Origin of the sequence: Komagataeibacter diospyri, from assembly GCF_006538165.1 — a bacterium.
GTDB classification, from domain to species: Bacteria; Pseudomonadota; Alphaproteobacteria; order Acetobacterales; family Acetobacteraceae; genus Komagataeibacter; species Komagataeibacter diospyri.
This window is the reverse complement of the sequence record NZ_BDLU01000048.1, coordinates 1-51,225: the sequence shown is the minus strand read 5'-3', so window position 1 is coordinate 51,225 and position 51,225 is coordinate 1. Positions and strand designations below refer to the sequence as shown.

Below are 51,225 nucleotides of genomic sequence, written 5' to 3'. Positions count from 1 at the left end.
GAGAACTTCTTCTGCAAGCTCAAGGAGTTCAAGCGCATCGCCATGCGCAGCGAAAAAACAGACAGATCATTCGAAGCCATGATCTATCTCGTTGGCGCAATCATCAATTCAAGATAATTCCCAACAGGCCCTGAAAAAGGCGACACCCAGGAATTTTTCATGAAGACCTATTATAGATCAATGCTTTGGAAAACAGATCAAGGATAACGGCTTAGAGAATGTTATGCATATTTATGAAGTATAGTTTCGAGTGAAGGCATGAATCATGCGAAACAGACGACATGAATACTTTTTAGTATTAAGGCATGGCGCGCGTAATTCTTGACGAACCTGCGACAGCGTGTGGCCATGCGAAAGGTTGTCCGGTGTGGTGCGCCACGGACTTCCGGAGCGGGTCACATAACGCAACCCATTGAACAATCCGCGCAATGCGTGATGTCGTTGTTCTGCATCCTCATGCATCAGGATCAGATACGGGACAACCAGAGATCATTCTTTATCTGATACGTCAGGGGGATACGGTTTGCGTGCAGGCGTCATCCTGCACTTCCCCCATCACGAATTCAAATATGATCGATTTACAGGCATGACAATCGATCCTGCCTTGTACCAGACGGTTACACACAGTCATGCTGAAGCCGAACAGGCCGGAAATAGGGGAAGTCCTGTATCCAGAATACAAGACAATTCAGGATATGTGGATACTTCCCCGATAATCGTTAGATGCTTCAGAAGTTGTAATGCAGTTCACAGCCAACCCAGCGCGGCGTCTGGATGTACTGCGCACGGTTGTTGTCGCTTCCGGTAAAGGAATAGGTCGTGCCCTTGTTGTTCTGCAGGTTATCAACATATACGGCGGCAGTCCACTTGCCTGTCTTGGGGCCAACCTCCATGCGTAATCCCAGGGAGCTGATCTTGCTGGTCTTGGCATTAGGGTCACCCAGTGCCGCCCACATGTTGTCTTTCCATGTATAGCTGGCCTGCAGGGTAACGCGATAACTGTCGATATCGATATTGTAGCGTGCGACGCCGCTCCACGAAAAACGGGGAGAAAAGGGCAACGGGGAATTGTGTGCCACCGCCGGGTCAAGGGAAAGCCCGTTAATATAATTGACCGGGCTTTTGACCTGCGCATCAAGATAGGCAAAGGAACCACGGATATCGAGGTTGGGCACCAGGTTATGCAGTGTGGTCGAAAGTTCACCACCACGGGTGCGTGCACGCGGGATCGTGCCAAGCGTAAGCGAGTTTTCGGTTGTCGTTATCGGTGCGAAGAACAGGGTCTGACGGTTGTGATATTCATAGTCGAACAGGGAGCCTTCCACCTCAAGCCTGTTGTGCAGAAGGGAAGACTTGATGCCGACTTCATATGCAATCAGGTTTTCCGGCTTGACGTAATCAAGCGCCCCGGCCGCCAGAACGGGTGCGGCAAAATAGGAACCGGCCTTGTAACCATTTGAAATCGTGCCGTATGCATAAGTGCCTGGCACAATCTGGTAGCGCAGGCCCACGCGCCCGGTAAAGCGATGATAGTCATGACGTTCATTAACGCCAGTCAGTGCATCACCTACCCGCGCATTATATGGTGCCAAAAGTCTTGGGCTATTGGCGCCAATTTCCGAATATCTTGACCCACCATTAAAACCGCGTTCGTCATAGGAGAAGCGGCCAGACGCAATGAAGTCCAGTTTCTTGGTAATGTTGGTAACCGTGTTTACATAAACGCCGGTGGACAGGTTCTGCTGAGAAAAGTGGTTGTCCAGGGCGAGCGCGCTGCTGGACTGCATGCGGTCACTGGTATAGTCGCCGTCGATCTTGTCGTATGATTCAAAAACACCAACGGTCAGATGGAAGAATTTCGTAGGATTCATGCGCAGGTGCATGTCATGCGACTGCGCTATGGCCGTATCATTCCATCGGTAGTCAGCAATATGAACGGCTGAACCGTCATAGTTGTCAGTATCGTCACGACGATAGAAATCGATGGCTGTCGTGGATGAGAAGTCACCAAAGTCAAACGCCTTGGTATAATTGACGGACAGACCCCCGCCATTCTCGTTTCGCTGGGGAACGGCGTTGCCTACACTGACCGCATTGGCTGAAGGGTTCATGCCAGTATCACCGCTGGAAACCGGCCCGATATCCTGTGGTGAGGTGGAAGTGCCCTTGTCGCGTGTGTAATGGAGGTTCAGCAGCAACGAAGACGTATCATCAATCGTAAATTTGGTCAGGTTACGAATGGCCAGAAGGTCCTGCGAACCATAGCGTGCGCCTGTTGATATGTCTTTCTGCCAGCCATCGCCCTTGACATAATTGAAAGCCAGACGGTTGGATATCCTGCTGGTGATCGGGGTATTGATGGCAAAGCGGCCACGGTTGGTATTATAGCTGCTGTAACCCCATTCCGCATAGCCACCGAATTTGTCGGATGGTTTTACAGACTGGATATTGATGCTGCCACCAGTGGTGCTGCGGCCCATGTCAAAGCCCTGTGGGCCTTTTTCCGTGGCAACGCTTTCAATATCAAGCATCTGACCGGTGTAGAATACGGGGAAGGGGGCGAATACGCCATCCAGATAAATACCAATCCCGCCCATGTTGGTGCCGACATAGTCATCCAGACCAACACCACGGATGGAGAAAATGGGCGCCGAGCCGGATACGGCATTCGTTGCCGTCACACCTGGCGTGAACGCTGCAATATCCTTCGGGCTTTCAAGGTGAAGCGAGCGCAGTTCTTTCCCGCTGATCGTGTTGACCGTACCGGGCGTGGCCAGATAACGCTGCGCATGTGACCGGGTCACTGTTATCTGTTCGGGCGATGCCTTGGGAACCGCCGCACCCTGACGGCGTGGCATGGCAGTGGAATGGTGTGCGGCGATATGTTTCGTATCAACCGATTGGGCGCTGGCAGGTGTCGTTGCGGCAACGGCCAGCGGTGATGTCGATGCCAGCAGCAGGCAGGGCAGGGCGGGCAGACGGGCATATGTCGGGACCGCAGCCAGAAGACGGAAGGAATGACGTAAAAAATATAGTTTCATGCCGATATTCCTGTTTCATTCCCGTTAAACCGATCCCTGGGGCGCAAAAAAACCCCATTTATCTTGCTTTGATTCTTACAATAAGGCGTCTCGTGTATTGGTTTATAAGAAGCCAAATCACACTTTTTATTATCTGTATGTAATGGATCGAAAGCCCAATAATGTGGCGGATGCAAACGCGTAAAAGTCATATAACATATTGATAATTATGAAAGTTTAATTCTGAGTTATGCGCGGGATGCTGCTGTGTGAAAGGGCAGGAAACAGCTTGGTTTTTTTTTGATGTTGCCTGACTACAACATCCTGTGAAACACGAAGACACATCTGGTGTTTAGATCCAGTCATGGCCTGATCCGGTCTGCTGCTGCGCTGTGGATGACGATGAGGAACGATATGGCTGTTTTCTGGTATGCGGTGGCGACAGCACGCCACTCCATTGTGCATCGCAGGTTCATGTGGCGCTGTCTTGCCCCGAGGGGAACCGCCTCAATCAGGGGGCAGATCGCCCATGTTTCATCAGAAAGCGCCTGTTCCGCTTCTTTCTCTCTACAGGAAGGATTTCAGGTCATGACAGGCCCCGCTTTGTAATATGCAAGGCATGCCCTTCAGTAGGAAATCATCTGGTCGAGGAAATCCCGCGCGCGTTGTGTCTTGGGGTTTGTAAAGAATTCGGCCGGTGGCGTGATTTCCAGAATCCGCCCCTTGTCCATGAAAATGATCCGGTCGGCGATATGGCGCGCAAACCCCATTTCATGGGTGACACACAGGGTGGTTATGCCCTGCTGCGCCAGGTCATTCATGATCGCGACCACACCTGAAATCGCTTCGGGGTCCAGGGCCGCGGTCGGTTCGTCAAACAGCATGACCTCGGGCTGCATGCACAGCGCGCGCGCAATCGCCACGCGCTGCTGCTGCCCGCCTGACAGCTGGATGGGATATTTATTGGCCTGTTCGGCAATATTGACCTGCTTCAGAAACCGCATGGCCATTTCTTCCGCACTGGCGCGCGGGGTTTTCTTGACCAGGCGCGGGGCCAGCGTGCAGTTGTCCAGCACGCTCAGATGCGGGAACAGGTTGTAGTTCTGGAACACCAGTCCGACGGTCGCGCGCAGTTGCGTAAGGTCGGTCTGCGCATTGATGATCTGGCCATCAATGCTCAGGATACCGCTGTCATGCGGTTCGATGCGGTTGAAGCAGCGGATCAGCGTTGACTTGCCTGAACCTGACGGGCCCAGCACGACAATCTTTTCCCCGCGCTGCACATCAAAGCTGATCCGGTCTAGTGCGATGAAATCCTTGTATAGCTTGCTCAGGTTGCGGACTGAAATCATGGCCGACGGGTCGGGCATGGTCTTGGGATCAGGATTCATTTGCGGTCGCCTTGTGACGGTCAGCCCATGCAAAGCGGCGTTCAACACGTTTTTGCAGGAACAGGAAAAAGAAAACCATACCCAGATAGTAAACCAGCGCCGCGGCGTAATACTCCGTGAATTCGAACGTGCGCGCCACCTGGATCTGGGTCACCGCCAGCAGCTCCTGAAGCGAGATGACCGATGCCAGCGACGTAGTCTTCAGCAGGCTTATGAATTCGTTGATGGTGGGGGGCAGTGCAATGCGCAGGGCCTGCGGGAAGATGACATGGCGGTATACCTGTCGCCGCGACATGGCCAGCGCGTCCCCTGCCAGTTCCTGTCCCTTGTCCACCGCGCCAAGGGCGGCGCGGTTGATTTCGACCTGATAGGCGGATTCATTGATCGACAGTGACAGCCACGTGGCCAGAAAGGGGGTAAACCATGCCTCGCGGAAGATCGGCAGGAACTGCGGCAGCGCATTCCATATGAACAGCAGCTGCAGCAGTGTCGGCGCGCCACGGAATACTGACACATATCCCTTCAGTACCATCTTGAGCAGCGAATCCCGCCCGTTCAGTGCCAGCGCCATCGGAATCGAGATCATGATGGCGGTAAAATGCGACAGGACGGCTACCGCCAGCGTGATGAACGCGCCGCGCATGAAAGCAGTTGATGTCAGCGCGGAGAAGAACGTGTCCCACCGGAACATGGGAGCAGGCGGCGTGCGGGTCAGCGCCTTTGCCGCATCGGGGGAGATGGCCCATTTCTTCTGGATCGCGGCCATCTGCCCGTTCTGGCCCATGGTGGCGATGGCCTGTTCCAGCAGTTCGCGGTCATGCGCGTTCTTGCGGATGTACAGTGCGAAATGCCGGTATTCGGGATAGGGGGGCACAAGGATGACGTTGACCTTCCCGTGCAGCTGTTCCTGCCGGTAGTACAGTTCCACATCCTGGCTGGCGAAGGCGAAGACACGCCCGATCAGCACCTGCTGCACCACCTGGTCCTCGGTCGGGTACTGCTGGATGATGATGGGTGCGCGACCGGCCTGGACCAGTGCTTCATTTTCCTTTGCCAGCCGTGCGCTGTAGCTGGTACCCGACTGCACGGCCACCGTCTTGCCCGACAGGTCGGCCATGCTGGACAGAGGTGGGGTCCCGGCACGCGCCACGACCACCAGCGCCGTGTCCTGATAGGAGACGGCATCGAAATTCTTCTCGCGGTCCGGCAGCTTTATGATGCCACTGGCCACCATCGAACACCGCTGCGCCGCAAGACTGGGGAACAGGCCGGTAAAGTCCATGGTCGTGACGACCATGGGCACATGCCAGTATTCCGCCAGCCGGTGGGCGATATCCATATCGATCCCGTCCACGGCGTTGACGTCGGTGCCGTTCACGAATGTCATCGGTGGCAGGGTGGGGTTGGTGCAGACTGTCAGCGTACCATCATGGATGAAGCCGGGCAGGTCGGGATCGGCGGCCTGCGCACTTCCCGCAATGGCCAGTACCCCCGCAAGGGCGGCTGCCAGTGCGCGGGGCCGGAAGCGGAAAGAACAGCGGCGCATGAACTGCGCCATGGAATGGGTCATACGGTGTGCTCCACGGGGGTATGGGGCAGGAATCGAGGGTGGAAAACCATCTGTGTGGCGCCCGCGCTAGCAGGCTTCTTCCAGAATGCGGCGGAATATATCGATCATCAGCCCGGTTTCGGGCGATGGTCGGGCAATGAAGTAGAAACCCGTAACCAGTTCCAGCCCCCCCAGCGTGATGCGGCGCAGCAGGCCGGATCGCAGCAGGGGCTGGGCAAAGGGTTCAGGCAGAAAACCGACATAACTGCCCGACAGGATCAGCAGAGCGCGCGAATCAACGTTTTCGGCAGCTGCGGCAAAGGTCAGGTGGGGACGTATCCCCTCCCACATGGGTGACGATGCGGCGCCCGATACCTCGATCATGCGATGCTGGGATAGTACTTCGGGGGTGATCTCGTCTTCGGGCATGCTGAACAGCGGATGGCGCATGCCGCAGAACAGGTGCAGCTCCTCCCGGAACAGGGGGGTCGCGTGCATGTTGGGCAGGTGGCGCGGGTTCAGCATGATCCCGGCGGAAGCCTGCCCGTTCAGTACCGCGAATTCCACCTCCCGCGAGGATGCGGAACGGATGTCGAGGAACACCCCCGGATGGCGGGTGGTGAAGATTTCGATCGCACGGACCAGCGCCGTTTCACCATGGATCTGGATATTGTCAGGCACGTACAGGCAGAACCGCCCCGACAGGGTGCCGCTGGCTTCGTTGATGCGCTGCTGGAAACGCGCGATGTCGGAAAACAGGGTGTTGGTGGCTTCCATGACCATCCGCCCTTCAGCCGTCAGCGCAAATCCGCTGCGTCCGCGCATGCACAGCCGCAGGCCAAGGCGGTTTTCCAGCGCCGAGATGTCGATGCTGATGGAAGACTTGCTTTTGCCCAGCGCCACTTCGGCGGCGGCAAACCCACCATGTTCGGCCACCGTGCGGAACACGCGCAGCAGGCGCAGGTCCACTTCGGCGATCTGGCCGTGAAAACCGGCGGCCTTGCGGTGTGGCGCCTTGCGGCGCGCGCCGTTGCCCGGACTTGATGTATGTTCTCGCGTCATGCAGGATCGATTCACCAGGTATCAGACATGGAACATGCCGTGCCGCCATGCTGGCAACCGGAATTATTCCTGTATAAGAACATAGGCAGGCGTTTGTCCCTTCTCATTGTCGGAAATGGCCAATTCGTTGTCAGCTTTATCCATATTTATCCATAAACCGCAACGATGGACAGGTGGAATGATTATGTGTGGCTGTCAGGCGAAAAGCGTAAAATACTGATCTGGAAATAAAAAATGTCTGGCATGCGCGGCTGCCGCATCCCTGCGCGGATGATGGTAATGGTAACAGGATGTGCCGTTTGCCAAGATTAATGAAAATACAAAGTAAACTATGGACCATTGATATTTGAACGTCTGCGCCCCCCGCTATCTTTCGGGAAATACCCTAGTGTATTCAGTTATGTGACAAGGATTAAAGGCAATGGTCGCGAACCGCTGGTTTATTGACAGTGAAACCGGGGATCTGGCGGATGTGCTGCTATGTCCCCCTGATTATTATTCCTGGATTCCCAGTAATGATATCGCCATCCAGAGCATGGCCAACGGTGCGCAGATTGACCGCGCCGCGCTGAATGCGCAGTTCAGGGAACTTGTCGCCACGCTGGAAGGCGAACAGGTCAGCTGCCATTTCCTGACCCCGCACAAGGACATGCCGTACGAGGTGTACACCCGCGACAGTTCCCAGACCACGCCGTTCGGCACTGTCGTCACCAACCTCGCCCGTCCCGAACGTACGGCGGAAATCACGCCGATCCATGAATTCTACGGCAAGGACGAAATCTGGAAGACCTGCACGAAGGGCCATATCGAAGGCGGTGACATCCACATCATCCGTCCCGGCCTGCTGGCGGTTGGCGTCAGTGGTGGCCGTACGGATGAAGCCGGCGCCGCCGAGTTCATAAGCTGGTTCGAGGAAGCCGGCTGGACCTGCCGCATGATCCGCTTCCCCGAACATTTCCTGCACCTGGACGTGATCTTCACCATGGTGGCGGAAGATCTGGCCATCGCTGCGGTGGACGTAATCGCCGACGAGGATCTGGACTGGTTCCGCGCGCAGGGCATCCGCCTGCTGCCGGTCAGTTACAAGGAAGCCATGCGGGACATGGGCTGCAATGTCCTGTCGCTGGGTCGTGAACGCGTGGTCAGCCCCCATCATTGCACGCGCATCAACCAGATGCTGCGCGCCGAAGGCCTGACGGTGCTGGACCCGGAACTCAACCAGTTCTCGCAGGGTGGTGGCAGCATCCACTGCATGACCATGCCGCTGCGCCGCAAATCCCTGAAGAAGGACTGACCCACCGTATGGGGGCAGGCATGGTCGTGCCTGCTCCTGACATGTGCGGCATGGTCCCGTCGCGCGGTCAGGCACGGCACGTCCTGCCGACCTGATGCATCCCTGGCCAATTGCGCATCGTCCGGCGTCATTCAACGGAGAGACAGACCCGTGGGTATGGAAAACAGCATCTCGATCGATGGCTCGCAGCTATGGTCCGACCTGATGGAAACGGCACGTTTTGGCGCGACCGCGCGTGGCGGGCTGCATCGTCTGGCGCTTGGAGCGGATGACCTGAAGGTACGCGAATGGTTCGCCAGCACATGCCGGGCGCTGGGGTGTGAGGTCATCCATGATTCCATGGGCAACCAGTTCGCACGCCGTCCCGGCACGCAGCCTGACCTGAAGCCGATCATGATTGGCAGCCATCTGGACACGCAGCCGACCGGCGGGCGTTTTGACGGGATTCTGGGTGTGCTGGGCGGGATTGCGGTGCTGCGCGCGCTGGAAAACGGTAAGGTCCAGACCCGCCACCCGATTGAAGTCGTCAACTGGACGAATGAGGAAGGCGCACGCTTTACGCCCCCCATGCTGGCATCCGGTGTGTTTGCCGGGGTCTTTACCGAAGACTATGCCCGCAGCCGTCCCGACCGTGACGACATCACCCTTGGTGAGGCCCTGACACAGGGCAGGCAGGCGGGCGCGCAGCCCTGTGGCCAGCATCCCGCCGCCGCGTATTTCGAACTGCATATCGAACAGGGGCCGGTGCTGGAGGCCGAAGAAAAGACGATCGGCGTGGTGCAGGGCATCCAGGGCATGCGTTGGTACGAAGTACGCGTCATGGGCCGGGATTCCCACGCGGGCACAACACCCATGACCATGCGTGCCGACGCCATGTGGGCTGCCGCCCGCATGATCGATGCAGTGCATGGTGTCGCGATGTCCCATAAGGACGGTCTGGGCACGGTCGGCATTGTCGACTGCCAGCCCGCCAGCAGCAATGTCATTCCCGGAAACGTCATGTTCACCGTTGACCTGCGCAACCCTTCCGACACTGTCCTGGAAGCGATGGAGCAGGATTTCCGTGCCCGGATCGCGGCATTGGCCGAGGATTGCGGGGTTGAGGCGATCGTGTCGCCGGTATGGAATTCAGCCGCCGTGCATTTCGACCCCACCTGCGTCGCCTGCGTGCGTGAGGCAGCGGAGGAGGAACGTTATTCCATGCGCGACATCGTATCCGGCGCCGGGCATGACGCCGCCTATATGGCGCAGGTGGTGCCAACCGCCATGGTGTTTGTCCCCTGCCTGAACGGCATCAGCCATAACGAGGCTGAAAGTGCCGAACCGGTGGATGCGACAGCAGGTGCGAATGTCCTGCTGCATGCCGTGCTGCTGGCCGATACCCGGATTGACGCGGCATAAGAACAGGTGCGGCGGGGTTATTTCTTCAGCCGCACCATGACCACTTTCGGGTGGTGACCGACCCATTCGACATCGACAATACCGGAATCGGTTATCAGATCGCTCAGGCGCGTATAGCCAAAGTTGCGGGCGTTGAAGTCCGACGCCTGCTTGGCCAGATGCGCACCGATCGATGCGAGGTTGGCCCACCCGTCTTCATTCGATGATGCATTGATGGCGTTGCGCAGCTTGTCCAGATCCTGTTCATCCAGGGTCTGCACTGGCTGTCCCGAGGACAGGCCACGGGACATGGTCCGGTCTATCCGGTGCCTGTGCGTTTCCACGTCATGCGTGGCGTGGTGGTTGAGGACATCGAAATAGACGAATTTGTCACATGCCGTAATGAAGGGACGTGGCGTCTTGCGTTCCCCAAACCCGTAGACCGTTACCCCCTGTTCACGGATGCGGGCGGCAAGGCGGGCGAAATCGCTGTCACTCGATACAATGCAGAATCCCGCAAAACGCCCGGTATACAGCAGGTCCATCGCATCAATGATCATCGCGCCATCGGTGGCGTTCTTTCCGGTTGTATAGGCAAATTGCTGCACGGGCTGGATTGCGTGTTCCAGCAGGCATCCCTTCCAGCCGTTCAGGTTGGGCTTTGTCCAGTCGCCATAGATGCGCTTGACACTGGCCACCCCATAACTGGCGATTTCTTCCAGCAGGCCAACGATGATCCTGGGGGATGCGTTATCCCCATCAATCAGTAAAGCGAGTGCCTTTTCAGAATTGTTCTGCATCCTGCCCTTCGGAAAATCGTGCTCCAGCCGCTGGTCAGATACAGGCTGCCGACCTGTCGGGCAAATGACGTGATCCCGCTTTTCACCCATCATGCCTTTGGTGGCGTACATGCCTAAGTGTACTTTGGAAAATTCCTATTTACACATGTGACCACGGCGGTTGATCGTCGTTGCGTAAACATATCATTTCGCGTCTATTGAGGGGGTAGCTGCATTACATGATCCGTGCCTCGATCCCGTCCGGCTTTCCCATCTGGTCCACACTGGGGGGCACCAACTGATGCAACTGGACATATTCAAGACGCTGTGGGGCGATATGCGCCCATGGGACCAGCCTGTTACCGATATGCGGGCGGCCGGTTTTGACGGGATCGAGGCACGGATCCCGTCCACCGTGGCGCAGGCAACTGAATGCGCACGGATCCTGCGGGGCGAAGGTGTACCCTATATCGGTATCGCCATGACCGGTGGCGGCGTGCTGCCGCGGCAGGCCGCCAGCGTGGATGATCATGTCACTGACCTGCGTGCCATACTGGAACGCGCAGTACCCATGTCACCGCGTTTCATAAACGTGCTGGGCGGCAATGATCGGTGGAATGCGGCCCAGCAGGTTGAATTCATTGCACGGGCACAGGAGGTGGCGCGTGACACCGGCCTGTTGTGCAGTTTTGAAACCCACCGCGCGCGCATTCTGTCCAGCCCGTGGATGACGCTGGATGTCATCCGCCAGCATCCCGATGTGCTGTTTACGACGGATATCAGCCACTGGGTCGTGACCTGTGAGCGCCTGCTGGATGACCCGCTGGATGATTTCAGCGCCTTTGTCAGCCGGGTGCACCATGTGCAGGCGCGTGTGGGGTATGACCAGGGGCCGCAGGTGCCCCATCCGGCAGCCCCCGAATACCAGCCTGCCCTGCGCTTTCACCAGCAGTTCTGGGAGAAGGTCTGGCTGTCCCAGATGGCACGGGGCTACACCACGACGACCCTGACCCCCGAATGCGGGCCGGATGGTTATCTGCACACGCTTCCCTTCACCAACGCCCCCGTGACCGATCTGTGGGGGCTGAATGTGTGGATGGGGCAGACGGAACGTCAGCATTTTCTGGATTTCATCTCGACCAAGCAACAGGATCACGCGTCATGACGTCCACCAAACAGGATACGGTAATGCCCGGTCACGTTGAGACCTTTACGTCCATTCCCGTTGTCAATATCGCGGGGTTGTACAGTCCCGATCTTGCCAGGCGTCAGGCCGTGGCGGAAGAACTCGGGGCGGCCGCGCGCAATGTGGGCTTTCTCTATATTTCCGGCCATGACGTGCCGGATGCCGCAATCGCGGGCGTGCGCAGGGCCGCGCGGGATTTCTTCGCGCTGCCTTACGAAGAAAAGATGAAATACTACATCGGTGCGTCCGCCACGCATAAGGGCTACGTGCCGGAAGGCGAAGAAGTTTACAGCAAGGGCCGCCCAGACCATAAGGAAGCCTTTGACATAGGTTTCGAGGTCCCGGCGGACAACCCGCTGGTCAAGGCTGGCACGCCACTGCTGGGGCCGAACAACTGGCCTACGGTGCCGGGTTTCCGGTCTGAGGCCGAAGCCTATTACAAATCCGTTTTCGCGCTGGGCCGCACGCTGTTCCGTGGCTTTGCCCTGGCCCTTGGGCTGCCGGAAACGTATTTCGATGACCTCGCCAATTTTCCGCCTTCCAAACTGCGGATGATCCATTACCCATATGACGCGGATGTAAAGGATGCGCCCGGTATTGGTGCGCATACCGATTATGAATGCTTCACCATCCTGCTGGCGGACCAGCCGGGGCTGGAAGTCATGAACGGCAATGGCGAGTGGATCGATGCGCCGCCGGTACCCGGTGCCTTTGTGGTCAATATCGGCGACATGCTGGAAGTCATGACGGCAGGTACGTTTGTCGCCACCGCGCATCGCGTGCGCAGTGTCCCGGCGGAACGATATTCCTTTCCCCTGTTCTATGCCTGCGACTATCATACCAAGATCCAGCCGCTGCCAGCCTTCGCCAATGGTACGCAGGATTACGAGACCATTACCATCGGGGAACACATGTGGGCGCAGGCGTTGCAGACCTACCAGTACCTTGTCCGTCGCGTGGCGGACGGGACGCTGTCGCTGCCCACGGGCGCGCGCAAGGTGGCCACGTTCGGGCATTTCAAGCGCACAAAAAATGATAAGGCCTGACCCCGTCACGGCGGTCAGACGTTTGCTACAGGATGGGATTTTCCGACATCATGTCTACTTCACCGGTTACATCATCTGCCATGACCGAGCAGGCCCTGCGTGAGGACCTGGCTGCAGCCTATCGCCTGATGGCGCATTTCGACATGACCGACCTTGTCTATACGCACCTGTCCGTGCGTTTGCCGGGGGACCGTCATGCCTATCTGGTCAATCCCTATGGTCTTCTGTTCGAGGAAATTACCGCAAGTTCCCTGGTTGTTGTGGATGCGGACGGCCTGCCCAGACAGGAAACGTCCTGGCCGATCAACCCGGCGGGTTTTGTCATCCATTCCGCCATCCATCGCAGCAGGCCGGATGCCGCCTGCGTCATGCATACCCATACCATCCCCGGTATGGTGGTGGCGGCACAGGACCGGAACATCCTGCCGCTGAACCAGATCAACATGGAATTCTACGGCAGCGTCGGCTTCCATCCCTACGAGGGGATCGCGGCGGATGATAACCTGAGCGAGCGCGAACGCCTTGTGCGTGACCTTGGTGACCGTAATGCGCTGATCCTGCAAAACCATGGACTGCTGACCGTCGGCACGACCGTCGCGCATACGTTCTACCGCATGTATTACCTGAACCAGTCATGCAAGATCCAGATCGCGGCGCAGGCGACGGGTGTGCCGTTGCACGTTCCATCCGAGACACAGATCCTGCGCGCAAAGAAGCAGTTTGATGATGATCCCGATCAGGGCAGCCTGATCTGGCAGGCCCTGCGTCGTAAGCTGGATCGCGAACAGCCGGATTACAAGAACTGATGCAGTTTTTTAGAGGATGTTGAAAAACAACTATTGAAAAACAGTTGTAAAAAAGTTTTCGGGTGCCGCCTTTTTGAAAAAATTCCTGACCCAAAACGTCCTTATGATTTGTGGGCTGTTTCAAACAGTCTTGTGGCTGCAGGTTATTGCGGCAGATAAACAGGTCACGGTGACAGGCCCGCAGGTCTTTATGGCCTGCGGGCCTGTTTGCATGATGCCATGTATGGCCTGTCAGGCGGCTCAGGAAGAAATGGATAAGGCGACCAATCGCATCATTTTGCAACCTGTCCCAATAGCTAATGATTGCCGGGGAAAGAGACAGTGCACAAAGGCCAGGCAAGGCCGTTCCAGAAAGTATTTCAGGAAGTGTTCATGAAGCCATGAAGCAGGTTTTGGTGAAGCTTTTTCCCAAAAGCTTCAGGAAACGCTGCGTGTTTGGAACAAGGTAGCGCCCAAAAAATTTTAATACTTTTGTCAAATGCCAATTACGGAAGAATATTTAAACCAGTCTACGGAACAGGATTTCCAGCGCATGGTCATGATGTCCGTCGGGTCTGCGAGCTGCGGGGAAAGTCAAGAATCCCGCAGTCTCCTAAATAACATGCTGATATTAAAGACTTTTATAATCCTGACGTGAAGGAAATTGTAGAAGACCTTCGTAGAAAATCAAGACCTTTCTGTCAGAAGGCTTCCTGTTTCAACGCCTCAAAAAGACTGGTCTGGCGAGTAAACTGGTTTTTCTGTTGCATGGACTGAACACGCCTGACCAATGTGGCTAAAGACACACCAGCAATGGAAGACGCATGTCTGTAGCTTTTCCCAGAGGCTAAAAGGTCCAGAGCATGTTGCACCTTTGCAGAACTGGCTTTGGGTCTGCCTATGGGACGACCAGTTTTCGTTCCATATTTCTGAGCATGGTCTATGCCACTTCTAATGCGCTCATTAATGGTTTCACGCTCATTTTGAGCAATGACCGACATCAGCAGATAACTGACACGGCTTGACCTGTCTGACGTATCCACACCCTCTGTCAGACTTCTGACTGTTATCCCTTTCTGGTCAAACTCTTCCAGCAATCGTGCAAGATGGGCTGTTCGTCTTCCAAGCCTGTCCACCTTCCAGACAGTCAGAACATCCCCCCTGTTTAACAGAGACAGCAAACTGTTTAACTGTGGCCTGTCTTCTGTTGCACCGGAAATGACATCCATGAAAATTCTTTCTTTTGGAATCCCGGCTTCCAGCAATCGACTGACCTGCATATCAGTAGATTGGTCTCTGGTGCTGACACGTGCATATCCATAAATCATTGCACACCACCAAAGACATGCAGGGCTGTCACTCTGTCTGCAAGGAAATAGCGGGCCAGATAATCTCCCCATGCATAATCATCAGGAAAGTAGCTCTTCAGGACAGAAGCACAGCTACAATCAAGGTCACGATTGAAATAGGACAGGTGATTTTTGCCATCTCCCTTTATGATTTCAATGTCTCTTAAAACACCTTCCAGAAAAGCTACTATGAAAACGGATAACTGGTCTTCACCATATTTTTCAATAATCTGTGGAGCGAGCACGTCCAGAATATTCTGGATGCCATCAGAATGATATAAATCTAATAATTTATAGGCTTGGTCTTCTATCGTGCCTTCAAGCTTGTTGCTTTCGGGATATACCGGGAATTCACGCAATGCGGAAATATAGGCTTCCTGCATTGTTTTTGTAATTTTAGAGGATTGCAGGAATGTCCTGTAGTCTTTGACATATCCTGGTGCGATGTCATCAAACCCTTCAACAGGTGAAAAAATATGATGGATGGTCAGCTTTCCAGTGCGGAATGTAATTTCACTCATAAAATATCTCCTTAAATTGTTAATCAGGGATTATTTTCTAAAATACTTTTGAATATACAATATTGAATACGATTTTCCCTTTGTATTTAAATGATAAGGGTTATGTATTCAAAAAGTCAAGTTTTTGAAACAGTATTTATTTAATTATTTTAAATAAAATAGATTTATTTCCAGTAATCGTGTCTTTTTAATTTTTGGCACTCTCTCACAAGGAAGAAACTCTGTTTCTGACTTGTCACGCACAAAGCAGGGGAACAGGAGATTTGTAAAATCTCCGGCGTGCGTATGGTGCCTAGATTTTTAAAATATTCTCATGGCTTTCAGCCTCTGAATTATTCTGTTTCACCCATGTCATGGCGTTATTTGTTTCCTGAAGAATTTTCGCATTTTCCGCGTCCATCTTTCTGTTCTGCCAGTCGATGAATTTGTTTTTCAGATAGTCCGCACTTTTGGAAACCATCTGTGTCAAAACATCCTTTCCATGCAGGTTCAGAAAATACTCAAACGTAACAGGAATCCTGTTCTGTTGGACATGTAACTTCTGATAATTCCTGTAGGATGCCCTGTATAAAAGGAAGCTCTGGAACAGGACATTTTCCTGCTGATCATCACTCATCATGTTCCATGTCGCATCACTGATGGGAGCAGGAAGCCCAAAATTCATGGCAATGGGATAAGGCTTGTTTCTGATAGTCACAGACCCACCAAAAAACAGGCTTAGGAACAGTTCCACCAGCAAAAGCAGAATGTTGCTGTCAATGCTGTTGTTGCATTGGTCCAGCCAGTATTGCTGGTCTTTAAGGTTCTGATAGGCTCTGCGATAAAAATACCAGTCTTCCTGTTTTGCCTGTTTCAATCGTGCTTTTATGTCCCTGATATAATCCGGAGTAATCAGAATAATATGGGATAGACTGGCAACGTGGGTGACGCCTCTGTTCAGCTTTCCAGTGCTGATAGCCTTTGCAAAATTTTCCCCTGTGATGACAGGATTTGAACCTGTTGCTGTGCGATGGTTTCGAGCAACTGCTGTATCTGGTCGATGGGTGAGGGTTTGTCTCCCACTTCTGCCAGTAAGCCCAGGATTTCCTTTGCTGTGCTGTTGGCTCCAGAGGCTTCCTGATAGGTCTGTTGATAAAGAGTGATTCTGTTTTTCTGTTCGTTTTCCTTCATGATTTTTCTCCTTTTTTGCATTTGAATAGAGGGGTAAATTAATATGATTAAAGTAGGTTCTGGCTTGTTCCATGGTCATTTTCAGAGGACGTTTATGTCCACTGGCTTTTGAGCCAAGATTGACCAGCCTGTTAAAGGCATGAACGTTACCTGACTGGTCAATCACAACAGGACCTTTCTCGCCCATATAGATACGACAGTTAAATTGTGCCAGTTTTGCCATGAGTAATTCGGGTTTGTATTTTTTACAGCCAGTCAGAACAAGACGGGCAAGACCAGCCTTATCAATATGGGTGCGTTCCTGTTGAGCACGTTCCTGGGGTTTTAATCGGGCTTTAGGTTTCTGGATGTCCCAAAGTCCTGCATCTCTTAAACGTTGGGCTTCTGCTGTCTTGCCTTCTGCCTCCAGAGCTTTGATGACAGCACGATTATGGGCACCCGGTGTGATGGTTTCCCCTGTGCGAAGTTTAGCCAGTCTGTTGATTTTCTCGCGTCTGGCATGGTCATTGTCCATGCGAAGACAGGAGCCCGATGGAAGGAGCAGGGAATAAACCCTGTGTCTGTGTTCCCTGCCATGTTTGACATGGATGGATTCAGAGAAGGGCTGTTTCTGGAGAGAAAATTCTTTCTCGTAGTCCTGCCAGTAGGCTTCCCATTCCTGAGCCGTCCAGTCTTTCGCAGGGTCTGCGTGAACATGGTAGAGAGGTTTGGAGTGGCTGGCATAGCGTCCAATGCTGGTAAGCTCTTTAATCTGGTCTGTAATACCCTGCTGAACCAGACCACGTGACGCGCCTGCAAAGGTGGCATCATTCTGCTTTTTGTCATCGCGGAGATGACGCCAGAGGTTATACCCTCCCTTGCCTCGGGTGGCTCCCCCTATCATCCATGTCTCTCAAGCTTTCTGTGTAGGGTATCGAGATTGAGCACAGCCTGACGCACATCAGGAATAAGCTTCTCGGCTTCCTCATGCGCCATGACATGACCATCCTGACGGGTTTTGATGGCATACTGAACCAATGCCCCACACAGTTCAGCCGTGCTTTCCCTGAGCCTGTAGAGTTCCTTGATGTATTCCGGCCTGGGTGGTGTGCGTGGACTATAGGCTTTGACTGGCTTGATCCTCTGATATGTATCAGAGGGAGAAAGAGCACCTGCCATACACTCACGCACAAGACTGTTGGCTGTGATGTCACGCTGTCTGGCATGGTTTGTGATGCTCGCATATTGCTCATCATCCAGACGAACCAGTAACGATTTTTTCAGTTTTCTTTTTTCACTCATGCAATGGGTCTCCTGCTTAAATGGGGGTCAACGGGGGAAAAGCATTTTCCCCCTTGCCAGCTACCAGAAGACGCGAAGCGGATACTGGTATGGCTGGCTATACTCAAAAGATAACAAAGGAGATGGCAAACAAGATAAGAAAACAGACAATAAGAAGAAAAGGTATTTTCCAGGTATAATGCAGGTGCTTTTTATAAAATGTGTTTCTTGTCTGGAAACTTAAACAGCGTTGTGTGTTGATGAAACATTATAAAAATAGAGAAACAGTCAACATAAAATACTGTTGACTATGAAGGGGAAAACATAAGGAAAGGTCAAGCGGGAACGCTATTGACTGCTTCCTGATTTTTCTGTTGGCGTGACTTCTTGCGAACAACCTTGCTGACAGCATCTTTCAACGCATAGGCATGGTTTTTGAGTTCTGCGAGGTCTTCAGGATTGTCCTGGATAACATCCAGCAGGGTTTCAAGGTCTTTGAAGATAACAGGAAGCTTTGTGACCTGACTTCTGACACGTTCCCTGTTTACGGCTTCACTGGTGACACGCCACCATTCCAGAACCTCTGCTTTTTCCTGCGTGGTGCATTTATCCAGAATGTCACGGGAAACCATGGAATAGTAGCAGGGGAAAGAGCCAAGAGTTTCCTTGATGGCTCGTTTCTTTTCAGGGCTGTATGTCCAACGGCTGATTTCCCATTTGGGTCTGGCTTTGTTCTCTAATAATCGAAATTGCATGATTAAAATCTCCTTATAAAATGACTGAAAAACTCCTTGTGAATTTTGTCTGTTTGAATGGTGAAGGGTAAGGGAATTAGCGTTTCTTTTTTGTGATTTCCACGACAACAGGGGCTTTCTGATGTGAAGCCTTGGGGAGCGTCAAAGTTCTGCGTTCCGGCTTCTGAGCATCAGCCTGTTGTGTTTTCTGCTCCTGTTCCTTGGCCTGTGCTTTTTTACGCTTTTTATTTTCCATGGAATGAGCAGAAAATATGCCCCCCATCCGGGAAAATATTGAACAGCCATTGTTTGTCAGAGCCATCCAGATTGGCTTTGTAAAACGCTAGTTTGTCGTTGCTGACATAGCAATACATCTGCTTTCCATCATCCAGTGTGACGCAAAACGTCTTGTCAGACTTACCCCCCTCTGGTGATGCTTCAAAGAACGTATTGCCTTCATTCAGCACCTTGCGTTCCTGAAAATTAAGAAGACCAAACGATGTAAATAATGATTTTTTGGCTTTTGCCATAATATTCCCCCTTTAAATTACGTTGCTTTATTATTATATAATAACATTATATTAAACATAAAATCAAGTATAATGTTAATCTATGCTTGTAAATATCGTATTTTATTATTTATGTTAAATGGTTGTTATGTTTTTTGTGAAATGGTCAACAGAGTTTTGTGTTGACTATGAGAAGAAAAAACAGCGCGTTACTCAACATAAAATGCTGTTGAGCAATGGAGATAAAAAGGGAAAACATCCCGAAATTGAGAGAAAACCAATGTTCTGAAATGATTCCGGTATATCCATTACGCGGGATAGCTTGGAAAACACGACATAAGACATATGGAGCAACGAAAAACCTTTAAGGGGTAGGATTATATGCCTGAAGGGTAAAATGTTTATGATGTGGCAATTCTGAGCATTGTCCATAAAATGTGTGGTTATATGTAGGGAGTGCTGAGTCTCACACAAAAGCCAAATCGACATTTTGGTCAAAAAATTGAAAAAATCCCCCCAGACCCCCGGTCACTATGTGACCTAAGATTAAACCTTACTTCACTAACGTAATGGGCATCGCTTCGCTCATTGCCCTGATTTATTCTTTTCACACGTGAGACACTTGTTTGTTGACTGTTCCTTTTAGTCGCTCCGCAATGCTACGCTCTCTATTTATTGGTTTCTTTTGAGTTTTATCTGGTAGTCTCCATTAATATTAAACCTTAATTTTCAGATTTAATTTATCTCAGGGCTACGCAGATTATATGTAGGGACACAACCTGTCTCAATTATATTGATATAGGTTGTGTCTATTCAAGAAAAAATTATGATATCTTTATTTATATTTCTATAATTTATTTAAAAAAACTGAGTAATTTTTTAGAAATTTTACTAGCTGTTTCAATGATTGAGGAAGATAGTATCTCTGTTATAAGCTCTTTATTCGCATTCCATGCGTTCCCTACCCAATCTTTTACGCTTTGCCATACTCCTTTTTCAGCATTTTCTTCCATTTTTTCGTTTTTTAAATTTTCTTTTGCTTCTCGAAAAACGGAATATTTTTTTTCGTTTGGGAGTATTTCAATTATTTTTTCAAGAGTTTCACTAACATTATAATTGTCTGTTGAAGAAACGACAGAAATATTGCGGAAGCTTACATTAAAGGCTTCACTAATGCTTTTTTCTTTTTCTAAAATATTTTTTTCTTGCGTTGGTCCTGGTTTATTATTTGCTTCGTCCCACTCTCTAATGGGATTGATTTTATCAATTTGGCTTATAACAAAAAATACAGGACACCTATCAAGGTGAGGTAAAAGAATATTTTTATAGGCTTCTTCTGCGACTGAATATGAACGATCATCTGCTTTTATGACCCATATTACGAGATCAAGGTCTTCAATTATATCACTATAAAGCTTTTTATATTCATTATCTCGTTCTAGGTTTTCTCCGAGGCCAGGAACATCCAGCAAGATAATCCCTCGACCACCATTTTCGTCAAAACCAATCTTAATTTCATGTATTTGTCGCGTGCAAGCGTGTACATCACTAACTTTTGTAATTTCTTTACCAAAAAGAGCATTGCATAAAGATGACTTACCGACACCAGTTACGCCAAAAACGCCAATTTTTGGCGTATAATTTTTTATTTTATTAATCCTATTTTCTATTAACTCTCTGATTTTTATTTTATTATCATTATTAGTATCAAATTTTTCTGAAAACAAATTGGACATTTGACTTTCACCATCTATAGCAACAAAAGATGAAAAATAATTTACCTGTGTCTTTGAGATATTCAATGGTTTTTATTACGTCAAATGCTCATAATATGTATATATATTATTTATTTCTATAATATGTTGCTCTGGAAATTCCCAACGACAGCCATGGTTTACGGCTTTCTGCACTATCTGCTTTTACCATTGATAGCCATTCTACACGTTCCATAACACCAGCTTCTCTACGCTGTTGCATGGTGTTTTCCCTGTCTCTCCTGCGTTTTTCGTCCTTATCAATTAACACCTTGAGATTGAAATTTCGCATGTCATCAGACGTAATGCCAAGCCTGTCGATGATGGTCTGTGTTTTATAACGATAAGCTCCTTTACGATTAAGTCCGGCGTCTTCGTTCCTTATACGTTCTTCTTCCGTCATATTGGCAACCTGCTTCGCTTTCTTGAGCAGGGTGGACGAATGAGCCAGCAGGTTTCTTTTGTCATTCACATAGGATGCTGGAAGGATGAGACCAGCCCATGTCCTGATTTCCGGCCATAGCTGTTGGGATGGGATGATATTGCCAAGCATGGAAGCCCCGATATGGGCATACATGTCAGGACCAGCCACATGCCCGGACTCCTCACAATAGGGAATGACACCTCCATATTTTTTGTCAGCAATGGTTCTGATGTCCTCAACAACACACCAGCACCAGTCAAACCTGTTGAATGCCTTTCGGTTGCCAGCCTTGAGCCTTTCCCTGGCTTTCTCACGTGCCAGGTGGATGACCTGTCCCCTGGCTTCATAGCGTTGCTTCTGGGCTTCTCTCCATTCGCGTATCTGCTCAAGGGAATAGGGCAGAACCTCGTCTGCAAAATCATCAAAGACATAGGTCATGGCATGACCATCCCTGTCAGTCTGGTGCAACAGTTCTACTGGCTGGTTGTTCTTGCTGTTCAGGGTTCCCACAACACGCAGGATTCTGGATACGTCCACACAGGCCGGGTCTGCACCAAGTGGGGCAAACAGGGACACAAGCTGTTTGTTGAGGGCTACAGCACGTCCTACAGCCTCTCTTGGGATGGGTGAGGCCCAATACCATTTGAGATAAATGCCACGCCCTGATGAGATAATGGCAGAAGGAACAGGAATAAGATTGTCATCACAATAGGAGAGGATGCTTTGCACCTTCTGCTGTCTGGTCATCCAGCCTGGAAAAAATTCTGTCTTGTAGCAGTCGATATCCACATAGGCGTGGGTCATGGTTTCTATGAACAGGGCACGTCTGCATGGTCTGGAAAAGAAGCCCTGAGCCATGTAGGTATCCCTGTCATTGGCGATATGGGACAGTACAAACTCAAGCTGATCCAGCTTGTAGGCTTTCTGGGTCATATGCCCATTATTGATACGATTGAGAGTGAAAAAGGCTTACCCGTTATAGGGTAATATTCTGTCTTCACTTGGGTCTGTATAAATGTCTTTCTTTAAAATTGCGCCCATAAAATTTTTCTCCTTTAATAATGATGGAAAAAAACTTCCAATACGCACTTTTTTTACTTGACTAATTCATTTAAATATCACATAATCAACTTAAGAAAACGCAGTGAATGTATTGGTGGCTCTTCTCCATCATGGTTATGAAAGTCAGATGTTATTGCATCTGGCTTTTTTCTTATTAAAGCATAGATGATAGAAATATTTCAATATAAAAATAATATTCCTATTTTATTTCGTTTTTATTTATGTATTAAATCATACAGACCATAGTGAGCTTATGCAAAAGCAGTGGTTCGATGGAGTAGTTCCCCATCGTTGGTTTCAAAGTCAGATTCTCATAAGTCTGGCTTTTTTGTTGTCCAGATTTCAGGACATCCTTTGTTAAACTGGCTGTTGAGCCATTCCCTGCAATGTCCAGTCTTCCTTGCCTGTATTCCTGTCATACTGGTTGGACAGGTCTGTTCAACAGGGAAGAGAACATATGGAAGACACTACGAAAACATGGGGTATCAGGGGGATTTCTGCTGATGTCAGGCAAGCTGTCATTACACAGAGCCAGAAGCAGGGCATGAAAGCCGGAGAGTGGCTGACACTGGCTATTCTAGAAAAAATCAGACAGGACAGAAATGCAGGGAAAGCCTTGGTGGCTTCCAATGGAAAACCTGCTGTCAGTGCAGAGGATACTTCTGCTGTTCTGGCTTTGCTGGAACGTCTCCAGGGTATGGGAATTGAACCTCCTGACCAGAATGAAGAAGCAAGCCACCATGCTGGTCAGGAAGTGTATGACATCCCTCAGAAAGGGAACATCAGCCAGACAGGAAATGGGAAGTGTCTGACTGATGTGAATTCATTCAGGCCTGGAGTTTCAGGGTTCCGTCTTTGACCTGACGGAAGATTTCCATCCATTTGTTTTGTAGAGCTTGGTCTGAAGTCTCGAACTGCCATTTAGGTTGATTGACATCCCTGATGGTCACAAAGAAACCACTGGCTTCTGCATTTTTTACTCTCTGTTGGCTATTGGCGATTTCATTGTTAATGCCCTGGCTTGGGGTTCCACCATATAACATTCCACCTGTTTGTGTGCCGTGACTCCACTGGCGAACGTCATCCCAGTTAAACTTGACCATGCGACCTATATTGTCGGTCATGAAGAAGTCTCGTCCATTGAACGCAATGAAGTTGGGGTAAGCCATAACTTTGGACCACCCCAATCGAGTAGTGCGACATTGAAGAATGGCAAGACTATAATCGGCATAGATAATTGGCTTTTGGTAGGTTTCAATTTTTTGTTTTATTTTTGAATATTCTGAATTTAATATTGCGCTGTATTTTTTATTTAGTAATTTACCTCCAATTAAATTATAGTATGCCATTCGTAATAGCCAAAATATGGGAAAAGGAAGCAAACATATAAAATATGTAGTTACAAACATGCCTATCGCAGAGATTATAATATTTTCATGTGCGTTTCTTTTACTGCCAAATAGAACGGCTAGAAATCCCAAAAACGTCAAATGTGATGCACATATAACAGGAATTTTGAAGAACAAAAGACGAGATATATACTTGTCTGTTGCCTGTTTAATATTAATCCCGTCTGAGACTTTTTCAATGACAATCATGACAAAACTCCCATGTTAGAGGACAGGGAACAGCACATTTTTCTGAGCCTGTTAAACGTCACGCAAGTCTCCATCATGTAAAAAATTCTTTCAATATAGTATACCAGAAACACATATTTCTGATATTGTAGAATAAGTGCATTTTTATTGATGAAACTTCTGTATCGTAAATCTGTATCACCAATGGAGTAATTATTGATGGAGAAATAACATGGATTATGGCTATGCCCGCGTATCAACTGACGACCAGACCAATGACCCACAAATCAAGGAACTGGTGCGTTATGGTCTGACTTCCCACACAATCAGGACAGAGAAAATTTCAGGGAGTGTGCTGGCGAACCGGAGACCTGTGCTCTCAGGACTGCTCAAGGCTCTGAGGAAGGGGGATACGCTGACAGTGGTGAAGCTGGACAGGCTTGGCCGTAATGCAGTGGATGTCCTGTCTTTGATTGATACGCTTCATGAAAAAGCCATAAGCGTACGTATTCTCAATCTTGGGGTTGATACGGCCAAACCATCGGGAAGGCTGTTTCTGACCCTTCTGGCTGGCTTTGCGGAGTTTGAGAGGGAGATTATCAGGGAACGCTGTATAGCCGGTCTGGAATCAGCCAGGGCCAATGGTGTGCATCTTGGGAGAAAGAGTTCCCTGACCAAACATCAGAGAACACACGCCCAGAGGCTCAGGGAGGAAGGGAAGTCTGTCAGTGAGGTAGCCCGCATCCTGAATACCTCACGCATGACAGCATGGAGAGCCATGAATCCCGTTCAGGCTGTATCATAAACCGCAGTTCTGATATGAAACCAAGACATGACAGCCAGAGCTTTTCTGCCATGTCCCGGAAACGTGGGCTTTTGATACGATTTTTTTAAGCTATGTCACCAGATAAAATATTAATGTTTTCTATCTTTTTACAAAATCTATTTCGTTCTTGGTCATACGCTTGTTAATACACTCTAAAAGATTAAAAAATCTGTTGTTTTTGAGATGTGCTTCGTTCAAGCAAGCTTCCCAATTAGAAAAAACACAGATCGTTAGGAAAGCAAAAAAACAGATTATTAATGCTTCATCACAATACAAAAATTTTGTTGGATTGTATTTTTGGCTTAGTCCTAATGCGGGAATGCCTATAATGGAACATATTGAAACTGCACTAAATGAAATAAATCCTTTTGCACAAAATATTGTAGCACCTCGGAAAATAATTCCTAGTTTAACAGGGAAACGTCCGATACCGAAATAACCACAAAAAAGATATAAAGCAAAAAATGGAATAAAAATTATTGATAATAAAACAAAATAAATTTGCATTTCAAAATCTATTTGGGTGAAAAATACAAAAAATTGGATTGTTTTTTTCCATATTCATTCAGTGCATTGCCGTCATTAGAGAACCAAGAGAATTTTTTTGCTAAAAAAATAATAAGAAAGCTGACGTATGAGAGAAAAAAATATGTGATAGTGGTTATTTTTATAGTTTGTGGACATATTCTGACAAAAAGCGGAAGTGTTAATTTATAAAGTAAAAATATAGAAAATAATAGAGTTACACAGTACGGATAGTAGCTATGTAAAATTAAAAAATCTTTCATGATATGCTTTGCTTTCTGTCTGTGATGCTCAGGTTGGATTTTATTTTGATGTTGAATGTATAAATTAGTTAGGTATTTTTTTTCAAATGTTATAATTTAGGTGCTATATAAAGTTTAAAATAAAAAAATTGTAGGGTTGCAGGCTTTAGATCGCTTGGCTGTCAACCGAAGTAGGGTTAAAATAATACAGAATATTCTTATCGGGGGTATATTTATGTCATTGGAAATAAATAATTCTAATAAAATAAAACATCTAGAGTTTATACAAAATATCATAAGCCGTATGGCAACTGCATCATTCTCTATTAAAACAGCTAATGTAACTATTATAGCAGCTATATCTGCGTTGGCGTTTAAGAGTGATTACAAAAATTATATAAATGTTTTTGTTTATTTGATTCCTTCAATATCCTTTTGGTATTTGGATGGATATTATCTTGCTCAAGAGAGAAAGTTTCGCTGTCTATATGATTTTGTGAGAAAGCAGGAGGTAACTGATTTTTCTTTGAGCGTAGATAAAACAACTATCAAGGATGTGACCTCAGTTATGCGGTCAGAAACTCTATTACTATTTTACGGAGTAATTATTTTTTCTGTATTATGCATGGATTTTCATTCATACATGGCGAAATTCATTTGGTTTTTTGGGGAACAAATCATAAAACACATCTAATGAGTGTTGTCCCATAGAATATCGATGATCTCTGTTTTTGGTATTCCAGAGATATATATCTGATTGTGTTATATCTGTCATGTTGCTGACATCAATGGTATATTGTATTGGAGCAGAATCGCTTGACATTACAGATGTAGTGCTGTCTTTTCTACTTTCGCTTACTAAGCGTTCGCGTGTAGGAGGTTTTACACGTATTAGATTTAACATGGATAGTTCATAATATATCCAAGGTGAGTATGTTGATGTTCGCTCTGAGTATTTGTCAGATACTTTATTCTTTATCGAGTTGTCAGTATTTATAAAAAATAGACATTCACATTTGTCCATCATTTGGGCTAAAGCTATAGATAGCATATTGTGAACATGTGCTGTCGTACTGTTTCTTTTTTTGTAGTTATATGTTTCTGAATTTTGATTCCAGCAATATTTATCGTCAATTCCCCTGAGTAAGTCATCACAGTATTTCCATATTTCAGAATCTACAAAACAACTCAATCCAAACCTTTCCTTTAAGTAGCCACATAATGAAGAAACTCTATCGATATCTCTATGGGAATGTGAAATAAAAACGTCAAATCTTTTATTGGGAAACCATTCTTTGATAATTCTGTCAGCAATAATATTCCCATCTTTATCTAAGAACTTATCTATATCAGCCTTGATATTGGCACTATTAACTCTAATTTCATTTTTTCCTTTGGGTTTGTATCCTTCAAATTCGGTTTCAAGTGATAGGTTGAAGCCTCTAAACATTTTATGTGATATCCTTTTTCATTTATTCACAAGTTTTGGTGAAATATATGTGTAAATGATAAGCGAGAAACATATATGTGGGCAAGGAAGTTAGTCGTTGAATAAGAGTATTTATTGAAAGATAATATGATCCTTATCTTTAGGTAAGAACAAATTTCTTACATCCCAAAACTCAGGATATTTTACGCTTTCTGCAACCCTCTTGAGGTTCACAATATCCACATCATCGAAATAGACTGTGCTTCCGACCGATTTGTCGTGGCTTTCATGTCCCAGAAAGTCATCAATCCAGGATTCACGTAAGCCACCCTCGCCATGCTCATGAATGTTTCTGAGTTTGGTAGACACGTTATGCCGGAACGAATGGAACACTACGCTTCTGCCAATACCAAGGCGTGATTTGAATTTACTGAAATCTCTCTGGAAGTGAGCAGAACGCTTGTTGTCCTGCCCCTTAAAATCAATGTCATGGAACAGATAGTGACGTTTCTGGTTCATGGCCCTTTGGGCAAGGTCCAGCAATCCGGCTTCCTGCAAGGCTGTGCAGATGGGAACGACACGTTTCCCGGCCTCTGTCTTCGCACTCCATTCCGTCCAGGGTTTTCCTTTCAGGGCAGGGTGATCCTGCACCAGAATGCAGGGAATACCTTGAATCTCCTGAATGTCCTGTGGTCTTAAACGACAGATTTCTTCCAGTCGCATCCCTGTATAAGACGCAATCCCCACAATCATGGACGCTGTCTTGTGGCTGATGGTGCCAAACTGCCAGGGCTGACCCGCAATGGCCTTTAAGTCGTTATCACTCCAGCGCACACGATTGGTTTTGGACTTGGTGTCAAACTGCCAGCCACCTGTGAACACGTTGCGATCCACAAGGTCACGCAGAAGGAAATGCTTCCAAAGTCCGGACAGCTTGGTGAAATGGTTTTTGACTGATTTCCCGGAAATGCGTGCCAGCTTGCGTTTCTTCGCATCTGCCACAAATTCCTGAACTGTTCGGGTGTCGTTACGCTGTTTGCCGTAACTCTCCGGTAGCTGTTCCATCAGGGCTTTGAAATGCCCAACATCTGCCCCGGTATAATCCCGCATGGGTTTATCCCCACAAACTTCGAGAAAGCGTTTGAAGGTGCGTTCGTAGGATTTAACCACAGTGGATTTGACTGTGGTGTCCTTGCTTTCCAGGAAAATTTTAATCGCTTCTGAAAACAGGGGAGAAGGTTTTTCCTTCGGAGCCAGAAAGGCTTTCATGTCCTTAATCTGGCTCTGGATATCTGTCAGGGCTGGAAGGCTGGCTTTGGTCTTTTTCAGGTCTGTGACAGTGCGTTCCAGAAGATGCACACTTCTGCCAGTCAGATTTCTGGCCTTCTCCAGCTTTTCCACCTGTTCCAGACTTTCCATGGAATGTCTGAGCTTCTGATGGTCGTATTGCGTCTGTAAGAATGCAATCCTGTGCTGGTAATCCTGAATAAGCAGGTCAAAGAGTTTCTGCGCGTCTTCAGGCAGTTCATTCCTGACAAAATTTTCGTCTTCGCTGAGTTCTGTCTTGAGGTGCATTACGGAACGGAACAGCCTTTCGGTCTCTGCGAAAACTGCACACGCATATGGTTTGGCAACCTCGCGTTTGTTAGTGCCAAGGGAGAGCCATAGCTCCTTTTTGCCCACAATATCACGGATATGTGAAGGCACGGCCCTGCGGAAATGATACCCGGATTGGAGACGAATCAACATACAGACGGCTCATTTTGTAGAAGCCGATTGTAGAAGGTTCGGCTTTTATGGTTATGGAAAGACCATAAAAATCAATTAAATCAATATGTTATGAGTGGTGCGAACTGCGGGACTCGAACCCGCACGCCCTGTTGCGGGCGCAAGATTTTAAGTCTCGTGCGTCTACCATTCCGCCAAGCTCGCATATGCGTTTATGTTTAGCATATGCGGCGCACAGGACAATCATCGGTCATGATTTTATTGAATTAAGTTATGGGAACCCGGTTCAAGAATCGCGGGATATCCCAAGCGGCGTTTCCTGCATGGACAGGGTATCCTGCCTGCTGGCCCCTCATTGCGGCGGTCAGCAGGCAGTAGCCGTATTACTGCTGGAATGCGCGGGCCAGGATATTCTGTTTTTCCAGTGATACCGGCAGGGTGGTATTGGTCAGGGCAATACCCTGCCAGCCTGCGCCGAGTGCCGTGTAAAGGTTGATCGCATCCTGCAGGCGCTCCAGCCGTGCCATGGCCTCGGCATTCTGCGCATTCAGGGTCGTGCGTTCGGTTGTCAGCACTTCCAGGAACCCGACCAGACCGGCAGCATACAGCTTGCGTGCGCGCTCACTGGCCAATGCGCTGTCTTCCGCCGCCTTGGCCAGCAGTTCGGTGTGTTCTTCATCATCATGCCATGCGGCCATCGCGTCCTCGACTTCCTTGAAGCCGTTGAGAACGGCCTGACGATAGGCAAGCCGGCTGGCTTCGGCTGCAGCCTGCGCCATGCGGATCTGGGAGGTGTATTTCCCGCCATGCATTAGCGGCAGGGACGCCATCATCAGGAACTGCCAGCTCATGCCGCCCATCTGGAACACCTGATACAGGGCAGACGCATTGGGATTGAAGTTCAGCGGAATGGTGAAATTCGGATATAACTGGGCTACGGCAACACCAATGCGCGCCGTGGCTTCGGCATAAACACGTTCGGCCTTGCGAATGTCAGGACGGTTGGCAATGACCATAGAGGGCAGGGTGGACGGGAATTCCGGCACTGGCGGCAGGGGCCTGGCCACCTTCAGTTCCAGTTCCGATGTACCAGGCATCTGCCCCATCAGTACATCAAGCGCATGCGTGATCTGGGAAATATGGGTTTTCAGCGGTTCACGTGCCGCCGTCTGTGAATCTAGTTCCGCCTTGGCCTGCGCGATCTGCATGGTGTTACCTACGCCTTCCAGGTACAGGCGGTTGGTCAGGTCATAGGCGTCCTGCGCCACATGGATGTTGTTATTGGCGATTTCCAGTCGTAGCTGCTGGTCACGCAGCATCATGTAGTCACCTGCCAGTTCGGACAGCATCATGACCATGACGGCGCGACGGTCCTCGATCGATTCCTCAACCGCGCGGTTCTGGGCTTCCACGCTGCGGCGGATGCGCCCGAATACGTCAATCTGCCAGCTGGCGCTGAAACCATAGCCCAGGTACGACGCCTGCGGGTGGTTGTCCGGATTGCCAGGTCGTAGCGGCCAGTTGTCGATATTGATCGAATACCGCACGTCACCTGCGGCTGCCTGTGTATCCACCTGTGGATACCACTGCGATGCCTGCACGTCACGGATCGCGCGCTCGGCCATGATGCGCTGGCCCGCAACCTGCAGGTTGTAGTTCCCCGCAATCGCCTTATCGACCAGCCTGTCGAGTTCAGGATCCTTGAACAGGTGCCACCACTGCTTCAGTTCCTTGTTGGTCTCCTCGATTTCCTCAGGCGTTGCGGCGTGGTCATCCTCGGTAAACTTGGCCGGGGGTTTCATCCGGTCGGGCTGGTAGCGGGGGCCTACCGTACAACCGGCCAGAAAAATGGCCGATGTCAGGAACAGGCCGGTCCGGCGGGTAACTGCGTTGATGTTCATGATCGTGCCCGGCGCCTTACAGATGGTCTTGCAGCCATGTCGTCAGACGGCCGCGTTGGGTACGGGACTGGGGACCGACGCTGATCGTGGCGGTCATGCCGGCCGCCAGTGTCACGCTGTCAGGCACATGGTCCAGGTGGATACGGACCGGGATACGCTGCGCCAGCCGCACCCATGTAAAGATCGGGCTGACATCCTGCAGCCCAAGACCGTCGGGCTTGCCGTTCTGGTCATTGATACCGCGGGCGATACTGACTACATGACCGGGAAGGATGTCCTTGTAACCCATCAGTTTGACGCGTGCGTCGTCACCCACATGCACGCCCCACATCTTCGTTTCCTCGAAGTAGCCGTTGACCCAGTAGGAATCAGCGTCGATCACCGCCAGCCGCGCATGGCCCGCCGTGACATAATCACCCACCCGCAGGTTGAGGTTGGTGATGTTGCCGTTGACCGGGGAATACAGGATGGAGCGCTGCAGGTTCAGCTTGGCCAGGTCAAGGGCTGCGCGCGCCGCGTCAACCGATGCGATCTGCGTTGCCACGTTCGAGTTGAAGACTTCCTGTTCTTCCGCCGACACGATGCCACCCAGTCCCATACGGCGGCGTGCGTCATTCTGCTTGAGTTTCAGGTCTTCCAGCGCACCATCCAGGCGGGCCTGTGCCTCGCGGATGGCAAGGCGGAAACGTACGGGGTCAAGCACGAACAGGGGGTCGCCCCGGTGCACGAACTGGTTGTCGACCACGGGCAGTTGCACCACGGTGCCCGACACTTCCGGCGCCACGTCCACGACATAGACGCGAACACGCCCGTCACGTGTCCAGGGGGCAATCATGTAGGTGTCCCATAAGGTGACGCCCATGACGATGGCCATCGTCACGACCGCCAGGGTCAGGACCACACGGATCAGGGTGCGAAGGAGGGGCATGGGGATTTCTCGAACCTTCTTGGGACAGTCAGATGTACAGGATCATCAGGCAGAGGACGCAAGTGTATAGCGCAACCTCGAACAGGGCGAGATGCCAGAACCATTTCATTATGCCGCACCACCATAACAGTGATCGCAGCAGCATGGTGACAGGCAGGGCAGCCACGGCATAGACGACAATCGGTGCCATGAAGACACCGAATAGGTTGAATTCGCTCAGCATCAGGCGGTTCTCATTCCGAACGGTCCCGTTGAAGGAGAAGCAGGCACGGACAGATCATGGCGGATTGTGACCGTGCCCGCCGCTATCTGTAGCCGACCAGACGCATGGAAGAAACCGGCAATGGAGACAAACCGCACTGATGATGCATCCCGTCGTGGCATCGGGTGCCCCCATGCAGGCAGTGCCGCGGCAGGGGAACATGATGGAGCGGGCAGGAAAAAGGGGGTCATGCCTGTCCCCCGCCCGGGGTGCCGGTCCGGGCGCACAGATTGGCCTCGATCCGTTCAAATACGGAATAGCAGGCCTGCAGTTCGGGGGTGGAAATACCATGCAGCAGGCGGTTGGATACGGCTTCCACCGCATGGCGGACCTGACGTGCGGTGCGTTCGCCCTTTTCCGTCAGGCTGACCAGCTTGGATCGTTTGTCGTCACGGTCGGGGGAACGGAACACCAGGTCACGTCGTTCCAGTACATCAAGCAGGCGGGCAACGGACGGGGCTTCGATTTCAAGGGCGCGCACCAGATCGGTCTGGCGCACCGGCGGCGGCAGCAGGCCAAGGTACAGCACCGGCCGCCATGTCGCTTCCGTCAGGCCGTATTCATGCAGGTCGCGGTCAACCTGCCTGCGCCACGCGGCGCCAAGCCGGGCGAGACGGCGACCAAACGACAGTTCCTTCTCGTTGCGCTCCAGATCGGGCATTCTGTTCCGCCAGCAGGGATACACAATTATTAAGCATGCAAACCATTTGCGTGCTTAGTATATCCAGAAGCTGCACGTTTCCAGAAAACGACAAAGTGAGCCAATGCAATTTCAGCATGGATACTATCTGGCAATGACGTGGATCATTGCCAGACAGTCAGGACCGCTGGCCCGGAATGTTATTTTCCGCGGCCTGTCATGACTTTGAACAGGTTCCAGATCGCCCGCCCGGTATGACGGGTCAGCGGACCCGCGACCGTGGTGGCCACGGCGGACAGGGCAACGGTCTGACGCAGTTCGTTCAGGGCGTGTTCACGTGCGAATCGCACACGGATTTCTTCCGGCGTCATGTAGGAGCGCCGGCCCATGACCAGCCCCATGATGACCACCACAAGATCCGCACCGAATACGGCGGCAGCCGAACCAAGGGCGCTGAAGCCTAATGTCTGGTAACAGAAGGCCCACAGCAGCCCATGGCCCGAAATGACTGCAAAAAAGGCAAAGATGGCTGCCACAACCAGAAATGCGGCCTGACGACCAAGACGGATCGCCATCAGTTTGCGTAGGGTCAGTTCCCCTTCAATGATGGTTTTGCCGATTTCGCCTATTCTCATGATGCTCGCGTATCCTCTGGTTGCAGCAGGCTAGAAAGCCTTATTTCGTTGCGCGGCCAAGAAAGTAGCCGATCACCGAGAAAATGGCGATAGCAACAAGCGAACGAGCGCGTGAGCCACTCTTTTTGGGTGCGTGTTCCGCCAGGTTTTCGCGTGCCTGGCCCGCCAGTTGTTCCGCCTTGCTGGCAACATCATGCAGGGCCTGCCTGCCATGCGTGTGCAGCAGATTTTCGATATGGCCCTTCAGCGCCTGCAGGTCTTCGTGGGTGACGTGCTTGATGGTTTCGGTCTTGCTCATGATCGTTTCCTTTGTGACGAATGAAGCCAACAATCCTCTGGTAAGGAGGTAACCATTGCTTATAACGCGTTATCTCCCCAGTCAGGTTTCTGTTATCGCATGTCTCCTTTCTCCATACGGCTGGTTGTCAACGCGCTCCGGGCCTTTTCCGGTGCGCCGGGCCTGTCTTTTTCTGCTGCGGCGGGCACGTGTCTGACGGTCGTCAATGACAGGGCTGACTGTCTGTGCGTGCTGGCGGACATGCTGGCGGGCCATGCTCCCACCAGTGGGGGACAGATCGTGGTGGACGGGACAGAGGTAACCGGCCTGCCACCCCGCCTGCGGTCCTGTGCGCTGGTAGGCTGGCGCGACCCGCTGTTCGCCCACATGACGGTTCAGGCCAACCTTGCCTTTGCGCTGCGCGCACGCGGGGAAGAGTCGCACGCGGTGGCGGCACGGGTGCGCGCCGTGCTGGCGCTGCTGGGGCTGGATGGGCTGGAGCAGGCCCGTCCCGCCGCCCTGTCACCCGAACAGGCGCTGCGTGTGATGATTGGCCGCGCCCTGGTATTCGAACCCCCGGTTCTGGTGCTGGAGGACCCGTTCACTCCCCTGCCGCCTGCAGGCCGTATGGCCATGCGGCGTCTGGTCAGCCGGCTGGTGCGCGCGCGCGGCCTGTGCGTGGTGCTGCTGACGCGTGCGCGGGAGGATGCGCTGCTGCTGGGTGATACGATCGCCTGCATGGATGGCATGGAGATCGTACAGCTTGGCACGGCGCTGGACCTGTTTGACCGTCCCGCCTGTGACCGGGTGGCGACCGGGTTTGGCCATGCCAACAGCCTGACGGTCCGTGTGGCCAGTGTCAGCGACGATGTGGCCCTTGCGCACCTGCCTGGCGGTCTGCCGGTGGAGGCCATGGCGGCGCCGGGCGTGGAGGCGGACCAGCTGGCCACGCTGTGCATCCGGCCGGACCGGATTGCAGTCATGTTCCCCTCGCGCCCCGGCATGGCGGCGGGGGCCGACCCCGACGGGCCGCCAGTGCTGGTGGCAACCCTGACGGACCTGCGGCAGATGGGCGATCATGTGCTGCTGCGTTTCAGGCTGGCGAATGGGGAGGAACTGCTGGCGCGCCGTCCCCCCACCCCAGCCCTGCAGCGCGTGACGGCGGGGCAGGTGGCCATACTGGCGTGGCAGCCAGGGCAGGCAATTGCCTTTCCGTTCCGGGGTGAAATGGGGTAGCGTCCGGCATCCTTCGCCCCTGCCTGAAAGACTGTTTCCTGTCCGTGTTCCAGTTTGCGTCCCGTTCCCACGCCCGTACCGGCCTGTTCTGCCTGCTGGCGGCCTTGTCCGCCCCATCCGTGTGGCCAGCCCCGGCTATGGCTGCGACCCCCGTAAGGCACAAGGCCGCCCTTGTGGTCGCGAGTACGGAGTCGCAGATGGCACAGGCACAGAATGCGGCCTTCCTCCAGCCTTTTGCGCGGGCTTCCCATCAGCCTGTGGTGCGGCAGGCATGGAACGGCACCCTGACGGAACTGGACGGGCATGGCCTGCATGCGGGGCGCACGGGTACATGGTCACTGGTTTTTGCCGAAGACAGCACCATCCGCGCCGCCTGCGTGCGTGGACTTGTCATTCACCTGGCCGGTAGTACTACCAACCCCGACGGGTGTGGCGTACCGGGCATGACGACGCAGGTGGTGGTGGCATGGGACCAGACACGGCGCAGACTGGCGCCACGCTGGGCCGATTTCTGGGACATCGTGCGCTTTCCCGGCAAGCGTGGCCTGCGGCGCGACCCGCGTACCACGCTGGAAATCGCGCTCATGGCCGATGGCGTGGCGCCGGGCGATGTCTATAGCCAGCTTGCCACCCCGCAGGGTGTCGATCGCGCCTTTCGCAAGTTGAGCCAGCTTCGCCCTTATATAACGTGGTGGTCCACCCCGGCGGATGCCACCAGCATCCTTGAACACGGGCAGGTGCTGATGAGCAGCGCACCCGGTGATGCGGTGCGCAGCATTGCCGCGCGCCGGAGGGATACGATCGGCATCAATACGGACATGGCGCTGTCCTATGGCCTGTCATGGGGCGTGGTGGCTGGGCAGTCGGCTTTCCGGCTGGGGCAGGCGCGCAACCTGCTGCACTTTATTATCCAGCCTGACCAGCAGGCCGCGTTCCTTGCACGCTATCCCGCCGCAACACTGGCTACGTCCCCGCATGCGCCTGTGGCGCTGCCGATGGATGTACAGTTCTGGCAGACGCATTACCCGGATCTGTCCCAGCGTTTTGAGACATGGTTGCGGGATGCGGGCTGATGCTGCCTGATCTCGCCATCCGTCCGGCCGGGCTGCTGGGTCTGAATGGGGTCTGTATCGCGTTGGGCCTGCTGGTGGCGTGCGGGCTGGTGCTGGCGGTGCATGTGGTGCTGTACCGGGCATGGCCGGCATGGTGCGTGCTACTGCGCGGGCTGCTGCTTTGCCTTTTGCTGCCGGGGCTGGTGCTGGCGGTATGGTGGCCACACCTTGCGCATGGGGCCGGAATGGCCAGATGTATCGTGCAGGGGCTGTGTCTTGCCCCTGCCGCGATGTGGCCGCTGCTGCGGGTGCTGGACCGGATTCCGCCGGGTCTGTCGCGTACGGCCAGCGGGCTGGGTGCGGATGCGAAAATGCGTTTCCGGCTGCTCTGGCTGCCGTTGCTGGGGGCGCCGGTGATGGGAGTGATGGTGTTTTCCCTCGGCATGATCGTGCTATGCGCCATGGCGGCAGTGGCCGGGCATTGAAGATTTTATGGATTTGACACGGCAGGACTACGACCATGACAGATGACACCCCGCCATTCTGGGAAACGACGCCGCTTGAGCAGATGTCTTCCGCGCAGTGGGAATCGCTGTGCGATGGATGCGGCCGGTGCTGCCTGCACAAGCTGCGCGAGGACGAAACGGACGAAGTCCTGTTTACCGATGTCGCCTGTCGCCTGCTGGATACCACGTCATGCCTGTGTACCGATTATGAACACCGTCAACGTCGGGTGCAGGACTGTATCAGCCTGACGCCTGAAATGCTGGCGGATATCGACTGGCTGCCACCGACCTGCGGATATGTGCTGGTGCGCGACGGGGAACCGCTGCCGTGGTGGCACCCGCTGGTTTCGGGCACCCGTGATACGGTGCATGAGGCAGGCGTGTCCGTAAGTGGCCGGGTGATAAGCGAACGCAAGGCGGGCATGCTGGAGGACCACGTGGTAGACTGGCCGGGCGAAGCCCCACGGGACGCATTCAGCCGCACGCGACCGTCCCGGCGCTGATAAAGAATAATAAAAGTTTTTGGGTGCCGCCTTTTTTTAATGGCGGTGACTTTTCGAAGCTTTTTAAAAAAGCTTCGCCAGAAACTTCTTCATGGATTGAGCAGGACGTTTCATGGGCGGGCTTCTGAAACAGTCTTTAATGGCAGGGATACGGTGACAATCGGGACGGAGGTTGTGCCCATTGCGTCCGGACAGGTCACGGTATGCTGGCGGGCATCGCGTCAGGCGCGGCGTATTTCCATGCGGATCGATCCCCGTAGCGGACATGTCGTCATTACCCTGCCGCGCGGGGCGCGCAAGGCGGACGGGCTGGCGCTGCTGCGCGCGCATTCCGCATGGGTGGCGGCCGGACTGTCACGGCTGCCGCCGCCTGTTGATCTGCGCCATGGCGGGCATGTCGTGCTGGATGGGCAGCGTCATGAAATCCGTCACTGTCCTGATGCGCGGCGTGGCGTCTGGCTTGAAGATGGGCTGCTGCATGTCAGCGGGGCGGAGGAATTCGTCTCCCGTCGTGTTGGCGTCTATCTGCGCGAACAGGCGCAGTCCCGCCTGCCCGTCCGCCTGCGTGCGCAGGCCGAAGCCTGTGGCCTGAAACCAACGCAGGTCAGGCTGCGCGATACGAAAAGCCGGTGGGGCAGCTGTTCATCCGATGGGTCGATCATGCTGTGCTGGCGGCTGGTCATGGCCCCGCTGGAGGTGCAGCATTACATCATTGCCCATGAACTCGCGCATCTGCGGCACATGAATCATGGACCGGATTTCTGGTTGCTGGTGGACCGGCTGACCCCGCACAGGCGTCAGGCCGAAAAATGGCTGCACGACCATGGCGCCAGTCTGCACCGGATCGCTCCGGCCTGAGCATGTCTGATAAAAGAATAATAAAAGTTTTTGGGAGCCGCCTTTTAAAAAAGCTTCACCAAAAACTTTCATTACTTTCGCATAGATATCTTATGCGGTGAACTGTTCGGTTATGATCCGTTCCGACAGGCTCTGCCCCGGATCGAACAGCACGGTAGTCTGCAATTCCCGTGCTTCGCTGATTTCAACGGAAATGACATCGCGCACTTCGGTAAAGTCTGCTACGGCGGCCACCGGGCGCTTGTCGGTTTCCAGGATGTCGAAACGCACCTGTGCGGTGGAGGGCAGCAGCGCACCGCGCCACCGGCGCGGGCGAAACGCACTGATGGGCGTAAGCGGCAGCAGGTTGGCCGATAGCGGCACGATCGGCCCGTGTGCGGACAGGTTATAGGCGGTCGATCCCGCTGGTGTTGAAATCAGCACCCCGTCACATATCAGTTCAGGCAGGCGCACGCGTCCATCCACCCCGATACGGATTTTCGCTGCCTGTCGGGTCTGGCGGAACAGGAATACATCATTCAGCGCAAGGGCATGGATGCATTTGCCCTCGACCGTCGTGGCCTTCATGCGCAGCGGGTGCAGGATGGCGGCCTGCGCCGTGGCAAGGCGGGCGGGCAGGTCATCGGGCACGGCGGGATTCATAAGGAATCCCACCGTCCCGCAGTTGATGCCATAGACCGGCAGGTTTCGCCCCAGCGTCGTATGCAGCATTTCCAGCATGAAGCCGTCACCGCCAAGACAGACCAGCGCGTCCGCCTCATCGGGGGCGCATTGCCCGTAATCCTGTGTCAGCCGTTCCAGCCATTGCTGCGCGCTTTCGTTAGGTGCGGCGGCAAAGCTCAGCTTCGTGGGAAGGTACCCATTGGTCCAGCCGGGGTACGACATGTCATTCATGGGGTGTGGATGGACAGGCGGTGATGCGCCATGACCGGCATGCGTTCACGGATGCTGTCGGTCACCGTGCGCTCAAGGCGCGCCGTGCTCCAGCCCGGTCCGTCCGAGACCTGGGCCACGATGGTACCCCACGGATCGATAATCATGGAATGGCCGTATGTGCGACGCTTCTGGCCGTTTTCATCCGTATGGGTGCCAGTGGTGCCGCAGGCGACCATCCAGCACTGTGTCTCGATCGCGCGGGCACGCAGCAGCGTTTCCCAATGCGCCAGTCCCGTTTCCACCGTAAAGGCGGCAGGCACCAGCAGCACGTTTGCCCCCCGCGCCCGCAGCGCATGGAACAGCGCGGGGAAGCGGATGTCGTAGCAGATGGCCAGTCCGGCCGTGAGGTCAGCGGAAAGCGGCGCGGTCACGATGTCCGACCCGGGTTCGTACGTATCACTTTCGCGGTAGCCTTCACCACCGGGGGTTGTGACGTCAAACAGGTGGATTTTGCGATAGCGCGCGCGTTCACGTCCCTTTGCATCAAACAGCAGCGCGGTATTGAACAGTCTGTCGCCATGCCGTTCCCCGATGGACCCGCCATGGATGATCACGCCATGTTCGCGCGCAATGCCGGACAGGAACCGGTACAGCGGCCCTGCCTCCTCCGTGCCATCAGGGGTGGGCAGGGTCTCGGCTGCCGCGAATTTCATGTCCCGTGTTCCGCCAAGGCAGCTCCACATTTCAGGCAGCATGACCAGGTCAGGTTTGTCCGCGCTGATGGCGGCGGTAATCAGTGCGCGGGCATGTTCGATATTTTCAGGCGCGGATGCGCCGGGCGCCATCTGGATGACAGTGGTGCGCATCAGGATACGTACTCCGTGGGCATTGGCCCCAGACCATAGGACAGGCAGGCCCGCACCCGCAACCGGTATGGCCTGATCGTGCGCCCTGTTAAAAGCCATGGCGGCGCGATAGGATGCAGCCGTACTTCATATTGAAAAATCAATGGCGCATTCCTCATCTTCCCGAACAGTCATCTTCGCCGCCCTTGGCGGTAACCTGCTGGTGGCGGCGACCAAATTCGCAGCCGCTTTCATGACCGGCAGCGCCTCCATGCTGAGCGAGGCCATCCATTCCCTGATCGATACCGGCAACCAGGGACTGCTGCTGGTTGGCATGCGACGCGCGACGCGGCCCGCCACGGCCATGCATCCGTTCGGTTTCGGACTGGAACTGTATTTCTGGACCTTCGTGGTGGCGCTGCTGATTTTCGGGCTGGGGGCCGGTGTGTCCCTGTATGAAGGGATCATCCACATCATCCATCCACAGCCCGTGGCGCATGTGCTGGTCAATTATGTCGTGCTGCTGGCCAGTATCGTGTTCGAAGGGTCGGTCTGGCTTATGGCGCTGCGGGCCTTCCGCAAGGAAGGCAAGGGCCGCCGTGGCTGGGTCGAGGCCGTGCAGATGAGCAAGGATCCCACCGTGTTTACCGTCCTGTTCGAGGATACGGCAGCACTCAGCGGCCTTGGCGTGGCCCTTCTGGGCAATGTTCTTGCCGAATGGCTGGACATGCCGGTACTTGACGGGGTGGCCTCCATCATCATCGCCTGCATTCTTGCGGTGACGGCGACCTTCCTTGCGCGGGAATCCCAGTCCCTGCTGACTGGCGAAGGTGTGGCGCCCGAGGTGCTGGCGGCATTACGCCGCATGGCGCTGGCGGCCAGCGGGGTGGAACGGCTGAACGAAATCCGTTCCCTGCATTTCGGTCCGCGGGACGTGCTGGTGGTCATAAGCCTCGATTTCCGCAACGACATGACGGCGGGGCAGGTGGAAATCGTGGTCAGCGCGCTGGAGCACCAGATCAAGCAGGCCTACCCTGAAGTAACCCGTGTCTTTATCGAGGCGCAGGACAGCCGCACCCAGCCCCCGGGCACGGCCGCCAGTGGGAATGTCCCTACGCCGTGACAAATTCCTCTGCCCGGTAACCCTGTGCAAACAGCAGGGTACGCAGGGTGGTGTGATTGACCTGGCTGGTGATTTCCCGCCGCACGGCAGGCTTGGCATGAAAGGCGATGCCGGCGCCGGCCACACGCAGCATGGCAAGGTCGTTCGCCCCATCGCCTGTTGCCATGGCATCATTCATATCCAGTCCACCTGCCGCCACCAGACGGCGCAGGTGCGCAAGCTTTGCATCCGGCCCGAGGATGGGTTGCCCTACCGTGCCCGTCAGGTGGCCGTCTGCATCCAGCAGGGTATTGGCGTGGTTTTCGTCAAAGCCGCACAGGGCCGCCACCCGGCTGGTAAAGAACGTGAACCCGCCCGACACCAGTGCCGTGCGCGCGCCGTTTGCCCGCATGGTGCGCACCAGTTCCACCGCGCCGGTATTGAGCTTCACGTTCTGCCATGCCCGTTTCAGCAGGCTGACAGGCAGGCCGCGCAGCAGGGCGACGCGTTCGCGCAGCGCGGATTCGAATTCGATTTCCCCATTCATGGACCGCCTGGTGATGTCAGCGATCTTTTCCCCGATCCCGGCATGGGCCGCGATGTCATCCAGCGTTTCGCAACTGACAATGGTGCTGTCCATGTCGGCCACCAGCAGGTGCTTGCGGCGGTTGGCGTGTGGCGTTACCAGCACGTCCATCGCGCGCCCGGCAAATACCTCCCGCACGGCCCCGATATCCGGCTGTTCCCATGTCGCGGGGGCGTTGCACGCGATTTCGACCGCTTCCCCTGCCGACAGGGTGACGGGAACATCGCCGCGCACCAGATCACGCGCGGTCTGGATGTCGACGGGCGTGAGGGATGTGGCGCCACGGTTGGCCACCAGTACAAGGATATGGGAAAAAGAAGAGGAATCAGCCATGGGGTCCGGGTATATGACAGGTGAGAGACAATGACACGCCCCCCTGCCGGGCAGGCGCGCGTGGCGGTGATCGTGGCGGGTCCGACCTGTTCGGGCAAGTCTGCACTTGCGCTGATGCTTGCACGACAGGTGAACGGTACCATCATCAATACCGATTCTATGCAGGTATACCGTGACCTGCGTATTCTGACAGCCCGCCCCGATGCCGCCGATGAAGCCTGCGTGCCCCATGCGCTGTATGGCATGCTGTCCGCAGCGGAAACGGGCAGTGTGGCATGGTGGCGCACGCAGGCCATCGCTGCCGCCCAGAATGCATGGGATGCGGGCCGTGTGCCGGTTTTCTGTGGCGGCACGGGTATGTATTTCCGCGCGTTGACCGATGGGCTGGCGGATATCCCCCAGCCGCCGGACGCGATCCGTAAGCAGGCACGCGACATGGTCGATCGCCTTGGGCCTGCGGCGGTGCATGACATGTTACGTCATCGAGACCCCGAAACCGCCGCGACCCTGCGCCCGACCGATGGCCAGCGCATCGCGCGGGCATGGGAAGTGCGTGAGGCCACCGGCCATGGGCTGGCATGGTGGCAGCGTGAAGCCGTGCTGCCCCCGCTGCCCGCGCGTTTTGTCGCCATACGCCTGCACCCCCCACGCGATGTGCTGCGTGCAGCCATCGCCGACAGGTTCCATGCAATGCTCGATCTTGGCGCGATGGATGAGGTCGCCCGCCTGCTGGCGCAGGACCTGCCGTCTGGCCTGCCTGCCATGCGCGCCCATGGTGTGCCGGAACTGGCCGCCGTGCTGCGGGGTGAAATGGATGTGGACACCGCCGTGCAGCAGGCCATCCGCCTGACCGGGCAATACACAAAACGACAGGCGACATGGTTTGCCCATCATGCACTGGCGGCGGAGGTGGACACATTTTTATATGAAAAACGGTTTGAAAAATGCGAAGTCGCGCAACAAATGGAAAGATGGGGCAATAAAATCATTTCTTTTGTTATTAACCGCATTGACGCGGGGCAAGGGTTTCCGTAAACCCGGCCCCGGGATTTCGCCTCCGACGGCTGGCCGGATTGTTCCGGCGGCTTTGGGCGAAGGAGCAGGAACATGAACGCAGCATCGCACCAGACAGACCGGAAGCCTCAGACCGCTGGCACGGATACGGCCGTGCTTAGCGGTGCGGAAGTACTTCTGCGCGTATTGGTCGAGCAGGGGGTCGAAGTCATTTTCGGCTATCCCGGCGGCGCGGTCCTGCCGATCTATGATGCCATTTTCCGCCAGAACGCGATTCGCCATGTGCTGGTTCGCCATGAACAGGCGGCCGTGCACGCAGCCGAGGCCTATGCCCGCTCCACCGGCAAGGTGGGTGTGGTGCTGGTCACCAGCGGTCCCGGGGCGACCAACACCGTGACCGGCCTGCTGGACGCCATGCTGGATTCGATCCCGGTGGTGTGTTTTTCCGGTCAGGTGGGCGTGCCGCTGATCGGCACCGATGCATTCCAGGAAGCGGACACCACCGGCATTACCCGTCCGGCCACCAAGTACAACTACCTTGTCCGCCGTCCCGAGGACGTGGCCCCGTGCGTGCACGAAGCCTTCCATATCGCGCGCAGCGGCCGTCCCGGTCCGGTGCTGGTTGACCTGCCCAAGAACATCATGGTCGGTCCCGCGCCCTACAGTGACGCGCCGCGCGTGCCCCATCCGTCCTATCACCCGCAGACTGAGCCGGGGCGCGACGTGATCGCGCGTGCCGTGGCCGCCATGAAGGGCGCGCGCCGCCCGCTGTTCTATACCGGTGGCGGCGTCATCAATGCCGGGCCGGAGGCCTCCACGGCGCTGCGCAGGCTGGTGGAAAAGACGGGGTTCCCCTGCACGTCCACGCTCATGGGGCTGGGGGCGATGTCTGCGGGTGACCGCCGCTTTCTTGGCATGCTGGGCATGCACGGCACGTACGAAGCCAACATGGCCACCCATGACTGTGACGTGCTGATCGCGCTCGGCTCGCGCTTTGATGACCGGGTGACCGGGCGGCTGGACGCGTTCTCCCCCGGTTCGTTCAAGATCCATGCGGATATCGACCCCAGCCAGATCAACAAGATCGTGCAGGTGGATGTCGGCATAGTGGGGGATGCGCGGCGCGTGATCGAGATGATGCTGGAGGAGTGGGACTGCACCCCCGCCAACACCCGCCAGCCGATCGATGTTGCGCAGTGGTGGCACCAGATCAATGAATGGCGCAAGATCGACAGCCTCGGCTTTTCACAGGATATGGCGCCCGGTGCGATCATCCGCCCGCAATACGCCATCCGTCGTCTGCACGAACTGGCGACCGCCACGGCGCGCGATACCTATGTCTCGACCGAGGTGGGGCAGCACCAGATGTGGGCGGCCCAGCATTTCGGTTTTGACAAACCCAACCGCTGGCTGACCTCGGGCGGGCTGGGCACCATGGGTTATGGTCTGCCGGCTGCCGTTGGCGCACAGATTGCGCATCCCGACGCGCTGGTGATCGACATTGCGGGCGAGGCGTCGACGCTCATGAACATTCAGGAACTGTCCACCATCGCGCAGTACCGCCTGCCGGTTAAGGTGTTCATCCTGAACAACCAGTACATGGGCATGGTGCGGCAGTGGCAGGAACTGCTGCATGAATCGCGCTATTCCGAAAGCTACAGCGCGGCCCTGCCGGACTTCGTGAAGCTTGCGGAAAGCTTCCACGGACGCGGCCTGCGGGCGACGTGCGTAGGTGAACTGGATGGCGTGATTGCCGAAATGCTGGCCCATCCGGGTCCGGTGGTGGCCGATATCTGTGTTGCGCAGGATGAAAACTGCTATCCCATGATCCCGTCGGGGGCTGCGCATAACCAGATGCTGCTCGGTCCTGATCAGGATGACGAGATCAGCGCCGAAGGCCGTATGCTGGTCTGATCGCCCGCCCGGCTTCCCGCCGGGCGCCCCTGTCCTTTCCTGCCGGCATGCAGCCTGCATGCCGGCGTCTTCAGCAGTCAGGAAACACCATCATGACCACGCAGCAGGAGAGCCCGGTCTCCGCGGTCATTTCCATTCAGGTCGAAAACGAAAGTGGCGCGCTGGCGCGTGTCATCGGCCTGTTTTCCGGTCGTGGATACAATATCGAAAGCCTGACCGTGGCCCCGGTTGATGAAACCGGCCGCCAGTCGCGCATCAATATCGTCACCACCGCGACCCCGCGCGTGCTGGAACAGATCCGCGCACAGGTGGACCGTCTGGTGCCGGTGTACCGGGTGTCGGTCATGACGGCGACGGACCCCCACGTCGCGCGTGAAATGGCGCTGGTCAAGGTGATTGCCAGTGGCGAACGCCGTGCTGACGCCCTGCGCATCGCGCAGGCCTTCCGCGCCCATCCTGTTGATGCCTCGGCCACCTCGTTCATCTTCGAACTGACGGGTGCGACCGACAAGCTCGATGCCTTTATCGACCTTATGCGTCCCCTTGGCCTGGCCGAGGTGTCGCGCACGGGTGTCGCCGCCATCGCCCGCGGCGCGGCAATCCTGTAAGGGTCACGTTTTTACCTGATCGATTCGTTTTTAATCCCCAAGGAGTAAGACCATGCGCGTCTATTATGATCGCGATGCCGATGTGAACCTGATCAAGAGCAAGAAGGTCGCCATCATCGGTTACGGCAGCCAGGGCCATGCCCATGCCAACAACCTCAAGGACTCCGGCGTGACCGACATCGTTGTCGGCCTGCGTCCCGAATCCACTGCCGTCGCCAAGGCCGAAGCCGCTGGCTTCAAGGTGATGACCCCTGCCGACGCCGCCAAGTGGGCCGACGTGGTGATGGTGCTGACCCCCGACGAAGGTCAGGGCGCGCTGTACAAGGAATCGCTGGAAAAGAACCTGAAGCAGGGTGCCGCCCTTGCTTTCGCCCATGGTCTGGCGATCCATTTCCGCATCATCGAAGCCCGTCCCGACCTGGACGTGTTCCTGATTGCGCCCAAGGGGCCGGGTCACACCGTGCGTTCCGAATACCAGAAGGGTGGCGGCGTGCCGTCGCTGGTGGCCGTGGCGCAGAACGCTTCGGGCAATGCGCTGGAAATCGCACTGTCCTACGCATCCGCCAATGGCGGTGGCCGCGCGGGCATCATCGAGACGACCTTCAAGGAAGAAGTCGAAACCGATCTGTTTGGTGAGCAGGCCGTACTGTGCGGTGGTCTGGTCGAACTGATCCGTGCCGGTTTCGAGACGCTGGTCGAAGCGGGCTACGCGCCGGAAATGGCGTATTTCGAATGCCTCCACGAAATGAAGCTGATCGTGGACCTGATCTACGAAGGCGGCATTGCGAACATGAACTACTCCATCTCCAACACGGCGGAGTATGGTGAATACGTGTCCGGCCCGCGTGTGATCACGCCGGAAACCAAGGTCGAGATGAAGAAGATCCTGACCGACATTCAGGATGGCACCTTCGTGCGCAACTTCATCCTGGAAAACCAGTCCGGCAACATCGGCTTCAAGGCCACCCGTGCCCGCAACAATGAACACCAGATCGAGAAGGTGGGCGAGAAGCTGCGCGCCATGATGTCCTGGATCGGCAAGAACAAGCTGGTCGACAAGGCCCGCAACTGATTATTGCACGACCGGGATCGGGGGTGGCGTGCCACCCCTTTTTCCATGCGCCAGCCGGGACAGCCCGGCTGGCGTTTTTTTTATGTCGGCTTTCCGTCCGTTGTCCGCATTTGCCGTGACACGGACCGGGGCGTGGTGCCACCATGCGCGCCGGATATGAATAGCAGGAGCACCGTACCGTGACGGATTACGTGATTCCCCCTTACACCCTTCCCATTGTGCCAGTGGAGGGGCGTACGGGTGTCTTTCCTGTCCGGCGGATATGGTGCGTGGGGCAGAATTATGCAGCCCATGCACGCGAAATGGGTAGCAATCCCGAACGTTCCGAACCTTTCTTCTTTTCCAAGCCGGGTGATGCGGTGGTACCGGGTGGCGGCCTGCTGCCGTATCCCGTCAGCACGTCCGACCTGCATCATGAAGTGGAACTGGTGGCCGCGATCGGACGTGAGGGAGAGAACATTCCTGTGGAAAAGGCGCTGTCGTATATCTACGGCTACGCCGTGGGGCTGGACATGACCCGGCGCGACCTGCAGGCAGCCGCCAAGAAGGCGGGGCGGCCATGGTCACTGGCCAAGGGGTTTGATCAGTCCTGTCCCATTTCATCCATCATTCCCGTATCGGTCTGTGGCCACCCCGAAGGGGGCGCCATTACGCTGAGCGTGAATGGCGAAGCCCGACAGAAGGGCGATCTGGTGGAAATGATCTGGTCCGTGGCCGAAATTATCTCCAGCCTCAGCCGCTTTGTCGCCCTGGCTCCCGGCGACCTGATCATGACCGGTACGCCATCGGGCGTGGGGCCGGTCCGGCGCGGCGATGTGCTGCATGCCACCTGTGCCGGTGTGGGTGAACTGAACGTCACCTATACCGCCTGATATCTGCCCCTGTGCCGTAATCCCGTTGTTGGGAGACTGTTTGCAAATAGAGGGTTTCGAGGCGCCGCCTTTTTTCAGGAAGACGGCGTTCTCTGAAGCTTTTTGAAAAAAGCTCCACCAAAAACTTTTTACAGTTTTCACGATGTTTCACGGACAGTCTCCGGATCTCTTCACGCAGAAGGATTGAAAAGACATGCAATACCGTCAGCTTGGCCGTTCCGGCCTGCGGATTTCCGCCTTTACGCTGGGCACCATGACATTTGGCGGCAAGGGTGACTTTGCCAAGACGGGTGATACCGACCTTGCCGGTGCGCGTCGTCAGATCGACCTGTGCGTTGATGCCGGGGTCAACATGTTCGACACGGCCGACATCTATTCTACTGGCGTGTCGGAGGAAATTCTTGGCGCAGCGCTCAAGGGCCGCAGTGACGACATCATGGTGACCACAAAGGCCCGTTTTCGCATGGGTCAGGGGGCGAATGACGCAGGCCTGTCACGCTACCATCTGGTCAGCGCGTGCGAGGCCAGCCTGAAGCGGCTGGGACGTGACCATATCGATCTGTATTACCTGCATGAATGGGATGGCCAGACCCCGCTGGATGAAACGCTGGAGGCACTGGACACCCTGACCCGTGCGGGCAAGATCCGGTATGCGGGAGTTTCCAACTTCTCGGCGTGGCACATCATGAAGGCGCTGGCCACGGCGGAACGTAATCGCCTGATCGCGCCAGTGTCACAGCAGATCTATTATTCCTTGCAGGCACGGGACGCGGAATACGAACTCCTGCCCGTGGCGGTGGATCAGGGGATCGGCGTGCAGGTCTGGAGTCCCATGGCAGGCGGCCTGCTGTCGGGAAAATACCGGCGTGGCAAGCCCCAGCCACAGGGCACGCGCCAGATCGAGAACTGGGGCGAACCCCCCGTTTACGATATCGAGAAGCTGTATGATGTGGTGGAGGTGCTGGTCAGCATTGCCGAATCACGCGGCATCTCGGCGGCACAGGTGGCATTGGCATGGGTTGCGCAGCGTCCGGCAGTAACTTCCATCGTGATTGGCGCACGGACCGAGGCGCAGCTGATCGATAACCTCAAGGCCGCTGAACTGAGCCTGACGGCTGAGGAAGTCAGTCGCCTTGACGACGCCAGCGCGCCGCCGCTGCTCTATCCCTTCTGGCATCAGGCCAGCACCGCGTCAGACCGGCTTTCAGCTGCCGACCTGCTGTTGCTTGGCCCGACCGTCGCCAAAAAAGGCAAGTAAAACAGATGTCTTCTTTCCTGTTCTGACCGGGTAAGAAAAACCTGTCGGTTACAGGCCGCGTTGCCGCCGGGTGAATGGCCGTTACGTTGATAAGGCACGGCAATCTTGACATGGATCAAGGTTGCAGACCCGGTGGCAATGGTCAGCTATCCCCATGGAAATCCGGTCTGCCCGGTGCGCCATAACAGGAAACAGGGGAAGGAAATCCACACCCGATATCTTGTAATAACATCCAGTTGATCCCATCTGGAATCCAGCGCCTTGCCGTTGCCTGTTGAGGGACGGCGCAAAGGCACAATCTGTTATGTCGCCTGATTCAAAGGGACGAGGGAATAGATGAATATCGAGAAGTTTACAGAACGGTCGCGCGGCTTCCTGCAGGCAGCACAGACCATTGCCATGCGGGATTACAATCAGCAGTTGACGCCGGAGCACCTGCTCAAGGCCCTGCTGGATGATGATCAGGGGGCGGCGGCCGCCCTGATCCGCGCAGCCGGCGGGCAGGTTCCTGCTATTACGGCGGCGAATGAAGCGGCCCTTGCCAAGCTGCCGAAAGTACAAGGTAGCGGTGCGGGCCAGCCCAATGCGACGAGTGAACTGGTGCGCGTGCTGGATGCAGCCGAACAGGCAGCCCAGAAGGCGGGCGATGAATATGTGGCGCAGGACCGCCTGCTGGCTGCCATCGCCGCATCCGAGACACCGGCCGGTCAGGCCCTGCGTGCAGGGGGTGCCACGCCACAGGCGCTGGAAAAAGCCATTGCCACCATCCGCAAGGGACGCACCGTGGATAGCGAAAACGCAGAAGCCAATTTTGACGCGCTGAAGAAATACGCCCGCGACGTGACCGAGGTCGCACTGCAGGGGAAGCTGGACCCGGTGATCGGTCGTGATGAGGAAATCCGTCGCGCCATTCAGGTTCTTGCCCGCCGCAGCAAGAACAATCCCGTCCTGATTGGTGAGCCGGGTGTGGGCAAGACTGCCATTGTCGAAGGGCTGGCGCAGCGTATCGTCAACGGTGACGTGCCCGAGGCGCTGAAGAACAAGAAGCTGCTCTCGCTCGACATGGGTGCGCTGGTTGCTGGTGCGAAGTTCCGTGGTGAGTTCGAGGAACGCCTGAAGGCGGTCCTGAAGGAAATCGAGTCGGCTGAAGGCCAGATCATCCTGTTCATCGACGAAATGCATACCCTTGTGGGTGCCGGTCGCAGCGATGGCGCGATGGATGCCTCCAACCTCATCAAGCCCGAACTGGCCCGCGGCGTACTGCACTGCATTGGTGCGACGACGCTGGATGAATACCGCAAGTATATCGAAAAGGACGCGGCCCTCGCCCGGCGTTTCCAGCCGGTCTATGTGGGTGAGCCGACGGTGGCCGATACGATCTCCATCCTGCGCGGGATCAAGGAAAAATACGAACTCCATCACGGTATCCGTATTTCCGATGGCGCGCTGGTGGCGGCGGCGACCCTGTCCAACCGTTACATCACCGACCGCTTCCTGCCCGACAAGGCCATCGACCTTGTGGATGAGGCTGCCAGCCGCCTGCGCATGCAGATCGACAGCAAGCCAGAGGAACTTGATGAACTGGACCGCCGCCTGATCCAGCTCAAGATTGAACGCGAAGCCATCCGCAAGGAAGACGACGCGGCCAGCAAGGAACGTCTGGTCAAGTTGGAAGCCGAACTATCGGAACTGCAGGAAAAGTCCGATGCCCTGACTGCCGCCTGGCATGCTGAAAAAGACCGCGTCAATGCGGTGCAGAAGCTGCAGGAAGAAATGGATCAGGTCCGTTCGGACATCGAGATTGCCCAGCGCAAGGGTGATCTGGGGCGTGCGTCGGAACTGATGTACAGCCGCCTGCCGCAGTTGCAGGCCCAGATTGCCAGGGCGCAGGAAGAAGCTGACCAGATCAGCAAGGGCGATGGCATGGTCAGCGACACCGTGACCGATCAGGGCATTGCCGCTGTCGTGTCGCGCTGGACCGGTGTGCCGGTGGACCGGATGCTGGAAGGTGAGCGCGCCAAGCTGCTGCGCATGGAAGACGAACTGCGCAAGAGCGTGGTGGGTCAGGAACCGGCACTCAAGGCCGTGTCGAACGCGGTGCGCCGTGCCCGTGCCGGACTGCAGGACCCCAACCGTCCCATCGGTTCGTTCCTGTTCCTTGGCCCGACGGGTGTGGGCAAGACGGAACTGTGCAAGGCACTGGCCCGCTTCCTGTTTGATGACGAGAAGGCCCTGCTGCGTATCGACATGAGTGAGTTCATGGAGAAGCATGCAGTCTCCCGCCTGGTTGGCGCTCCTCCCGGTTATGTCGGCTATGAAGAAGGTGGCGTACTGACCGAAGCGGTTCGTCGCCGTCCCTATCAGGTCATCCTGTTTGATGAGGTCGAGAAGGCGCATGAAGATGTCTTCAACATCCTGCTACAGGTGCTTGATGATGGTCGCCTGACCGACGGGCAGGGTCGTACGGTTGATTTCCGCAACACCCTGATCGTGCTGACCAGTAACCTTGGCTCTGAAGTGCTGGCCCACCTGCCCGATGGAGAAGCGGTCGAAAGTGTGCGCCCAGAAGTCATGCAGGTGGTGCGCAACCACTTCCGGCCTGAGTTCCTCAACCGTCTGGATGAGATCATACTGTTCTCCCGTCTGCAGAAAGCAGACATGGGCAAGATCGTGGAAATCCAGATCGGGCGCCTGCGCAAGCTGCTGGACGCGCGCAACATCCAGCTGCGTCTGGACAAGGGTGGCGAGGAATGGCTGGCAAACGAAGGCTATGATCCCGTGTATGGTGCCCGTCCGCTCAAGCGCGTGATCCAGCGTGCGTTGCAGAACCCGCTGGCGGGCCTGCTGCTGGATGGGACCATCCATGATGGTGAGACTGTCACCGTTGATGCGAAGGATGACCACCTGACCATCAATGGGACCGAGGTGGATGCCGACTGATATCGGCACGCCATGCCGGATCTGAGGAAAGGAGGGGCTTGCCCCTCCTTTTTTCATATATTTTTCATTTTAGCGCATTTTTTTTGGTGCGTTTAGTGAACGTTTTTGATGTTTATTGGCTGATTTCTGTGTGTTTCATGTGTTTTTGGTGTGGCGTTGACAGGGGGGGCTAATATCCGTAAAAGCCCCTTCACCGGACGGCGATGCTGCTCCGGCGGGATCTTTGACAAGAGAATAGAGAGAGTATCTGGAAGGGATATGCTGGCGGCGCGATTGTTGCTCTTTAGGGGGTAATGATTGGCGGTCTGGACTGGGTGAGACTGGTCTAGGTAGCTTTGCGTATCTTTTTAGGAATATGCGTTGAGTGTTTTGAAGCTGTATGCGGGTTTATCCTGTTTTATGGTT

The 51,225-nt window shown here is 54.4% G+C and carries 47 protein-coding genes, 1 tRNA gene and 1 pseudogene; 21 read left to right on the top strand and 28 right to left on the bottom strand.

All coding sequences use genetic code 11. The features are described 5' to 3' along the window. A pseudogene (locus MSKU9_RS18105) lies at positions 1 to 117 on the top strand (IS5/IS1182 family transposase); the annotation flags it as partial. 611 nt (positions 118 to 728) lie between these two features. Here the strand turns inward: MSKU9_RS18105 and MSKU9_RS10740 are convergent. The 4 genes from MSKU9_RS10740 to MSKU9_RS10725 all read right to left on the bottom strand — a co-directional run bounded on the left by MSKU9_RS10740 (position 729) and on the right by MSKU9_RS10725 (position 7,022). Continuing rightward, a complete protein-coding gene (locus MSKU9_RS10740) occupies positions 729 to 3,041 on the bottom strand; it encodes a TonB-dependent receptor (protein WP_141261452.1) in 2,313 nt (770 codons plus the stop codon). A 605-nt stretch (positions 3,042 to 3,646) separates the two neighbouring features. Continuing rightward, complete coding sequence (locus tag MSKU9_RS10735) at positions 3,647 to 4,411, bottom strand: amino acid ABC transporter ATP-binding protein (RefSeq protein WP_141261451.1); 765 nt, start codon at positions 4,409 to 4,411, stop codon at positions 3,647 to 3,649. Further along, complete coding sequence (locus MSKU9_RS10730; RefSeq protein ID WP_141261450.1) at positions 4,401 to 5,981, bottom strand: ABC transporter substrate-binding protein/permease; 1,581 nt, start codon at positions 5,979 to 5,981, stop codon at positions 4,401 to 4,403. The genes MSKU9_RS10735 and MSKU9_RS10730 overlap by 11 nt, the downstream gene beginning before the upstream one ends. Before the next feature lie 66 nt (positions 5,982 to 6,047). Beyond that, positions 6,048 to 7,022, bottom strand: a complete 975-nt coding sequence (locus MSKU9_RS10725; RefSeq protein WP_141261449.1) for a LysR family transcriptional regulator — start codon at positions 7,020 to 7,022, stop codon at positions 6,048 to 6,050. Between the two features lie 421 nt (positions 7,023 to 7,443). Between MSKU9_RS10725 and MSKU9_RS10720 the strand changes: the two genes are divergently transcribed. Together MSKU9_RS10720 and MSKU9_RS10715 are read left to right on the top strand one after the other, a co-directional pair. Beyond that, positions 7,444 to 8,316, top strand: a complete 873-nt coding sequence (locus MSKU9_RS10720; protein ID WP_141261448.1) for a dimethylarginine dimethylaminohydrolase family protein — start codon at positions 7,444 to 7,446, stop codon at positions 8,314 to 8,316. Between the two features lie 150 nt (positions 8,317 to 8,466). Further along, on the top strand, positions 8,467 to 9,717 hold the full coding sequence (locus tag MSKU9_RS10715) for a M20 family metallo-hydrolase (RefSeq protein ID WP_141261447.1): 1,251 nt from the start codon (positions 8,467 to 8,469) through the stop codon (positions 9,715 to 9,717). A gap of 17 nt (positions 9,718 to 9,734) precedes the next feature. On the opposite strand, the gene MSKU9_RS10710 is transcribed toward MSKU9_RS10715, so the two are convergent. Beyond that, entirely contained in the window at positions 9,735 to 10,496 is a 762-nt protein-coding gene (locus MSKU9_RS10710) for an NYN domain-containing protein (protein ID WP_141261446.1), read from the bottom strand. Positions 10,497 to 10,776: 280 nt separating this feature from the next. Between MSKU9_RS10710 and MSKU9_RS10705 the strand changes: the two genes are divergently transcribed. Genes MSKU9_RS10705 through MSKU9_RS10695 form a run of 3 tightly spaced genes read left to right on the top strand, consistent with a single transcriptional unit; the run spans position 10,777 to position 13,513 of the window. Then, entirely contained in the window at positions 10,777 to 11,640 is an 864-nt protein-coding gene (locus tag MSKU9_RS10705) for a sugar phosphate isomerase/epimerase family protein (RefSeq protein ID WP_141261445.1), read from the top strand. After that, entirely contained in the window at positions 11,637 to 12,707 is a 1,071-nt protein-coding gene (locus MSKU9_RS10700) for an isopenicillin N synthase family dioxygenase (protein ID WP_141261444.1), read from the top strand. Before MSKU9_RS10705 ends, MSKU9_RS10700 begins: the two co-directional genes overlap by 4 nt. A gap of 50 nt (positions 12,708 to 12,757) precedes the next feature. Then, the gene (locus MSKU9_RS10695) at positions 12,758 to 13,513 is read left to right on the top strand and encodes a class II aldolase/adducin family protein (RefSeq protein WP_227002465.1); all 756 of its coding nucleotides are present in this window, start codon (positions 12,758 to 12,760) and stop codon (positions 13,511 to 13,513) included. A 680-nt stretch (positions 13,514 to 14,193) separates the two neighbouring features. On the opposite strand, the gene MSKU9_RS10690 is transcribed toward MSKU9_RS10695, so the two are convergent. From MSKU9_RS10690 to MSKU9_RS10655, 9 genes are all read right to left on the bottom strand, one after another. Continuing rightward, positions 14,194 to 14,820: a recombinase family protein gene (locus tag MSKU9_RS10690; RefSeq protein ID WP_162515734.1), complete on the bottom strand. Its 627-nt coding sequence runs from the start codon at positions 14,818 to 14,820 to the stop codon at positions 14,194 to 14,196. Next, complete coding sequence (locus MSKU9_RS10685; RefSeq protein WP_141261442.1) at positions 14,817 to 15,362, bottom strand: hypothetical protein; 546 nt, start codon at positions 15,360 to 15,362, stop codon at positions 14,817 to 14,819. Before MSKU9_RS10685 ends, MSKU9_RS10690 begins: the two co-directional genes overlap by 4 nt. A 292-nt stretch (positions 15,363 to 15,654) precedes the next feature. Next, positions 15,655 to 17,415 carry a hypothetical protein gene (locus MSKU9_RS10680; RefSeq protein WP_141261441.1) on the bottom strand — a complete coding sequence of 587 codons (1,761 nt, stop codon included), beginning with the start codon at positions 17,413 to 17,415 and terminating at the stop codon, positions 15,655 to 15,657. Continuing rightward, positions 17,412 to 17,813 (bottom strand): hypothetical protein, encoded by a 402-nt coding sequence (locus tag MSKU9_RS10675; RefSeq protein WP_141261440.1) that lies wholly within the window; start codon positions 17,811 to 17,813, stop codon positions 17,412 to 17,414. Before MSKU9_RS10675 ends, MSKU9_RS10680 begins: the two co-directional genes overlap by 4 nt. A gap of 314 nt (positions 17,814 to 18,127) precedes the next feature. Next, entirely contained in the window at positions 18,128 to 18,547 is a 420-nt protein-coding gene (locus tag MSKU9_RS10670) for a hypothetical protein (protein WP_141261439.1), read from the bottom strand. Between the two features lie 76 nt (positions 18,548 to 18,623). Then, the gene (locus MSKU9_RS18100; protein ID WP_162515733.1) at positions 18,624 to 18,782 is read right to left on the bottom strand and encodes a hypothetical protein; all 159 of its coding nucleotides are present in this window, start codon (positions 18,780 to 18,782) and stop codon (positions 18,624 to 18,626) included. After that, positions 18,772 to 19,056 (bottom strand): hypothetical protein, encoded by a 285-nt coding sequence (locus MSKU9_RS10665; RefSeq protein ID WP_141261438.1) that lies wholly within the window; start codon positions 19,054 to 19,056, stop codon positions 18,772 to 18,774. The genes MSKU9_RS18100 and MSKU9_RS10665 overlap by 11 nt, the downstream gene beginning before the upstream one ends. A gap of 833 nt (positions 19,057 to 19,889) precedes the next feature. Further along, on the bottom strand, positions 19,890 to 20,771 hold the full coding sequence (locus MSKU9_RS10660; protein ID WP_141261437.1) for a GTPase family protein: 882 nt from the start codon (positions 20,769 to 20,771) through the stop codon (positions 19,890 to 19,892). A 106-nt stretch (positions 20,772 to 20,877) separates the two neighbouring features. Continuing rightward, positions 20,878 to 22,146, bottom strand: coding sequence for a DNA-primase RepB domain-containing protein (locus tag MSKU9_RS10655; RefSeq protein WP_141261436.1), 1,269 nt, complete (start codon positions 22,144 to 22,146; stop codon positions 20,878 to 20,880). 586 nt (positions 22,147 to 22,732) lie between these two features. Here MSKU9_RS10655 and MSKU9_RS10650 point away from each other — a divergent pair. Continuing rightward, entirely contained in the window at positions 22,733 to 23,134 is a 402-nt protein-coding gene (locus tag MSKU9_RS10650) for a hypothetical protein (RefSeq protein ID WP_141261435.1), read from the top strand. Here MSKU9_RS10650 and MSKU9_RS10645 read toward each other — a convergent pair. Beyond that, on the bottom strand, positions 23,103 to 23,873 hold the full coding sequence (locus MSKU9_RS10645; RefSeq protein WP_141261434.1) for a DUF4755 domain-containing protein: 771 nt from the start codon (positions 23,871 to 23,873) through the stop codon (positions 23,103 to 23,105). The genes MSKU9_RS10650 and MSKU9_RS10645 overlap by 32 nt on opposite strands. A gap of 211 nt (positions 23,874 to 24,084) precedes the next feature. Between MSKU9_RS10645 and MSKU9_RS10640 the strand changes: the two genes are divergently transcribed. Then, positions 24,085 to 24,657 (top strand): recombinase family protein, encoded by a 573-nt coding sequence (locus MSKU9_RS10640; protein WP_141261433.1) that lies wholly within the window; start codon positions 24,085 to 24,087, stop codon positions 24,655 to 24,657. 120 nt (positions 24,658 to 24,777) lie between these two features. Here MSKU9_RS10640 and MSKU9_RS10635 read toward each other — a convergent pair whose 3' ends face one another. The 10 genes from MSKU9_RS10635 to MSKU9_RS10590 form a co-directional block, all read right to left on the bottom strand. Next, positions 24,778 to 25,185 (bottom strand): hypothetical protein, encoded by a 408-nt coding sequence (locus MSKU9_RS10635; protein ID WP_141261432.1) that lies wholly within the window; start codon positions 25,183 to 25,185, stop codon positions 24,778 to 24,780. 897 nt (positions 25,186 to 26,082) lie between these two features. Beyond that, the gene (locus MSKU9_RS10630; RefSeq protein WP_141261431.1) at positions 26,083 to 26,895 is read right to left on the bottom strand and encodes a TIR domain-containing protein; all 813 of its coding nucleotides are present in this window, start codon (positions 26,893 to 26,895) and stop codon (positions 26,083 to 26,085) included. Between the two features lie 111 nt (positions 26,896 to 27,006). Further along, positions 27,007 to 28,623 carry a DUF6538 domain-containing protein gene (locus tag MSKU9_RS10625; protein WP_141261430.1) on the bottom strand — a complete coding sequence of 539 codons (1,617 nt, stop codon included), beginning with the start codon at positions 28,621 to 28,623 and terminating at the stop codon, positions 27,007 to 27,009. A gap of 95 nt (positions 28,624 to 28,718) precedes the next feature. Continuing rightward, a tRNA-Leu gene (locus tag MSKU9_RS10620) sits at positions 28,719 to 28,806 on the bottom strand. 179 nt (positions 28,807 to 28,985) lie between these two features. Beyond that, complete coding sequence (locus tag MSKU9_RS10615) at positions 28,986 to 30,503, bottom strand: efflux transporter outer membrane subunit (protein ID WP_141261429.1); 1,518 nt, start codon at positions 30,501 to 30,503, stop codon at positions 28,986 to 28,988. Between the two features lie 16 nt (positions 30,504 to 30,519). Continuing rightward, entirely contained in the window at positions 30,520 to 31,431 is a 912-nt protein-coding gene (locus MSKU9_RS10610) for an HlyD family efflux transporter periplasmic adaptor subunit (RefSeq protein ID WP_141261428.1), read from the bottom strand. Positions 31,432 to 31,459: 28 nt separating this feature from the next. Continuing rightward, on the bottom strand, positions 31,460 to 31,654 hold the full coding sequence (locus MSKU9_RS10605; protein WP_010510087.1) for a DUF1656 domain-containing protein: 195 nt from the start codon (positions 31,652 to 31,654) through the stop codon (positions 31,460 to 31,462). Positions 31,655 to 31,880: 226 nt separating this feature from the next. Next, on the bottom strand, positions 31,881 to 32,354 hold the full coding sequence (locus MSKU9_RS10600; RefSeq protein WP_025437126.1) for a MarR family winged helix-turn-helix transcriptional regulator: 474 nt from the start codon (positions 32,352 to 32,354) through the stop codon (positions 31,881 to 31,883). Positions 32,355 to 32,533: 179 nt separating this feature from the next. Then, positions 32,534 to 32,968, bottom strand: a complete 435-nt coding sequence (locus MSKU9_RS10595) for a hypothetical protein (protein ID WP_141261427.1) — start codon at positions 32,966 to 32,968, stop codon at positions 32,534 to 32,536. A gap of 40 nt (positions 32,969 to 33,008) precedes the next feature. After that, on the bottom strand, positions 33,009 to 33,266 hold the full coding sequence (locus tag MSKU9_RS10590) for a hypothetical protein (protein WP_141261426.1): 258 nt from the start codon (positions 33,264 to 33,266) through the stop codon (positions 33,009 to 33,011). A gap of 99 nt (positions 33,267 to 33,365) precedes the next feature. Here MSKU9_RS10590 and MSKU9_RS10585 point away from each other — a divergent pair, with 99 nt between their 5' ends. The 5 genes from MSKU9_RS10585 (at position 33,366) to MSKU9_RS10565 (ending at position 37,400) form a co-directional block, all read left to right on the top strand. Then, positions 33,366 to 34,481 carry an ABC transporter ATP-binding protein gene (locus MSKU9_RS10585; RefSeq protein ID WP_141261425.1) on the top strand — a complete coding sequence of 372 codons (1,116 nt, stop codon included), beginning with the start codon at positions 33,366 to 33,368 and terminating at the stop codon, positions 34,479 to 34,481. Positions 34,482 to 34,525: 44 nt separating this feature from the next. Continuing rightward, positions 34,526 to 35,554 carry an extracellular solute-binding protein gene (locus MSKU9_RS10580; protein ID WP_141261424.1) on the top strand — a complete coding sequence of 343 codons (1,029 nt, stop codon included), beginning with the start codon at positions 34,526 to 34,528 and terminating at the stop codon, positions 35,552 to 35,554. Continuing rightward, complete coding sequence (locus MSKU9_RS10575) at positions 35,554 to 36,018, top strand: hypothetical protein (protein WP_193557685.1); 465 nt, start codon at positions 35,554 to 35,556, stop codon at positions 36,016 to 36,018. Before MSKU9_RS10580 ends, MSKU9_RS10575 begins: the two co-directional genes overlap by 1 nt. Before the next feature lie 35 nt (positions 36,019 to 36,053). Further along, positions 36,054 to 36,542 carry a YcgN family cysteine cluster protein gene (locus MSKU9_RS10570; protein ID WP_141261422.1) on the top strand — a complete coding sequence of 163 codons (489 nt, stop codon included), beginning with the start codon at positions 36,054 to 36,056 and terminating at the stop codon, positions 36,540 to 36,542. A 153-nt stretch (positions 36,543 to 36,695) separates the two neighbouring features. Beyond that, positions 36,696 to 37,400 (top strand): M48 family metallopeptidase, encoded by a 705-nt coding sequence (locus tag MSKU9_RS10565; RefSeq protein ID WP_141261421.1) that lies wholly within the window; start codon positions 36,696 to 36,698, stop codon positions 37,398 to 37,400. 90 nt (positions 37,401 to 37,490) lie between these two features. On the opposite strand, the gene MSKU9_RS10560 is transcribed toward MSKU9_RS10565, so the two are convergent. Together MSKU9_RS10560 and MSKU9_RS10555 are read right to left on the bottom strand one after the other, a co-directional pair. Next, positions 37,491 to 38,294, bottom strand: a complete 804-nt coding sequence (locus MSKU9_RS10560; RefSeq protein WP_141261420.1) for an NAD kinase — start codon at positions 38,292 to 38,294, stop codon at positions 37,491 to 37,493. After that, a complete protein-coding gene (locus MSKU9_RS10555) occupies positions 38,291 to 39,142 on the bottom strand; it encodes a carbon-nitrogen hydrolase family protein (protein ID WP_141261419.1) in 852 nt (283 codons plus the stop codon). Before MSKU9_RS10555 ends, MSKU9_RS10560 begins: the two co-directional genes overlap by 4 nt. Before the next feature lie 142 nt (positions 39,143 to 39,284). Here MSKU9_RS10555 and MSKU9_RS10550 point away from each other — a divergent pair, with 142 nt between their 5' ends. Further along, positions 39,285 to 40,244: a cation diffusion facilitator family transporter gene (locus tag MSKU9_RS10550; RefSeq protein WP_141261418.1), complete on the top strand. Its 960-nt coding sequence runs from the start codon at positions 39,285 to 39,287 to the stop codon at positions 40,242 to 40,244. Here MSKU9_RS10550 and serB read toward each other — a convergent pair. Next, positions 40,234 to 41,142 carry a phosphoserine phosphatase SerB gene (gene serB / locus MSKU9_RS10545; RefSeq protein WP_141261417.1) on the bottom strand — a complete coding sequence of 303 codons (909 nt, stop codon included), beginning with the start codon at positions 41,140 to 41,142 and terminating at the stop codon, positions 40,234 to 40,236. The genes MSKU9_RS10550 and serB overlap by 11 nt on opposite strands. 30 nt (positions 41,143 to 41,172) lie before the next feature. On the opposite strand from serB, the gene miaA reads away from it, so the two are divergent. The 7 genes from miaA (at position 41,173) to clpB (ending at position 50,820) form a co-directional block, all read left to right on the top strand. Next, positions 41,173 to 42,177, top strand: coding sequence for a tRNA (adenosine(37)-N6)-dimethylallyltransferase MiaA (miaA, locus tag MSKU9_RS10540; protein WP_141261416.1), 1,005 nt, complete (start codon positions 41,173 to 41,175; stop codon positions 42,175 to 42,177). Between the two features lie 72 nt (positions 42,178 to 42,249). Next, on the top strand, positions 42,250 to 44,070 hold the full coding sequence (gene ilvB, locus MSKU9_RS10535; RefSeq protein ID WP_141261415.1) for a biosynthetic-type acetolactate synthase large subunit: 1,821 nt from the start codon (positions 42,250 to 42,252) through the stop codon (positions 44,068 to 44,070). A gap of 92 nt (positions 44,071 to 44,162) precedes the next feature. After that, on the top strand, positions 44,163 to 44,678 hold the full coding sequence (gene ilvN / locus MSKU9_RS10530; RefSeq protein WP_141261414.1) for an acetolactate synthase small subunit: 516 nt from the start codon (positions 44,163 to 44,165) through the stop codon (positions 44,676 to 44,678). A gap of 52 nt (positions 44,679 to 44,730) precedes the next feature. Continuing rightward, the gene (gene ilvC, locus MSKU9_RS10525) at positions 44,731 to 45,750 is read left to right on the top strand and encodes a ketol-acid reductoisomerase (protein WP_141261413.1); all 1,020 of its coding nucleotides are present in this window, start codon (positions 44,731 to 44,733) and stop codon (positions 45,748 to 45,750) included. A gap of 179 nt (positions 45,751 to 45,929) precedes the next feature. Then, positions 45,930 to 46,622, top strand: coding sequence for a fumarylacetoacetate hydrolase family protein (locus MSKU9_RS10520; protein WP_141261412.1), 693 nt, complete (start codon positions 45,930 to 45,932; stop codon positions 46,620 to 46,622). 193 nt (positions 46,623 to 46,815) lie between these two features. Further along, positions 46,816 to 47,880 (top strand): aldo/keto reductase, encoded by a 1,065-nt coding sequence (locus MSKU9_RS10515; protein ID WP_141261411.1) that lies wholly within the window; start codon positions 46,816 to 46,818, stop codon positions 47,878 to 47,880. A 336-nt stretch (positions 47,881 to 48,216) separates the two neighbouring features. Continuing rightward, a complete protein-coding gene (gene clpB, locus MSKU9_RS10510; protein ID WP_141261410.1) occupies positions 48,217 to 50,820 on the top strand; it encodes an ATP-dependent chaperone ClpB in 2,604 nt (867 codons plus the stop codon). The last annotated feature ends 405 nt before the right edge of the window (positions 50,821 to 51,225 follow it).

What these genes read in the sequence shown, in the direction of transcription:
- MSKU9_RS10740 (WP_141261452.1), bottom strand. Translation starts at nt 3,041, where the DNA reads ATGAAACTATATTTTTTACGTCATTCCTTCCGTCTTCTGGCTGCGGTC.
- MSKU9_RS10735 (WP_141261451.1), bottom strand. Translation starts at nt 4,411, where the DNA reads ATGAATCCTGATCCCAAGACCATGCCCGACCCGTCGGCCATGATTTCA.
- MSKU9_RS10730 (WP_141261450.1), bottom strand. Translation starts at nt 5,981, where the DNA reads ATGACCCATTCCATGGCGCAGTTCATGCGCCGCTGTTCTTTCCGCTTC.
- MSKU9_RS10725 (WP_141261449.1), bottom strand. Translation starts at nt 7,022, where the DNA reads ATGACGCGAGAACATACATCAAGTCCGGGCAACGGCGCGCGCCGCAAG.
- MSKU9_RS10720 (WP_141261448.1), top strand. Translation starts at nt 7,444, where the DNA reads ATGGTCGCGAACCGCTGGTTTATTGACAGTGAAACCGGGGATCTGGCG.
- MSKU9_RS10710 (WP_141261446.1), bottom strand. Translation starts at nt 10,496, where the DNA reads ATGCAGAACAATTCTGAAAAGGCACTCGCTTTACTGATTGATGGGGAT.
- MSKU9_RS10705 (WP_141261445.1), top strand. Translation starts at nt 10,777, where the DNA reads ATGCAACTGGACATATTCAAGACGCTGTGGGGCGATATGCGCCCATGG.
- MSKU9_RS10700 (WP_141261444.1), top strand. Translation starts at nt 11,637, where the DNA reads ATGACGTCCACCAAACAGGATACGGTAATGCCCGGTCACGTTGAGACC.
- MSKU9_RS10695 (WP_227002465.1), top strand. Translation starts at nt 12,758, where the DNA reads ATGTCTACTTCACCGGTTACATCATCTGCCATGACCGAGCAGGCCCTG.
- MSKU9_RS10690 (WP_162515734.1), bottom strand. Translation starts at nt 14,820, where the DNA reads ATGATTTATGGATATGCACGTGTCAGCACCAGAGACCAATCTACTGAT.
- MSKU9_RS10685 (WP_141261442.1), bottom strand. Translation starts at nt 15,362, where the DNA reads ATGAGTGAAATTACATTCCGCACTGGAAAGCTGACCATCCATCATATT.
- MSKU9_RS10680 (WP_141261441.1), bottom strand. Translation starts at nt 17,415, where the DNA reads ATGATAGGGGGAGCCACCCGAGGCAAGGGAGGGTATAACCTCTGGCGT.
- MSKU9_RS10675 (WP_141261440.1), bottom strand. Translation starts at nt 17,813, where the DNA reads ATGAGTGAAAAAAGAAAACTGAAAAAATCGTTACTGGTTCGTCTGGAT.
- MSKU9_RS10670 (WP_141261439.1), bottom strand. Translation starts at nt 18,547, where the DNA reads ATGCAATTTCGATTATTAGAGAACAAAGCCAGACCCAAATGGGAAATC.
- MSKU9_RS18100 (WP_162515733.1), bottom strand. Translation starts at nt 18,782, where the DNA reads ATGGAAAATAAAAAGCGTAAAAAAGCACAGGCCAAGGAACAGGAGCAG.
- MSKU9_RS10665 (WP_141261438.1), bottom strand. Translation starts at nt 19,056, where the DNA reads ATGGCAAAAGCCAAAAAATCATTATTTACATCGTTTGGTCTTCTTAAT.
- MSKU9_RS10660 (WP_141261437.1), bottom strand. Translation starts at nt 20,771, where the DNA reads ATGTCCAATTTGTTTTCAGAAAAATTTGATACTAATAATGATAATAAA.
- MSKU9_RS10655 (WP_141261436.1), bottom strand. Translation starts at nt 22,146, where the DNA reads ATGACCCAGAAAGCCTACAAGCTGGATCAGCTTGAGTTTGTACTGTCC.
- MSKU9_RS10650 (WP_141261435.1), top strand. Translation starts at nt 22,733, where the DNA reads ATGGAAGACACTACGAAAACATGGGGTATCAGGGGGATTTCTGCTGAT.
- MSKU9_RS10645 (WP_141261434.1), bottom strand. Translation starts at nt 23,873, where the DNA reads ATGATTGTCATTGAAAAAGTCTCAGACGGGATTAATATTAAACAGGCA.
- MSKU9_RS10640 (WP_141261433.1), top strand. Translation starts at nt 24,085, where the DNA reads ATGGATTATGGCTATGCCCGCGTATCAACTGACGACCAGACCAATGAC.
- MSKU9_RS10635 (WP_141261432.1), bottom strand. Translation starts at nt 25,185, where the DNA reads ATGCAAATTTATTTTGTTTTATTATCAATAATTTTTATTCCATTTTTT.
- MSKU9_RS10630 (WP_141261431.1), bottom strand. Translation starts at nt 26,895, where the DNA reads ATGTTTAGAGGCTTCAACCTATCACTTGAAACCGAATTTGAAGGATAC.
- MSKU9_RS10625 (WP_141261430.1), bottom strand. Translation starts at nt 28,623, where the DNA reads ATGTTGATTCGTCTCCAATCCGGGTATCATTTCCGCAGGGCCGTGCCT.
- MSKU9_RS10615 (WP_141261429.1), bottom strand. Translation starts at nt 30,503, where the DNA reads ATGAACATCAACGCAGTTACCCGCCGGACCGGCCTGTTCCTGACATCG.
- MSKU9_RS10610 (WP_141261428.1), bottom strand. Translation starts at nt 31,431, where the DNA reads ATGCCCCTCCTTCGCACCCTGATCCGTGTGGTCCTGACCCTGGCGGTC.
- MSKU9_RS10605 (WP_010510087.1), bottom strand. Translation starts at nt 31,654, where the DNA reads ATGCTGAGCGAATTCAACCTATTCGGTGTCTTCATGGCACCGATTGTC.
- MSKU9_RS10600 (WP_025437126.1), bottom strand. Translation starts at nt 32,354, where the DNA reads ATGCCCGATCTGGAGCGCAACGAGAAGGAACTGTCGTTTGGTCGCCGT.
- MSKU9_RS10595 (WP_141261427.1), bottom strand. Translation starts at nt 32,968, where the DNA reads ATGAGAATAGGCGAAATCGGCAAAACCATCATTGAAGGGGAACTGACC.
- MSKU9_RS10590 (WP_141261426.1), bottom strand. Translation starts at nt 33,266, where the DNA reads ATGAGCAAGACCGAAACCATCAAGCACGTCACCCACGAAGACCTGCAG.
- MSKU9_RS10585 (WP_141261425.1), top strand. Translation starts at nt 33,366, where the DNA reads ATGTCTCCTTTCTCCATACGGCTGGTTGTCAACGCGCTCCGGGCCTTT.
- MSKU9_RS10575 (WP_193557685.1), top strand. Translation starts at nt 35,554, where the DNA reads ATGCTGCCTGATCTCGCCATCCGTCCGGCCGGGCTGCTGGGTCTGAAT.
- MSKU9_RS10570 (WP_141261422.1), top strand. Translation starts at nt 36,054, where the DNA reads ATGACAGATGACACCCCGCCATTCTGGGAAACGACGCCGCTTGAGCAG.
- MSKU9_RS10560 (WP_141261420.1), bottom strand. Translation starts at nt 38,294, where the DNA reads ATGAATGACATGTCGTACCCCGGCTGGACCAATGGGTACCTTCCCACG.
- MSKU9_RS10555 (WP_141261419.1), bottom strand. Translation starts at nt 39,142, where the DNA reads ATGCGCACCACTGTCATCCAGATGGCGCCCGGCGCATCCGCGCCTGAA.
- MSKU9_RS10550 (WP_141261418.1), top strand. Translation starts at nt 39,285, where the DNA reads ATGGCGCATTCCTCATCTTCCCGAACAGTCATCTTCGCCGCCCTTGGC.
- serB (WP_141261417.1), bottom strand. Translation starts at nt 41,142, where the DNA reads ATGGCTGATTCCTCTTCTTTTTCCCATATCCTTGTACTGGTGGCCAAC.
- miaA (WP_141261416.1), top strand. Translation starts at nt 41,173, where the DNA reads ATGACACGCCCCCCTGCCGGGCAGGCGCGCGTGGCGGTGATCGTGGCG.
- ilvB (WP_141261415.1), top strand. Translation starts at nt 42,250, where the DNA reads ATGAACGCAGCATCGCACCAGACAGACCGGAAGCCTCAGACCGCTGGC.
- ilvN (WP_141261414.1), top strand. Translation starts at nt 44,163, where the DNA reads ATGACCACGCAGCAGGAGAGCCCGGTCTCCGCGGTCATTTCCATTCAG.
- ilvC (WP_141261413.1), top strand. Translation starts at nt 44,731, where the DNA reads ATGCGCGTCTATTATGATCGCGATGCCGATGTGAACCTGATCAAGAGC.
- MSKU9_RS10515 (WP_141261411.1), top strand. Translation starts at nt 46,816, where the DNA reads ATGCAATACCGTCAGCTTGGCCGTTCCGGCCTGCGGATTTCCGCCTTT.
- clpB (WP_141261410.1), top strand. Translation starts at nt 48,217, where the DNA reads ATGAATATCGAGAAGTTTACAGAACGGTCGCGCGGCTTCCTGCAGGCA.